General features: G+C 70.6%; 48 protein-coding genes (1 of these 48 only partly in view). 22 read left to right on the top strand and 26 right to left on the bottom strand.

The annotated features are described in order from the left end of the window. Positions 1–823, bottom strand: partial view of a stage II sporulation protein M gene (locus ABZ880_RS12400; RefSeq protein WP_361260520.1) — the 5' portion only. It extends 185 nt beyond the left edge of the window; 823 of the gene's 1,008 nt are visible here — the first part of the coding sequence; it begins with the start codon at positions 821–823; the stop codon falls past the left edge of the window. A gap of 130 nt (positions 824–953) precedes the next feature. Here ABZ880_RS12400 and ABZ880_RS12395 point away from each other — a divergent pair, with 130 nt between their 5' ends. Continuing rightward, positions 954–1,925 (top strand): RDD family protein, encoded by a 972-nt coding sequence (locus ABZ880_RS12395; protein ID WP_361260518.1) that lies wholly within the window; start codon positions 954–956, stop codon positions 1,923–1,925. A 111-nt stretch (positions 1,926–2,036) separates the two neighbouring features. Here ABZ880_RS12395 and ABZ880_RS12390 read toward each other — a convergent pair whose 3' ends face one another. Beyond that, positions 2,037–2,651, bottom strand: coding sequence for a hypothetical protein (locus ABZ880_RS12390; protein WP_361260516.1), 615 nt, complete (start codon positions 2,649–2,651; stop codon positions 2,037–2,039). Positions 2,652–2,800: 149 nt separating this feature from the next. Further along, the gene (gene ahcY, locus ABZ880_RS12385) at positions 2,801–4,258 is read right to left on the bottom strand and encodes an adenosylhomocysteinase (RefSeq protein ID WP_361260514.1); all 1,458 of its coding nucleotides are present in this window, start codon (positions 4,256–4,258) and stop codon (positions 2,801–2,803) included. A gap of 469 nt (positions 4,259–4,727) precedes the next feature. Between ahcY and ABZ880_RS12380 the strand changes: the two genes are divergently transcribed. Then, positions 4,728–6,863 (top strand): fructose-specific PTS transporter subunit EIIC, encoded by a 2,136-nt coding sequence (locus ABZ880_RS12380; RefSeq protein ID WP_361260512.1) that lies wholly within the window; start codon positions 4,728–4,730, stop codon positions 6,861–6,863. Between the two features lie 108 nt (positions 6,864–6,971). Next, on the top strand, positions 6,972–7,640 hold the full coding sequence (gene lepB, locus ABZ880_RS12375) for a signal peptidase I (RefSeq protein ID WP_361260510.1): 669 nt from the start codon (positions 6,972–6,974) through the stop codon (positions 7,638–7,640). A gap of 10 nt (positions 7,641–7,650) precedes the next feature. Here lepB and ABZ880_RS12370 read toward each other — a convergent pair whose 3' ends face one another. The 7 genes from ABZ880_RS12370 to ABZ880_RS12340 form a co-directional block, all read right to left on the bottom strand. Continuing rightward, the gene (locus ABZ880_RS12370; protein WP_361260508.1) at positions 7,651–8,631 is read right to left on the bottom strand and encodes a cation diffusion facilitator family transporter; all 981 of its coding nucleotides are present in this window, start codon (positions 8,629–8,631) and stop codon (positions 7,651–7,653) included. A gap of 136 nt (positions 8,632–8,767) precedes the next feature. After that, a complete protein-coding gene (gene manA / locus ABZ880_RS12365; protein ID WP_361260506.1) occupies positions 8,768–9,919 on the bottom strand; it encodes a mannose-6-phosphate isomerase, class I in 1,152 nt (383 codons plus the stop codon). Between the two features lie 73 nt (positions 9,920–9,992). Further along, entirely contained in the window at positions 9,993–11,120 is a 1,128-nt protein-coding gene (locus ABZ880_RS12360) for an SIS domain-containing protein (protein WP_361260504.1), read from the bottom strand. Positions 11,121–11,250: 130 nt separating this feature from the next. Then, a complete protein-coding gene (locus tag ABZ880_RS12355; RefSeq protein ID WP_007382472.1) occupies positions 11,251–11,421 on the bottom strand; it encodes a Trm112 family protein in 171 nt (56 codons plus the stop codon). Positions 11,422–11,694: 273 nt separating this feature from the next. Further along, the gene (locus ABZ880_RS12350) at positions 11,695–13,059 is read right to left on the bottom strand and encodes a phosphomannomutase/phosphoglucomutase (protein ID WP_361260502.1); all 1,365 of its coding nucleotides are present in this window, start codon (positions 13,057–13,059) and stop codon (positions 11,695–11,697) included. A gap of 130 nt (positions 13,060–13,189) precedes the next feature. Continuing rightward, positions 13,190–14,806: an L-lactate permease gene (locus tag ABZ880_RS12345; protein WP_361260569.1), complete on the bottom strand. Its 1,617-nt coding sequence runs from the start codon at positions 14,804–14,806 to the stop codon at positions 13,190–13,192. A gap of 129 nt (positions 14,807–14,935) precedes the next feature. Next, positions 14,936–15,355, bottom strand: a complete 420-nt coding sequence (locus tag ABZ880_RS12340) for a DUF3499 domain-containing protein (protein ID WP_361260567.1) — start codon at positions 15,353–15,355, stop codon at positions 14,936–14,938. A gap of 292 nt (positions 15,356–15,647) precedes the next feature. Between ABZ880_RS12340 and ABZ880_RS12335 the strand changes: the two genes are divergently transcribed. Next, positions 15,648–16,097 carry a metallopeptidase family protein gene (locus ABZ880_RS12335; protein ID WP_361260565.1) on the top strand — a complete coding sequence of 150 codons (450 nt, stop codon included), beginning with the start codon at positions 15,648–15,650 and terminating at the stop codon, positions 16,095–16,097. 27 nt (positions 16,098–16,124) lie between these two features. Here the strand turns inward: ABZ880_RS12335 and ABZ880_RS12330 are convergent, their stop codons facing one another. The 3 genes from ABZ880_RS12330 to ABZ880_RS12320 form a co-directional block, all read right to left on the bottom strand. After that, positions 16,125–17,669 (bottom strand): DUF5719 family protein, encoded by a 1,545-nt coding sequence (locus ABZ880_RS12330; RefSeq protein WP_361260500.1) that lies wholly within the window; start codon positions 17,667–17,669, stop codon positions 16,125–16,127. Next, positions 17,666–21,316, bottom strand: a complete 3,651-nt coding sequence (locus ABZ880_RS12325; RefSeq protein ID WP_361260498.1) for a glycosyltransferase — start codon at positions 21,314–21,316, stop codon at positions 17,666–17,668. The genes ABZ880_RS12330 and ABZ880_RS12325 overlap by 4 nt, the downstream gene beginning before the upstream one ends. Positions 21,317–21,545: 229 nt before the next feature. Then, positions 21,546–21,809, bottom strand: a complete 264-nt coding sequence (locus ABZ880_RS12320; RefSeq protein WP_003975777.1) for a WhiB family transcriptional regulator — start codon at positions 21,807–21,809, stop codon at positions 21,546–21,548. 652 nt (positions 21,810–22,461) lie between these two features. Between ABZ880_RS12320 and ABZ880_RS12315 the strand changes: the two genes are divergently transcribed. The 4 genes from ABZ880_RS12315 to ABZ880_RS12300 all read left to right on the top strand — a co-directional run bounded on the left by ABZ880_RS12315 (position 22,462) and on the right by ABZ880_RS12300 (position 26,490). Continuing rightward, entirely contained in the window at positions 22,462–22,974 is a 513-nt protein-coding gene (locus ABZ880_RS12315) for a cysteine dioxygenase family protein (protein WP_361260496.1), read from the top strand. 33 nt (positions 22,975–23,007) lie between these two features. Beyond that, positions 23,008–23,967, top strand: coding sequence for a 2-phospho-L-lactate transferase (gene cofD, locus ABZ880_RS12310; protein WP_361260494.1), 960 nt, complete (start codon positions 23,008–23,010; stop codon positions 23,965–23,967). Beyond that, positions 23,964–25,274 (top strand): coenzyme F420-0:L-glutamate ligase, encoded by a 1,311-nt coding sequence (locus ABZ880_RS12305; protein WP_361260492.1) that lies wholly within the window; start codon positions 23,964–23,966, stop codon positions 25,272–25,274. Before cofD ends, ABZ880_RS12305 begins: the two co-directional genes overlap by 4 nt. A gap of 211 nt (positions 25,275–25,485) precedes the next feature. Then, the gene (locus ABZ880_RS12300; protein ID WP_361260490.1) at positions 25,486–26,490 is read left to right on the top strand and encodes a DNA-3-methyladenine glycosylase 2 family protein; all 1,005 of its coding nucleotides are present in this window, start codon (positions 25,486–25,488) and stop codon (positions 26,488–26,490) included. Between the two features lie 138 nt (positions 26,491–26,628). Here ABZ880_RS12300 and ABZ880_RS12295 read toward each other — a convergent pair whose 3' ends face one another. Both ABZ880_RS12295 and ABZ880_RS12290 read right to left on the bottom strand, forming a co-directional pair. Further along, positions 26,629–27,711: an NDP-sugar synthase gene (locus ABZ880_RS12295; protein ID WP_361260488.1), complete on the bottom strand. Its 1,083-nt coding sequence runs from the start codon at positions 27,709–27,711 to the stop codon at positions 26,629–26,631. Positions 27,712–27,900: 189 nt separating this feature from the next. Continuing rightward, positions 27,901–29,364, bottom strand: coding sequence for a peptidoglycan recognition protein (locus ABZ880_RS12290; RefSeq protein WP_361260486.1), 1,464 nt, complete (start codon positions 29,362–29,364; stop codon positions 27,901–27,903). A 129-nt stretch (positions 29,365–29,493) separates the two neighbouring features. On the opposite strand from ABZ880_RS12290, the gene ABZ880_RS12285 reads away from it, so the two are divergent. From ABZ880_RS12285 to ABZ880_RS12255, 7 genes are all read left to right on the top strand, one after another. Further along, positions 29,494–30,249 carry a TIGR03089 family protein gene (locus ABZ880_RS12285; protein WP_361260484.1) on the top strand — a complete coding sequence of 252 codons (756 nt, stop codon included), beginning with the start codon at positions 29,494–29,496 and terminating at the stop codon, positions 30,247–30,249. Positions 30,250–30,376: 127 nt separating this feature from the next. Further along, positions 30,377–31,606, top strand: coding sequence for an LCP family protein (locus ABZ880_RS12280; RefSeq protein WP_361260564.1), 1,230 nt, complete (start codon positions 30,377–30,379; stop codon positions 31,604–31,606). A 226-nt stretch (positions 31,607–31,832) separates the two neighbouring features. Further along, positions 31,833–33,557, top strand: a complete 1,725-nt coding sequence (locus ABZ880_RS12275) for an LCP family protein (protein WP_361260482.1) — start codon at positions 31,833–31,835, stop codon at positions 33,555–33,557. 76 nt (positions 33,558–33,633) lie between these two features. Then, on the top strand, positions 33,634–35,298 hold the full coding sequence (locus ABZ880_RS12270; protein WP_361260480.1) for an LCP family protein: 1,665 nt from the start codon (positions 33,634–33,636) through the stop codon (positions 35,296–35,298). Positions 35,299–35,426: 128 nt separating this feature from the next. Further along, the gene (locus ABZ880_RS12265; RefSeq protein WP_361260478.1) at positions 35,427–37,157 is read left to right on the top strand and encodes an LCP family protein; all 1,731 of its coding nucleotides are present in this window, start codon (positions 35,427–35,429) and stop codon (positions 37,155–37,157) included. 90 nt (positions 37,158–37,247) lie between these two features. Continuing rightward, a complete protein-coding gene (locus ABZ880_RS12260; protein ID WP_361260476.1) occupies positions 37,248–38,843 on the top strand; it encodes an LCP family protein in 1,596 nt (531 codons plus the stop codon). A 124-nt stretch (positions 38,844–38,967) separates the two neighbouring features. Next, positions 38,968–40,557, top strand: coding sequence for an LCP family protein (locus tag ABZ880_RS12255; protein ID WP_361260562.1), 1,590 nt, complete (start codon positions 38,968–38,970; stop codon positions 40,555–40,557). Positions 40,558–40,594: 37 nt separating this feature from the next. Here the strand turns inward: ABZ880_RS12255 and ABZ880_RS12250 are convergent, their stop codons facing one another. Further along, on the bottom strand, positions 40,595–41,638 hold the full coding sequence (locus ABZ880_RS12250; protein WP_361260474.1) for a glycosyltransferase family 2 protein: 1,044 nt from the start codon (positions 41,636–41,638) through the stop codon (positions 40,595–40,597). Between the two features lie 248 nt (positions 41,639–41,886). Here ABZ880_RS12250 and ABZ880_RS12245 point away from each other — a divergent pair, with 248 nt between their 5' ends. Next, complete coding sequence (locus ABZ880_RS12245) at positions 41,887–43,251, top strand: LCP family protein (protein ID WP_361260560.1); 1,365 nt, start codon at positions 41,887–41,889, stop codon at positions 43,249–43,251. Positions 43,252–43,269: 18 nt separating this feature from the next. Here ABZ880_RS12245 and ABZ880_RS12240 read toward each other — a convergent pair whose 3' ends face one another. Beyond that, a complete protein-coding gene (locus ABZ880_RS12240; protein WP_361260472.1) occupies positions 43,270–43,827 on the bottom strand; it encodes an acyl-CoA thioesterase in 558 nt (185 codons plus the stop codon). Positions 43,828–43,946: 119 nt separating this feature from the next. On the opposite strand from ABZ880_RS12240, the gene ABZ880_RS12235 reads away from it, so the two are divergent. After that, positions 43,947–45,245 (top strand): LCP family protein, encoded by a 1,299-nt coding sequence (locus ABZ880_RS12235; protein WP_361260470.1) that lies wholly within the window; start codon positions 43,947–43,949, stop codon positions 45,243–45,245. Continuing rightward, positions 45,238–45,867 carry an HAD-IA family hydrolase gene (locus ABZ880_RS12230; protein WP_361260468.1) on the top strand — a complete coding sequence of 210 codons (630 nt, stop codon included), beginning with the start codon at positions 45,238–45,240 and terminating at the stop codon, positions 45,865–45,867. The genes ABZ880_RS12235 and ABZ880_RS12230 overlap by 8 nt, the downstream gene beginning before the upstream one ends. Here ABZ880_RS12230 and ABZ880_RS12225 read toward each other — a convergent pair. From ABZ880_RS12225 to ABZ880_RS12210, 4 genes are all read right to left on the bottom strand, one after another. Beyond that, entirely contained in the window at positions 45,860–46,672 is an 813-nt protein-coding gene (locus tag ABZ880_RS12225) for a class I SAM-dependent methyltransferase (protein WP_361260466.1), read from the bottom strand. The genes ABZ880_RS12230 and ABZ880_RS12225 overlap by 8 nt on opposite strands. Further along, complete coding sequence (locus ABZ880_RS12220) at positions 46,669–47,181, bottom strand: CbrC family protein (protein ID WP_361260464.1); 513 nt, start codon at positions 47,179–47,181, stop codon at positions 46,669–46,671. The genes ABZ880_RS12225 and ABZ880_RS12220 overlap by 4 nt, the downstream gene beginning before the upstream one ends. 69 nt (positions 47,182–47,250) lie before the next feature. Beyond that, positions 47,251–47,613, bottom strand: coding sequence for a four-helix bundle copper-binding protein (locus ABZ880_RS12215; RefSeq protein WP_361260462.1), 363 nt, complete (start codon positions 47,611–47,613; stop codon positions 47,251–47,253). Between the two features lie 188 nt (positions 47,614–47,801). After that, entirely contained in the window at positions 47,802–48,959 is a 1,158-nt protein-coding gene (locus ABZ880_RS12210) for an acyl-CoA dehydrogenase (RefSeq protein WP_361260460.1), read from the bottom strand. A gap of 212 nt (positions 48,960–49,171) precedes the next feature. On the opposite strand from ABZ880_RS12210, the gene ABZ880_RS12205 reads away from it, so the two are divergent. Then, positions 49,172–50,515 carry a UDP-glucose/GDP-mannose dehydrogenase family protein gene (locus ABZ880_RS12205; protein ID WP_361260458.1) on the top strand — a complete coding sequence of 448 codons (1,344 nt, stop codon included), beginning with the start codon at positions 49,172–49,174 and terminating at the stop codon, positions 50,513–50,515. A 102-nt stretch (positions 50,516–50,617) separates the two neighbouring features. Here the strand turns inward: ABZ880_RS12205 and ABZ880_RS12200 are convergent, their stop codons facing one another. After that, positions 50,618–51,118, bottom strand: a complete 501-nt coding sequence (locus ABZ880_RS12200) for a CGNR zinc finger domain-containing protein (protein WP_361260457.1) — start codon at positions 51,116–51,118, stop codon at positions 50,618–50,620. A gap of 97 nt (positions 51,119–51,215) precedes the next feature. Between ABZ880_RS12200 and ABZ880_RS12195 the strand changes: the two genes are divergently transcribed. Continuing rightward, on the top strand, positions 51,216–51,575 hold the full coding sequence (locus tag ABZ880_RS12195) for a VOC family protein (RefSeq protein WP_361260455.1): 360 nt from the start codon (positions 51,216–51,218) through the stop codon (positions 51,573–51,575). Then, positions 51,532–51,990, top strand: a complete 459-nt coding sequence (locus tag ABZ880_RS12190) for a VOC family protein (protein WP_361260454.1) — start codon at positions 51,532–51,534, stop codon at positions 51,988–51,990. The genes ABZ880_RS12195 and ABZ880_RS12190 overlap by 44 nt, the downstream gene beginning before the upstream one ends. A 9-nt stretch (positions 51,991–51,999) precedes the next feature. Here the strand turns inward: ABZ880_RS12190 and ABZ880_RS12185 are convergent, their stop codons facing one another. The 4 genes from ABZ880_RS12185 to ABZ880_RS12170 form a co-directional block, all read right to left on the bottom strand. Then, entirely contained in the window at positions 52,000–53,085 is a 1,086-nt protein-coding gene (locus tag ABZ880_RS12185; protein ID WP_361260453.1) for a dipeptidase, read from the bottom strand. 130 nt (positions 53,086–53,215) lie between these two features. After that, positions 53,216–54,409, bottom strand: a complete 1,194-nt coding sequence (locus ABZ880_RS12180) for a dipeptidase (RefSeq protein ID WP_361260558.1) — start codon at positions 54,407–54,409, stop codon at positions 53,216–53,218. A 5-nt stretch (positions 54,410–54,414) separates the two neighbouring features. Further along, entirely contained in the window at positions 54,415–54,954 is a 540-nt protein-coding gene (gene purE / locus ABZ880_RS12175; RefSeq protein ID WP_361260451.1) for a 5-(carboxyamino)imidazole ribonucleotide mutase, read from the bottom strand. Further along, complete coding sequence (locus ABZ880_RS12170; RefSeq protein ID WP_361260449.1) at positions 54,951–56,090, bottom strand: 5-(carboxyamino)imidazole ribonucleotide synthase; 1,140 nt, start codon at positions 56,088–56,090, stop codon at positions 54,951–54,953. The genes purE and ABZ880_RS12170 overlap by 4 nt, the downstream gene beginning before the upstream one ends. Positions 56,091–56,325: 235 nt before the next feature. Here ABZ880_RS12170 and ABZ880_RS12165 point away from each other — a divergent pair, with 235 nt between their 5' ends. After that, positions 56,326–56,856 carry a GtrA family protein gene (locus tag ABZ880_RS12165; protein ID WP_361260447.1) on the top strand — a complete coding sequence of 177 codons (531 nt, stop codon included), beginning with the start codon at positions 56,326–56,328 and terminating at the stop codon, positions 56,854–56,856. The last annotated feature ends 815 nt before the right edge of the window (positions 56,857–57,671 follow it).

Raw genomic sequence — 57,671 nt, 5'->3', positions numbered from 1 at the left:
CGGAGACGAAGAGGACCAGCGCAAGGCCGATTGCCATGCCCACGGCAGCGCGCCCCTCCTCGGCAAGGGCAGTGCGTCGGGAGCGCGGTCCCGGGTCGATGACGGTCCAGCCGAGGCGGAGTCCGGTGCCGGCGGCTACAAAGACGGCGGTCAGTTCGAGCAGACCGTGCGGCAGGACGAGGCCGAGGAAGGTGTCGAGCCGTCCGGCCGAGGACATCAGACCGAAGCCGACGCCGAGATTGAGCATGTTCTGGAAGAGGATCCAGAGGACAGGCAGACCGAGGAAGACGCCCAGGATCAGGCACTGGGCCGCTGCCCAGGCATTGTTCGTCCAGACCTGGGCCGCGAAGGAGGTTGCGGGGTGGCTGGAGTAGTACGTCTCGTACTGACCCCCGGGGCGAGTGAGCTCGCGCAGTTCACTGGGGGCCGCGATGGTGGCCTGCATTTCTGGATGGGTGCCTATCCACCAGCCAAGGAGGACAGCAACGACGGTGGACAGAAGCGCGGTGGGCACCCACCAGCGGCGTGATCTGTAGACCGCGGCGGGGAAGCCGTGTGCAAGGAAGCGTGTGACGTCTCTCCAGGAGGCGCGCCGGGTGCCTGTCACGGCACTACGCGCGCGTGCGACGAGTTGGCTGAGCCGCCCGGTCAGCTGGGGATCGGGAGCGCTGGACTGGATCAAGGAGAGGTGGGTGGCCGTGCGCTGGTAAAGGGAGACGAGTTCGTCGGCCTCGGCACCGGTGAGGCGACGTTGGCGTCTGAGCAAGGCGTCGAGGCGGTCCCACTCAGCCCGGTGGGTGGTGACGAAGACGTCGAGGTCCATCGGTTTGCCTGCTCCTCGGCTGTTCGTCGGCGGCTCGTCATGGATGTCAGCTTGTCGTACTGCGGCGCAATGCGCCCTCAGCTTGGCAGACTGGCCGTTCTGAGGGCAGGCCAGGGGAAGGACGACGGGCGTGAGTGAGCTGGTGACGGGCGAGGCGGTGGCGTTGGAGTTGCGCCCCGCGAGGCTGCCCAGCAGGGCGCTTGCGATAGTGCTCGACCTGGCCGTGGCCGTGGTCGTCTACATCGCTCTGACCATCGCGCTGATCGCTTCCACGTCTTCGCTGGACGAGGCGGCGCAGGTCGCGGTGTCGATCGCAACCTTCGTGCTGGTACTGGTGGGCGGGCCGATCGCGGTCGAGACGCTCAGCCATGGGCGGTCGCTGGGGAAGATGGCCTGCGGGCTGCGGGTGGTGCGGGACGACGGTGGGCCGATCCGGTTCCGGCATGCGCTGGTCAGGGGTGGAATCGGAGTGGTCGAGATCCTGATGACCTTTGGGGTCATCGCCTGCATCGCGTCCTTCGTGTCCGCTCGCGGGCGGCGGCTCGGCGATGTGTTCGCCGGGACTCTTGTCGTACGGGAAAGGCTGCCTGTCGCGCGGACGGGTTTTCTGCCTCCGCCTCCGCCCTGGCTGGCCGGGCGGTTCGCGGAGCTTGATCTGTCTGCGGTGCCGGACGGGCTGTGGCTCGCTGTCCGGCAGTATCTGTCGCGGATGCAACAACTGGACCCGCAGGTCGGCTGGACCATGGCGGAACAACTCGCCTCGGACCTCGCGGCTCGTACGGGTACGCCGGTGCCGCAGGGTGTTCCGCCTACGGCGTATCTGGCGGCGGTGGTGCAGGAGCGGCAGGCCCGGGAGGTGCGTCGCACCTTCGCGAACGGCCCGTCTGCGAGCGCGCCGGTTGCGGCAGGCCTGGGCGCGAGTCCACAGCCTGTGGATGGCGCGCCGACGGCTGGAGCTCCGGGCGGTTACATGCCTCCGGCGGGGACTCCCGGAGTTGCGACTTCCCCGTCTGCCGTGTCGCGGGATGTGCCGACGAGCGATCGTCCCCCTGCCGGGGCGAGCGAGGCTGACCAGACCACGGGGTTCGTACCGCCGGCCTAGTCACTGCCTCGGCTTCGGTGGTGTGCCGCACGAGCAGTCGGATCCGTGCGGCGACGCCGCGTCTGCCCTCGCCGCCCGGTTCGCCTCCCTGCCAGTTCGGCTCCCTCCGGCTCAGGCGAGGGTGGACGGCGGTGACTCGAGGTCTTCGAGTTCGATGCCGGGCGCCGAGAGCACCACGTCGCCCGCGATGTGCACGGCGTGCTGCTCGCCGGTGTCCAGGGCTGTGACCTGGTATTCGTCCACGGTCAGAGGGGCGTTGTCAGTGGCGTGTGTTTCTCTGTTCACCAAGGCCCAGGACTGGTCCACGGTGCGCGGGGCGAGGACGGGGTCTGTGAAGGCGACGAGGCGTACGCGGGTTGCTGAGGCGGAAGGGGTGAGGCGCAGGAGACGGGTGGTGGCAATGAGGAACGCGGGGGACGTGCCGGTGAAGGCGTGGGCGTGGACGTTGCCTTCGGTGGCACGAGACCCGGTCGGGTCCGTACGGACCCAGGTGACACCGTCGAGGGCTGCACCGCGCACCTGCCAGCCGGCTGCGTGGAGTTCGAGGCGGATGGGGCGGCCGAGTTCGTCGAGGGCAAGGTCGACAGAACCGCTGTGCTCACCCGTCGGGGTGGCCAGTTGGGAGACATAGCGCCAGCCGGAAGGGCCGGGGGCGCAGTGGAAGTGCTCTTCTGCGAGGGGGGTGTGATCGTGCGGATCGTGGAGCGAATAGCGGCCGCGGGGCATGGGGGTCCTGGGTCTTGACGGGCTGATCCGGGCGCGGCGGCCAAAGGGGCAGGCCCCCGACACGGGGGTGCGGGGGCCTGCCTTGGCGGAACTGCTGCTGGTGGGCGTGTCAGCGCACCGACGCGCTCACCGCAGCGGCGCCGAGCCGCTCAGTAGCGGTAGTGGTCCGACTTGTACGGGCCCTCGACCTTCACGCCGATGTACGAGGCCTGCTCGGGGCGGAGCGTGGTCAGCTTCACGCCGAGCGAGTCCAGGTGCAGGCGGGCGACCTTCTCGTCGAGGTGCTTGGGCAGCGTGTAGACGCCGGTCGGGTACTCGGACTGCTTGGTGAACAGCTCGATCTGGGCCAGGGTCTGGTCCGCGAACGAGTTGGACATCACGAAGGACGGGTGGCCGGTGGCGTTGCCCAGGTTCAGCAGGCGGCCCTCGGACAGCACGATGATCACCTTGCCGTCCGGGAACGTCCACGTGTGGACCTGCGGCTTGACCTCGTCCTTGACGATGCCGGGGATCTTGGCGAGACCGGCCATGTCGATCTCGTTGTCGAAGTGGCCGATGTTCCCGACGATGGCCTGGTGCTTCATCTTGGCCATGTCCGAGGCCATGATGATGTCCTTGTTGCCGGTCGTGGTGACGAAGATGTCGGCCTTGTCGATGACCTCGTCGAGGGTCGTGACCTGGTAGCCGTCCATCGCCGCCTGCAGCGCGCAGATCGGGTCGATCTCGGTGACGATGACGCGGGCGCCCTGGCCGCGCAGGGACTCCGCGCAGCCCTTGCCCACGTCGCCGTAGCCGCAGACGACCGCGGTCTTGCCGCCGATGAGGACGTCGGTGGCGCGGTTGATGCCGTCGATCAGGGAGTGGCGGCAGCCGTACTTGTTGTCGAACTTCGACTTGGTGACGGCGTCGTTCACGTTGATCGCCGGGAACAGCAGGACGCCGTCGCGCTGCATCTCGTACAGGCGGTGGACGCCGGTCGTGGTCTCCTCGGTCACGCCGCGGATCTCCGAGGCGAGCTGGGTCCACTTCTGCGAGCCATTGGTGATGGTGCGGTTGAGGAGTTCGAGGATGACGCGGTGCTCCTCGTTCTCGGCGGTGTCGACCGAGGGGACCTTGCCGTCCTTCTCGTACTCGACGCCCTTGTGGACGAGGAGGGTGGCGTCACCGCCGTCGTCGAGGATCATGTTCGGGCCGCCGGTGGGGGTGTTCGGCCAGGTCAGCGCCTGCTCCGTGCACCACCAGTACTCCTCCAGGGTCTCGCCCTTCCAGGCGAAGACCGGCACGCCCTGCGGGTTCTCGGGCGTGCCGTTCGGGCCGACGGCGATGGCGGCGGCCGCGTGGTCCTGGGTGGAGAAGATGTTGCAGGAGGCCCAGCGGACCTCGGCGCCCAGGGCGACCAGGGTCTCGATGAGGACGGCGGTCTGCACGGTCATGTGCAGGGAGCCGGTGACGCGGGCGCCGGCCAGCGGCTGCGTCTCGGCGTACTCCTTGCGGATCGCCATCAGGCCGGGCATCTCGTGCTCGGCGAGGGTGATCTCCTTGCGGCCGAACTCGGCCAGGGAGAGGTCGGCGACCTTGAAGTCCTGTCGGTTGTCGACAGTCGTCATTGCGAGCTGCTCCTCGGGGTTGGGTCGAGGTGGGTACGGCTGGTCTGCGCGGCGGCGGACACAGGGGTGCCCGAAGAGGACACAGGCATGCCCGGTGCGCGCAGCGCAGTCCGTCGGAGGCCCTCTCTCCCTCGGTCGGTCCGCGATGGGACCGCCCGACCGCCATCAGCAGCGACGTCTGGCTCCACCCCAAGCTACACCGGCCGACCCGACCGCCCCAGTCCGGCTCCGAACAGATCGCGCCGATCGCGGCGCACGACGGGTGGGGCTCGCGGAGGCCGGGGAGAGCGATAACAAGACACGTACGAACGGGAGAACAGGAGTCAACAGACCAGGGTGAACAGGACTTTTGCATCTTTGAGTCGGTCGAGTGGTGGTGCAGGATGCCCTGCAGATCGGGAACTGCTGATCGATCTTGCGGGGCGTCCGGGACGGCGCTTCGCGCAAACAAAGGCGTTAGGAGATCGACGTGACCAGTCCGGCCGGCCCTCCCCCCACGGGCGGCGGCAACGGCGAGCGCAGGCGTGTGAAGCTGCTCGCGGTGACCGCATGCCCGACCGGCATCGCACACACGTACATGGCTGCGGAGAAGCTCGCGCAGGCTGCCGAGAGCCGCGGCATCGAGATGAAAGTGGAGACCCAAGGATCAATCGGGGCTGAAAACGTCCTCGATGACAACGATGTCAGCACCGCGGACGGCGTCATCGTCGCCGCGGACAAGGACGTGGACCTGAGCCGTTTCGCAGGCTTGCGGGTTCTCAAGGTCGGGGTGGCGGAGGGCATTCACCACCCCGACCGGCTGATCGAGCAGGTGCGGTCGGCGCCCGTGCATGAGCCCGGGAGCACGACGGCAGCCTCCTCGGGAGTTGGCGGGAAGGAGCGGAGCGTCGCGTACAAGGCGCTGATGAACGGGGTCAGTTACATGATCCCGTTCGTGGTGGTCGGCGGGCTGTTGATCGCCATCTCGCTCTCGCTCGGCGGGCACACGGACCCCTCGGGCGGCCTGGTCATCCCGAAGGACTCCTTCTGGATGGACGTGAACAACATCGGGGTCATCGGCTTCACGCTGATGGTGCCGATCCTGTCCGGGTACATCGCGTACGCCATCGGCGATCGGCCCGCCCTCGTGCCGGGCATGATCGGTGGCTGGATCGCCAACACCGGGTCGTTGTACGACTCGAAGGCGGGCGCCGGGTTCATCGGGGCGATCGTGACCGGGTTCCTGGCCGGGTATCTGGTGCTGTGGATCAAGAAGGTCCGGGTGCCGAAGTTCGTGCAGCCGATCATGCCGATCATCGTGATCCCGATCGTGGCGACGACGGCGCTCGGGATGTTCTTCATCTACGTCATCGGCAAGCCGATCTCGTGGGTGTTCGAGCACCTGACCAGCTGGCTCAGCGGGATGACGGGTACGAGTGCGGTTCTGCTCGGTGCGATTCTGGGGCTGATGATCGCGTTCGACATGGGCGGGCCGGTCAACAAGACGGCGTTCCTGTTCGGCGCCGGGCTCATCGCGACCGGCAACCAGACGGTCATGGGCATGTGTGCGGCCGCGATCCCGGTCATGCCGCTGGGTCAGGGTCTGGCGACGCTGATACGGAAGCGGCTGTACACCGAACAGGAGCGGGAGACCGGGCTGGCCGCGCTGTTCATGGGCTGCTTCGGCATCTCCGAGGGCGCGATCCCGTTCGCGGCGGCGCGGCCCGCGCAGGTGATTCCGGCCAACATGCTCGGCGGCGCGGTGGCCGGTGCGGTCGCCGGTGTCGCCGGGGTGGAGGACGCGGTGCCGCACGGCGGGCCGATCGTGGCGGTGCTGGGTGCGGTGAGCGGCGTGCCGATGTTCTTCGTGGCGGTGGTGATCGGCACGGTCGTTACCGCGCTCACGACGGTCGCCCTTGTCGATGTCAGTGAGCGGAGGCGGCGAGGCGCGTCGGCGGCCGACGCGGGTCTGGCTGATGCCGAGCGGGCGCTGGTCGGAGCGGGCGTGGGTGTGTTGTCGGGGACGGGCGGAAGTGCTGTCGTACCGGCGCAGGCAGTGGGCGCATCCGGGCCCGCGGCCTCGGGCTCGGACGGTGCAGGCTCCGCAGCCTCTGCTCCCGCCACGACGACTGCCGGGGGCTCGTCGGACGAGCCGTCGGACGCCCGGATCGAAGTCCTCTCCGGTCATCTCACCGACGAGACCGTGAAGCTTCGGCTCGACGCGCGGGACAAGGAGGCCGGCATCCGGGAGATGGCCGGACTGCTGGCGCGCAGCGGCAAGGTCGCGGATGTGGACGAGTTGGTGCGGACGGCGCTGCGACGCGAGGAGCAGGGCACGACCGGGCTCGGCGAGGAAATTGCGATTCCACACGCCAAGACGGATGCGGTGACCGCGCCGGTCGTCGGGTTCGCGCGGTCCGACGAGGGCGTCGAATGGGGCTCGTTGGACGGTACGAAGGCGCGGCTGGTGTTCATGATCGCCGTACCGGAGGCGGCCGCGGGCGATGAACACCTGCGGATTCTGGCGTTGTTGTCACGGAAGTTGATGGACGCCGGGTTCCGGGAGCGGCTGCTGGCGGCCGAGGACGAGCGGGCGGTCCTCGGCGCGCTGGGCGAGATCCGCTAGCCGGCTCAGGGCCCGTGTCCAGGGGCGGACACGGGCCCGCACAGCTGGTTCACAGAGTGCCGCTACCCTCTGCGCGGCGCGGATGTTCCGTGTGGGGAGGGAGTGGCGATGAGCGGGGCGCGGAAGCTCGGGATCTGGGCGGGGGTGCTGGGGCCGCTGGGGCTGGTGCTGGTGATCGTGGCGCTGGTGAGCCTGTGGACGGGCTACCACGGGACCACGGTGGCCAGTGAGAGCATGTCGCCGACGTACACACCGGGGCAGCAACTGGTCTACGAGCGTATGGACGGGACCGGGGTGCGGCGGGGCGACGTGGTCCTCTACTTGGCACCGGACCGCTATCAGGGGGCCGTCGTCATGCAGCGCGTCATCGGAGTGGGCGGCGATCACGTCGTGTGCTGCACGGGGGAAGACAAGGACGAGCGGCTCCTCGTGAACGGCAAGCCGCTCGAAGAGCCGTACGTGCCGGACGGCATCGCCGACGGAACGCACCAGTCGTACGACGTGCAGGTGCCCGAGGGCCGGCTCTTCGTGCTCGGTGATCACCGGTCGAACTCGCGGGACTCGCGGGCCTTCCCCGACGACCACGGAGGCACGGTGCCCGTGAGCGCGGTCCAGGGCCGCGTGGCGGACGACTACACCGTGCCGGCGCTGCTCGGGGTGGCCGCGCTGGTGGGGCTGCTGCTGGCGCTCACCGGGCTCGGGCTGGGGATCGCGGCCGTGGCCGTACGGAAGCGTGTCGTCGTACCTCCGCCCCCGCCCTGGGCCGTGCAGGTCTGACGAAGGGGTGTCAGTGACCGGCGGGGTGCGGCGCCGGTCCGCCGGGCGTCGCCTCGCGGTCCGGGCCCTTCGCCGCCTCGGCCTCGCTGTAGATGTCCGGTTCGAGGTAGATGACGCGGGCGATGGGGACGGCTTCGCGGATGCGGGCCTCGGCGGCGTTGATGGCGGAGGCGACCTCGGCGGCCGTGTCGTCGTGCTGGACGGCGATCTTGGCGGCGACGAGCAGCTCCTCGGGGCCGAGGTGGAGCGTGCGCATGTGGATGATGCCGGTGACCGTGTCGCCGTCGACGACGGCGGCCTCGATCTTCTTGACCTCGTCGGCGCCGGCGGCCTCGCCGAGGAGGAGGGACTTGGTCTCGACGGCGAGGACGAGCGCGATCAGGACGAGCAGGACGCCGATGCAGACGGTGCCGATGCCGTCCCAGACGCCGTCATCGGTGAGCAGGGCCAGGCCGACGCCGCCGAGGGCGAGGACCAGACCGATGAGCGCGCCGAAGTCCTCCAGGAGTACGACGGGCAGCTCGGGCGCCTTGGCGCGGCGGATGAACTGCGACCAGGACAGCTTGCCCCGCAGCTCGTTCGACTCCTTGATGGCCGTGCGGAACGAGAAACCCTCGGCGATGATCGCGAAGACGAGGACACCGACCGGCCAGTACCAGTGCTCGATCTCGTGCGGGTGGCGGATCTTCTCGTAGCCCTCGTAGATGGCGAACATGCCGCCGACGGAGAAGAGGACGATCGAGACGAGGAAGGCGTAGATGTACCGCTCACGGCCGTAGCCGAAGGGGTGTTGCGGGGTGGCCTCGCGCTCGGCCCTCTTGCCGCCGATCAGCAGCAGGAACTGGTTGCCGGAGTCGGCGAGCGAGTGCACGCCCTCGGCGAGCATCGACGAGGAGCCGCTGAACGCGAACGCCACGAACTTCGATGCCGCGATCGCGAGGTTGGCGCCGAGTGCCGCCACGATCGCCCTGGTGCCGCCTGACGCGCTCATGTGTCCGCGTTGTCCCTTCGCCTTCGTACGTACGCCGTCCGGGGCCCCGCCTCGTCGCGGCTTTGCCCGTCCTTTGCCGGTGGGCCATTCTTGCAGCCCTGCCCGGCGACGGCGCGTCAGGTATCCACAACCCCGGTCATACGATCACAGTGGCCCGGAAGACCGTACCCGTTCCGGACACTTCGGCCTTTTCGCCGGCCGGTACGAAGACCGACTGGCCGGGGCCGAACTCGTGCTCGCCGGCCCGCACCGTACCGGCCGTGCAGAGCAGGATCTGCGGGGTGGCGCGGGTGAGGTCGTGGGCGGAGGTGCCCTCGGGGAGGACGTAACGCGACAGCCGGAACTCGTCGATCGGCGTCTCGTAGACCTCCTCGCCGTCCGGGGACGCCTCGGGGCGCAGCACTCCGGGGTCACTGGCCTCGAAGTTGACGATGCGCAGGAGTTCGGGGACGTCGACGTGCTTGGGCGTCAGGCCGCAGCGCAGGACGTTGTCGGAGTTGGCCATGATCTCGACGCCGAGGCCGTTCAGGTACGCGTGCGGGATGCCCGCGCCGAGGAACAGGGCCTCGCCGGGCTGCAGGCGCACGTAGTTGAGGAGCATGGCCGCGATGACACCGGGGTCGCCTGGGTAGTGGTGGGCGATGTCCGCGTACGGCGCGTAGTCGCCGCCGAGGCGGGTGCAGGCGGCCGCGGCCGCGGCGACCGTGTGGTGCATCTCCTCGGGGTCGGCGGTGAGGATCGCCGTGAGGACCTCGCGCAGGGCGGCGTCCTCGGGGTGGGCGTGCAGCAGGTCGACGTACGGCTTGAGGGAGTCGACGCCCAGGCCGTCCAGCAGATCGGCCGCCCGGAGCGGGTCGCGGAAGCCGCACAGGCCGTCGAACTCGGTGAGCGCGCAGATCAGTTCGGGCTTGTGGTTGGCGTCCTTGTAGTTGCGGTGCGGTGCGTCGACGGGGATGTTCCGGCGCTCCTCGTCCTCGTAACCCTCCTTCGCCTGTGCCAGGTTGGGGTGCACCTGGAGGGAGAGCGGGGCGCCCGCGGCGAGGATCTTGAGGAGGAAGGGCAGTCGGGGGCCGAACCTGGCGACGGCCTGCGGGCCCAACTCCCGCTCCGGAGCGGCCTCGATGACCTCGACGAGCGTGCCGCGCTCCGTCCGGGAGGGGGCGCCGGGGTGGGCGCCCATCCACATCTCCGCCTGCGGTTCACCGGTCGGTTCGACGCCGAGCAGGTGCGGGATCGCGGTGGTCGAACCCCAGGCGTAGGGGCGGATGGTGTTGTCGAGGCGGTCCATGCTGTGTCTTCGTCTCCGTACGTACGCCGCTCGGCGGGCGTTGGTCAGTGGGCGCGGGTTGCGCGGGTCAACGTCAGGCCCCCGAGGCGAGCGCCAGGTAAACGGCGGCGAAATCCGTGATGGCGATCAGTTCGGCGAGAGTCTCCAGTTCGCCACCCTCCTCCGGCTCCAGTTCACTGATCGGCGTGTCGTGGCTGAGGGCCAGGTCACGGGCGGCGGGAGCAGCCGTGAGGCCGCCGATCGGGCGGTCGCGGAGCAGCACCACGCGTGCGTGCAGCGCGGGTGCTTCTTCTACGCGGTCACGGAAGAAGTCGTCCGGGTCGGCGCTGGCGGCGAGCGGGCCGGCGAGGAGGGCGCTGTGCGCGGCGAGTGCCTCGGGGAGTTCCGCGACGACCGCCGGGCGGCCGGAGAGTTCGGCGAGGGCGGCGGCGAAGCGGCGGCCTGCGGGGCCCGCCGAGACGCCTTCGGTCCATACGACCGGCAGCGCGTCGGCGAGTTCGGCGGCGAGCGTCTTGGCGGGGTTGCTGTAGGTCGCGATGGCGGGACCGCAGCGCTCGGCGATGTCGTCGAGGCGGTCGGCGACCTTCTCGATGGCGTCCGGCGGGGCGGTGAGCAGGCCGGTGCGGTCGAGGAGAGCGAGGAGCGGGGTGAGCAGGGCCCACAGGACTCCCGGGGCGGATGCGGCGAGCGCCTCGTCCTGCTCGTACGGGGCCGTCGCCAGCGGCACGAAGAAGCCGTGGGCGCTTTCCACCGCCTCGGTGAGCGGGGTACGGGCAGGGGCGACTGCGACGACCGTGCAGCCTCGGCGGTAGGCCGCGTCGGCGAGCAGGGACAGGCCGGGTTCGGTGCCGTCGGGGGTGGTGATCAGGAGCAGGTCGACGCTTCCGGCCCAGCCCGGTAGTTCCCAGCGCAGGGCGCCCGCGGCGGGGGCGACACCGGTGGGGGCGAGGCGGATGACGGGGCTGCCGGGGCCGGCGAGGGTGCCGAGGAGGTCGGCGGCGCAGATGGCTGCGGCGCCGGGGCCCGCGATGAGCACGGCGCGGGGGCGGCCGTCGGGCTTGAGGTCGTGGACACCTGCCTCGGCGGCGTGCCGGGCCGCTGTGCGGACGCGGGCGCCTGCCTCGGCGGCGCCGCGTAGCAGGCCGCGGCGGTCGGCCTCCGAGAGGGCCTCGGGGGTGTCGAGCAGCGATTCGTCGAGCATGGGCGGCAGCCTCCGATCGCCGGGGGTTCCTTGGGTGCGCGCCGGCGTCGTACGCGCGCCGGGGGCTTTGTGCGCGGTGGCCGTGTGCGCGGTGGTCTGGGCGCAGTGGCTTTGCGCGCGGGACTCGGCGTTACGCGGGGCGGCGGGCCTCGTCGACGAGCAGGACGGGGATGCCGTCGCGGACGGGGTATGCCAGGCCGCAGTCCTGGCCGGTGCAGATCAGCTCGGTGTCCTGCTCCTTGAGGGGGGCGTGGCAGGCCGGGCAGGCGAGGATCTCCAGGAGGCCGGCTTCGAGCGGCATGGGGTGTCCCTTCGGGCGGGTACGCGGGCGCGTGCCTGTGTGTGCGGTTGCGGATGTGCCTGGTCAGGGTACCGCCGTGGGGGGCGGGGTGCCGGGGTTGGGCGGGAGTGGGGTGAGGGTGGCCGTGGGAGGGGTCGCCCCCGCCGCCCCTACCCGTCCCATCTCCAGGTGCGCTGCCCCTTCGACCCCGCTGGGGGCTCCGCCCCCAGACCCCCGATCGGCCCTTGAGGGGCCTCGTCCTCAAACGCCGGACGGGCTGGAAGTGCGGAACCCTCAGGCTCGGATGATCGCCAAGGCCTCGTCCCGGATCTTTGCCATCGTCGCCTCGTCTCTTGCCTCCGCGTTGAGGCGCAGCAGGGGTTCCGTGTTGGACGGGCGGACGTTGAACCACCAGTCGGTGGACGTGACCGTCAGGCCGTCGAGTTCGTCGAGGGTGACGTCCTCTCGGGTGCCGTACGCCGACTTGACGGCCGCCAGGCGGTCGGCCTGGTCGGTGACCGTGGAGTTGATCTCGCCGGAGCCCACGTAGCGGTCGTACTCGGCGGTCAGGGTGGAGAGCGGGCCCTCCTGGCCGCCGAGGGCCGCGAGGACGTGCAGGGCGGCGAGCATGCCCGTGTCGGCGTTCCAGAAGTCCTTGAAGTAGTAGTGGGCGGAGTGTTCGCCGCCGAAGATCGCGCCCGAGTTCGCCATCTCCGCCTTGATGAAGGAGTGGCCGACGCGGGTGCGGGCCGGTGTGCCACCGTGCTCACGGACCACTTCGGGGACCGACCACGACGTGATCAGGTTGTGGATGATCACGCCCTTGCCGCCGTTGCGGGCAAGTTCGCGCGCGGCCACCAGGGCCGTGATCGCGGACGGCGAGACGGGGTCGCCGTGCTCGTCGACCACGAAGCAGCGGTCCGCGTCACCGTCGAAGGCGAGGCCCAGGTCGGCGCCCTCTTCGCGCACGCGCTTCTGCAGGTCGACGATGTTCGCCGGGTCCAGCGGGTTCGCCTCGTGGTTCGGGAAGGTGCCGTCGAGTTCGAAGTACATCGGGACGAGGGTCAGGGGGAGGCCCTCGAACACCGTGGGGACCGTGTGGCCGCCCATGCCGTTGCCCGCGTCGACGACGACCTTCAGGGGGCGGATGGAGGTCAGGTCGACGAGGGAGCGAAGGTGCGCCGCGTAGTCCGACAACGTGTCGCGCTGCGTGATCGTTCCCTGCCGTGCGGCGGGCTGCGGAGCGCCCGACTCCGTCCACTGCTCGGCCAGTTCGCGGATCTGCGTCAGGCCGGTGTCCTGGCCCACCGGCGCTGCGCCCGCCCGGCACATCTTGATGCCGTTGTACTGCGCCGGGTTGTGCGAGGCCGTGAACATCGCGCCCGGGAGGCCGAAAGCGCCGGACGCGTAGTAGAGCTGGTCCGTCGAGCACAGGCCGATCTCCGTGACGTCGGCGCCCTGGGCGGCCGCCCCGCGCGCGAAGGCACGCGACAGGCCGGGGGACGACGGTCGCATGTCGTGGCCGGTCACGATCGCGTTCGCCCCGGTCACCCGGACGAAGGCCGCCCCGAAGAGTTCGGCCAGCGACTCGTCCCACTGGTCCGGGACCACTCCGCGTACGTCGTACGCCTTCACGATCTGCGACAGATCAGCAGCCACGGCCAACCCTCCTGAAGTCCTATCGGTCGCCCCAAACTACCCGTACCGACCGACAGCGCGCCGTGTGATCCCCCACTGGACTCCCAGCCGTAACCTCACAGGTCAGAGCCGGGTGAGAAACCGGGAAGAGTCAGGGCAGCATCCAGTCCAGGACGGGTGAGCTCTGGCCCACCACGATCAGGCACATCACCAGCAGCAGGCCCACGCTCCAGGGCAGCACCTTGCGGAGCAGATCCCCTTCGCGGCCCGCGAGGCCCACGGCCGCGCACGCGATGGTGAGGTTCTGCGGCGAGATCATCTTGCCGAGGACGCCACCCGAACTGTTCGCGGCGGCCAGGAGTTCGGGCGACAGGCCCGACTCACGGGCCGCGGTCACCTGCAGTGCGCCGAACAGCGCGTTGGCCGACGTGTCCGAACCGGAGACCGCCACCCCGAACCAGCCCAGGACGGGTGACAGGAAGGCCAGTCCGGCTCCCGCCGCCGCCACGAAGTGGCCGATCGTGCCCGCCTGTCCGGAGAGATTCATGACGTACGCGAGCGCCAGTACGGAGGTCACGGTCAGGATCGCGAACCTCAACTCGTGTACGGTCGCGAGCCATTCCTTGACGGCCACGCGCGCGTGCACGCCGAGTACCACCGCCGTGCACACTCCGGCGAGCAGCACGAGCGTGCCGCCGGTCGACACGACCGGCCAGGTGAACACGTTGCCGCCGACCGGCTTCCCGTCCGGCCCCGCGACGTCCAGGAACGGCCAGTCGTACGTCTGGGTCGCTTCGGCCAGCCAGTCCTTGACGGCAGGGATCTGCGCGACCGAGAAGATCGCGACGATCAGCGCGTACGGGGCGTAGGCGCGCAGGACTTCGCGTCGAGGGTCCTCTTCGTCCAACTCCTCGCTGCGCACGCCGGTCAGCACGGACGCGCGTACGGACTCGGTGGCGGGCACACGCGCGTGCGGTACGGCGACCAGGGCGCCCGCGCCCGCCAAGGAGGCGCCGATGTCGGCGAGTTGCGCGGACACGTAGTTGGAGGCGGCGAACTGGGCCACGGCGAAGGCGATTCCGCACACCAGGGCGGGCACCCAGGTCTCGCGCAGGCCGCGTCGGCCGTCCACCAGCCAGACCAGGACGAGCGGAACCACCAGTGCCAGCAGGGGCGTTTGACGTCCCACCACGGAGGCCACGGAGTCCAGCGGCAGCCCCGTCACCTGGGCGAGCGTCACGACCGGTGTGCCCATCGCGCCGAACGCGACCGGCGCGGTGTTGGCGACGAGCGCGACGACCGCGGCGCGCACGGGGTCGAAGCCGAGGGCGACCAGCATGACCGAGCAGATCGCGACCGGCGCTCCGAATCCGGCGAGCGCCTCCAGGAGGGCGCCGAAACAGAAGGCGACGACGAGCGCCTGGATGCGCGGGTCGTCCGAGAGCCGGCCGAAGGAGCGGCGCAGGATGTCGAAGTGCCGGGTGCGGACCGTCATCCGGTACACCCACAGGGCGTTGACGACGATCCACAGGATGGGGAAGAGGCCGAAGACGGCTCCCTGGGCGGCACTGGAGAGCGTCTGGTCGAGCGGCATGCCGTAGGCGAGCCAGGCGACCAGAACGGCCGCCAGGAGGCCTGTGGCGCCCGCCAGATGCGCCTTCATGCGCACTCCGCCGAGCAGGACCAGGACGATCACCAGGGGCAGGGTCGCGACGAGGGCGGACAGGCCGAGCGAGTCGGCGACGGGTTCCAGTTCCTGGACGTACACGGGCGCCTCCCCGGATTCCGGCATGCGGAAAGCGATTTCCCGCCGGTCTCCCGGAATGGTCGTGTCCGCGACAAGGGCGCGTCAATGGGCGTGCACCGCTGGGTGGAACGAGTGAGGGGGTGAACGCTCTCAGTTGTCCGGCGACCGCAGTACCCGCAGATGCCCGCGCCGCGCGACCTCCATCGGGTCCGCCGTGCGCCCGCCGCCGCCGGCCGCCCGCTCCTGCGGACGGGCCGCCTCACGCACCGCGTTGGCAAGCGCTTCCAGGTCGTCGCCGCTGGGGCGGGCCGGAGCGGAGCCGTCGAGAAGCCGGACTACCTCCCAGCCGCGCGGGGCGGTGAGGCGCTCGGAGTGCTCGGCGCACAGGTCGTAGCAGTGGGGTTCGGCGTAGGTGGCGAGCGGGCCGAGGACCGCGGTCGAGTCGGCGTAGACGTACGTCAGCGTCGCGACGGCGGGGCGGCCGCAAGCGGTGCGCGAACAGCGACGTACAGGGCTCACGACGTTGGACGGTACCGCACTCTTGAGCGGGCCGCGACGACTCTCCCCCAGGTCACTCCACCGTGTCGTAGTGTGAAACGTCCCACACACCTCCCGCGGAACACCCTGCTGACCTGCACGGATGCGCATTCACAGGGCATCGGGCACTCTCGCGTCCGGTCAACAGTCCGTACAAACCCCGTCATTTGCCTCGTGATCGCCGGTCTCGGAGAGATATGGAAACGAGCCCAACCTTGGCTGGAATGGTCATCCTGTGACATGCCGTGATGGGCTGTTCGAGGCTGTCCGGCACGCCGTGTGGGGCACGGCATGCGGTCCCGGCGGGGACTACGCTTCACCAGTGATGGACAACCCCGTACCGCCCCGTGCCGCCGGCCCCGGGCCCCGCCGTCGTGATCGCCACGGCCGGGGCATGCGCGGCCCGATCGCGCCGCCCCAGGTGCCGCTCGCCGCGAGCCGTGCCGAGGCGTTCGCGGATCTGGTGCAGGACTCCGTGGAGCGCCTGGAACGGCACTGGCCGCAGCTCGCCGACATCGATTTCCTGGTCCTCGAGGTGCCTCGCCTGGACAGCCCGGGACAGACCTGGAACGACGAGGCGGTCCCCCTGGGCGGCACGATTCCCTCCCGGGAGGGACGGCCGGCCCGGGTGATCGTTTACCGGCGGCCGGTGGAGATCCGCACGAAGGGGCGCGACGAGCGGGCGGCGCTGGTGCACGAGGTCGTCGTCGAGCAGGTCGCCGAACTGCTGGGGCTGACCCCGGAGACGGTGGACCCGCGGTACGGCGAGGACTGAGGCCCGCCGGGCGTCCCCAGGTCGCCGCTACTTCTGCAGCACCGACAGATCCTGGTCCGCCTGCGGCACCGCCACCATCCCCCGGTCGTCCGGCAGCGTCTGCACCGTGAAGCCCGGTACGCCTTCCTCCGTCGCCGCCAGGGTCCGGGCCGCGTAGACCGGACCGCCGGACAGGGGCTCGACCGTCAGCGCGTACGTGCCCTTCGAACCGCTCGGGGCCGGGGCCTCGACGTCCTGGGTGGTGCCCGCCTTGATCGTGTACGTCTTGGAGACCGCCGTACCGCCGTCGCTGCCCGCCGACGCGGTGACCTTCACCTTGGCCGTGCGGGTGGGCGCCGTGAGGGACAGCGTGGAGCCCTTGCCGCTGTTGTCGGCGGAGGTCGCGCGCGTGCCGACCGGGCTCGTGGCCGGGATGAACGCCGTCTCCTGCTTGTCGCCCTTGCCGCGGACGACCCGCAGCGCGGCGACGACCGGCACGGAGTCGTCGGTGGGCGTGAGGATCAGCGAGCCCGCCTCGCCGCGCGTGACGGCACCGAGGTCGACGGCGGTCGTCATGCCCGCCTTCACGTGCAGCGTCTCGTTCCCCGCGGGCGTGATCAGCCCGGACGGGGAGGCGAGGCGCACCTTGAGGTCGGCATCCGCGTCGCCGGGTGTGAAGGCGATCAGTCGTACGGAGGTGGCGTCCTTCGGGATACCGGGCAGGACGAGGCTGCCGGACGGGTCCGTGGAGGCGGCCAGCCAGTCGCCGCCGAGCTTGTCGTCCAGGGCCTGCACGGCGGCGCCCACCCGGCCGCTGCGGACGTTCACGTGCACGGTGAGGTTGGTCTGCTTCTCGTCGGTGAGCGTGGACAGCAGGACCGGGTCGCTGGAGTGCGGCGCGACCGTGATGCCCTCCCCCACCGTGGACTTGAGGGCGCCGTCCTTGCCGTAGAGCTCGATGTCGACGACGGCCGCGGAGTCGTCGGGGTTGGTCAGATGCACGTAGTCGGTGCGGGCGGCGTCCGTGCTGGCGCCCGGGAACCAGAACTCGGTGTCCGGCTCGGTGCAGTTGACGCCCTGCAGGCCACGTCCCGTGCCCGCGGCGACCTCGGTGGTCTCCTGGACCGACCAGCCGGGCGCGAACTTGCCCTCGGCGGTGCCCACGAGCGCGGGGGTGTCGGAGCCGGAGGTGTCACCCGTGACCGGCTTGCCGGGATCCTCGGGGGTGAGGACGGGCTTGTCGGCCTTCTTCTTGCCGGCCTTCTTGTCGCTCTTCTTGTCGTCCGTCTTGCCCTTGCCGCTCGTCCCGTCGTCGCTCGTCCCGTCGGCCGACTGCTCGGTGACGGACTGGAGTTCGGCCTTGCCGTCGCTTCCCGTGCCCTTCGTGACGGGCGTGAACGACGTGTACGAGGTGTCGGCGATGTCGGAGGTGCTGGGCGCCGGGCACAGCAGGGTGGTGCGCTCCACGGGCAGTTCGGCGGCGGCCTTGGCGGTGTTCGCGCCGGAGGCGCCCGGGGCGGTGAGCGAGGCGACCCCGGTGATGGCGGCGAGCGCGGCCGTGCCGGCGATCAGGGACAGGATGGTGCGGTTCACTGCTGACTCCCGTCGGGGCGCTCAGGGGCGTGCGGGTCATGCTGCGCCGGGTCGTACGCGGGGTCGTAGCCCTGCTGGTACGAGGTGTCGTACGCGCTCTGGTCGTACGTCCCCTGGGAGGAACCGCCGTAGGCGTACGGGTCGTACTGGGCGCCCTGGTACGGGTCCGCCTGGTACGTCTGGTCGTACGAGCCCGCCGGGTACTGCTGGGTGCCCTGGTACTGCTCGTTGCCGTAGCCGCCGTACTCGGCGCTCTGGTAACCCGTCGCGTCCCAGTCGCCGTAGGACTGCTGCTGCGGGACGGCGACGGGTGTCTCCTCCGCAGGTTGAGACGGGAACTCCTCGCTCCGGCCCGCCTCTTCGGCCTCCCCCTCCGCCTGGGCGCGCAGGCGGCGGGCGCGACGGCCCTCGCCGGCGACGGCCTGAGCGGGGACGGCGGGCTCCTCGGGGAGGTCGTCGTCGACGTCGCGGCGCCTGCCCGGCAGGGCCATGACGACGAGGACGACGGCGAGTGAGCCCTGCGCCCACAGCCAGGCGGTGTGGGTGGGGTCGTCGTAGGTGACGTCCAACCTGCCGCCGGAGGAGGGGAGTTGGAAGCCCTGGGCCCAGCCGTCGACGGTGGTGCGGGTGAGCGGCTTGCCGTCCAGGGTGGCCGTCCAGCCGTCGGCCGCGGTGTCGGCGAGGCGCAGGATGCGGCCGTCGGAACCGGCCGGGACCGTGGTGTGGATCTCGACGGGTCCGGCGGCGACGGGCTGCGCCGTGCCGGAGCCGGAGGCGGACACGATGGTGGCGCGGGCGACCTCCTGGTCGACCCGCCACAGGGCGCTGCCGTTCTGCTGGCTCAGGCGGCTCAGGCCGGGTGTGGCGTCCAGGACGCGGGTGACCTCGCGCGGTGCGCCCTTGTGGACGAGGACGTAGCGCACGGCGAACGCACCGAGCTGGTCGGCCTGGTCGGCACCGGAACCGGCGACGAGGTTGGCCACGACCTTGTCGAGCTTGGCGTTCTCGCCGTCGGCCCCCGCGATCTCGGCGTCGCCGAGCCGGGCGCCGGAGCCGCGGACCAGGGTGTAGCCGACGCGGGCGGTGGAGTCGCTGTCGAGCACGAGCGTGCGTGCCTGGTCGCGGGTGCCGCTCTCCTCGGCGACGAATGCGGGCACCTGGACGGGGTCGCGCCGCTCGACCGGTCCGTCGGCGCCGCGGATCATCCAGCCGGCGGCGACGAGCAGCGGGCCCGCGAGCGAGGCGAAGGCGATCAGTGCGGCCACCGGCTGGCGCCAGCCGAAGCTCTGCTCGGCCACGCGCGCGCGTGCACCGTCGGCGCCGAGCGCGGCGGCCGCCAGGAGGGCGATGCCGTAGACGAGGGTGGCCGGGCCGGCCCAGGTGGAGTTGTTGGACAGGACCGCGAAGACGAGGCCCACCAGGGCGACCGCCCAGGCCGTCCAGATTCCGAACTGACGCTCCGAGCGCATCAGGGCGGCCAGCGCGGCCAGGACGATGCCGATGAGCATCAGCCCGCTGACCGTGCCGGGGCCGCCGGGGCTCGCGCCGAGCAGGTCGAGGGCGGAGGCGGCCGAGGGGCCGTACTCGAGGCCGGCCTCCTTGAAGAAGCCGAACGGGAGCAGCGAGAGCGACCAGGGCGCGAGGACCAGCAGGGGCACGCCGAACTGGGCGAGGAAGCGCAGCCCGTAGGCGGTGATGTCGGCGCGGCGCACGGCCAGCACGCCGACGCCGAGGACCAGCGCGATGGGCCACACGATCGGCGTGAACGCCGTGGTGATGGTCAGCAGCAGCGCGTACGCCCAGGTGGCGCGCCAACTGCCGCGCGCGCCAGAGGTGTTCGCGAGGCCGCTCGCGGCGATGCCCGCGCGCGCGATGAGCGGCAGCAGGACGGCCAGGACGGCGGTGCCGATGCGGCCGCCCGCGAGCGCGCCCGTGGCGGCGGGCAGGAAGGCGTAGACGACGGCCGCCCATGCGCGCAGCAGGCGCGACTCGACCAGCGGGCGGGAGACGAAGTAGGCGGTGACACCGGCCAGCGGGACCGAGCAGACGAGCAGGATCGTGACCGCGAGTCCGGTCGAGCCGAACAGCGCGGAGGCCAGCAGTGCCACGACCGCGAGGTACGGCGGGGCGGACGGGGTGCCGCCGGCGCCCACCGCGTGCCAGGAGTCCAGATAGCGCGACCAGAGCTCACTGGCGTCGGCCGGGGCGGGCAGCAGGGCGCCGCCCGCGAGCGCGCCGCCGCCGAGCAGTTCGCGGCAGGCGACGAGCGAGACGAACAGCAGGACCAGGAAGAGCATCGGGCCGGGCTTGCGGGCGATGCGCTTGAGGCGGGCGAACTGCTCGATCTCCAGGAATTCGGCGTCGTCGCCGCCGGGTCCGGACTCGACCGCGCCGCCGTGCCGTCCCGCTCCGGTGGTGGCGTCGGGGTCGGAGTCGCTGAAGAAGTTGCCCGCGACCTGCTCGACCGTGGCCCGCACGGTCGCACCCGGCGGCGGGAACAGCGCACGCAGCTCGCCCTTGTCGATCTGCGGGACTCCGCGCCTGCGCCGTCCGGCGATGATCCGCTCGGGCCGCAGCAGCGTGCCCAGCAGACCACGGATCTCGTCGACGGCCTGTCCGGGGACCTTGCCGACGAGGTAGGCGACCGTACGCAGGAGCGTGCCGACCACCAGGCGCAGCAGCACCCAGGGCAGCACGGCCGTACGGCTGTTGACGAGGAGGGTGTAGACGGCGCCCGCCTTGTCGACCTTGTGCGGGGAGGCGGCGGTGCGGCCCACGCAGTCGACCATGCGGCGCTCGCGGGAGGCGGCCTCGGCGTGTCGTACGACTGCCTCGGGGGCGATGAGGACGCGGTGGCCGGCGGCGGTGGCGCGCCAGCACAGGTCGACGTCGTCACGCATCAGGGGCAGCCGCTTGTCGAAGCCGCCGAGCTGCTCGAAGATGTCGCGGCGGATCAGCATGCCGGCGGTGGAGACCGACAGCACGGAGCGGACGTGGTCGTGCTGGCCCTGGTCCTGTTCGCGGCGGTCCAGGCCGGTCCAGCGGCGGCCGGAGTTGGCGATGGTGACGCCGACCTCGAGGAGCTGCCGCTTGTCGTACCAGCCGCGCAGCTTGGGGCCGACGACGGCCACGTCGTCGCGGCCGAGCTCCAGTTCGTTCTCCACGACCCGCAGCAGCTGGGCCAGGGCGTCGGGTTCGGGGGCGCAGTCGTCGTGCAGCAGCCACAGCCACTGGACCGGCTCGCCGTGCGGGAGCTCGGGCATGTCGTAGGCGTCGTCGCGCCACGTGCGCGTGACCGGGTCCCAGCCGCTCGGGCGCTTCAGGTACGGCAGCTCGTCCGGGGTCAGCACGGGAGCGGTCCGCGCCGCCTCCTCGACGGCCTGGCCGAAGCCGGTGCGCCGGGCGAGGTGCAGTACGCGGTCGGCGCCGAGGGCGCCGGTGACCAGCTGGGCCGAGTCGTCCGCGCTGCCGGTGTCGGCGGCCATGACGTACTGGACGGGGCGCTCCTGGCCGAGCAGCCCGGCGAGCGCGTCGGGCAGCCAGCGGGCGCCGTCGTGCGAGACGACGACCGCTGTCACCACGTGACGCGGGAACTCTGGTGTGGCAGCGACGTCTTGGTGGGCTGCCGTGTGGCTGTGCACGGACATCGAGGTACGGGCCCCGGTTCGATGGACTGCGGTGGACGTCTGTGCCCACTGGGGGCAGCGAGGCGTCTCGGACGAGCGCCCACACTATCGGCTGGGCATGGCGACGGCCCGCCGCCTGTGGATAACCCACCTGCGACGGGCCGTTCGTGACGTGTGTGTGGGTGTACGCGCGCGTGTCCGTGCGTGTTGTGTCCGTGGGGTGTCTACGTGCGAGGTGCGGGCCGTCCGGTCAGACGGCGGCCTTCTTCAGCCGGCGCCGTTCGCGTTCGGACAAACCGCCCCAGATGCCGAAGCGCTCGTCGTTGGCGAGGGCGTATTCGAGGCACTCGGAGCGGACTTCGCAGGCCAGGCAGACCTTCTTGGCCTCGCGGGTGGAGCCGCCCTTCTCGGGGAAGAAGGACTCGGGGTCGGTCTGGGCGCACAGCGCGCGCTCCTGCCAGCCGAGTTCCTCGTCCGCGTCGTCGACCAGCAGTTGCTGCACCAGCTCGGTCATGTGCGCCCCTCGTCTGTCTTTCGCGTCCCCGTGATGTAGCCGTTACCGATTTCGGCTGAACGACACGAGTGAAATTACAAGTGTGCTGCTCCGGGCGAGTCAAGCCGAGATCTGCTATTGGGCCCCTTATTCACTCTGCGGAACCAAGGCCATGCGGAAAGTGTTCAAATCGGCATAAACCTTGACATGCAGACGAGGCCCGCAAGGGCCTCCGACCCCGCGCAGAGCCTGTACGGGGAAGGACGCCCAGAGGTTCGATCTCGTTCCACTCGCACCTCGGAGCGAACCGGATCACAGTCGGATCACAAGATCGCATCGAGGTTTGAGCGCCCGGTTGTGCGCCATGTGTCCCGGGGGGCGTCAGAACAAACCTTTCGCCTCGGACATGAACCGGATGAGGTGAAGCATGTCCCACATACCGGGCGCCGAGTTGACAGTCGAAGGTGTCAACCGGTGTTCTTATGGGCATGCTCGCGAACTCGGCACTCACCTCGACCCGCTCCGCCGGGTCCGACGGTGCTGCCCGTGCTCGCCGTAGCTGTTGTTGCTGTTCCAGCTGTTGAGCCATACCCGCTCCAGCTGAAGACCGCGTCCTGCCGACCCGGTTTCCGTTCCCTCTGACCTTCTTTCACTGAGGAACCGCACACCCCTTATGAACAGCGACAACGACCTCCAGATCGCCGGCGACATCCTCGAGGTGCAGCACCTGCTGCAGCCCCCGCGCGAGCACCCGGCCACCGTGGCCGAGTTCGTCGGGCTGGCGCGCTCCATCGCCGCCGACCGCTCGCAGTGGGAGCACCTCGTCGAGTACGACGCGACGACACGCTGGTACCACCGGCTGCGCACGGGGCCGGGCTACGAGGTGTGGCTGCTGTCCTGGGTGCCCGGTCAGGGCAGCGGGCTGCACGACCACGGCCGCTCCTCCGGTGTGCTGACCGTCCTGGAGGGCACGCTGACCGAACGCACCCGCCGGGGCACGCGCGCGTTGGGCGCGGGCACGCAGCGGGTGTTCGCTCCGGGGTATGTGCACGAGGTCGTCAACGACGCGCTGGAGCCGGCGGTCAGCCTGCACGTCTACTACCCGGGCCTGACCGAGATGCCGATGCACACGGCCTGCACGGCGGCCCCCGCGACGCACGACGAGGTCGACGCCGTAACCGCCTGACGCGTTGTCGTACCCGCCTGTAAGACTTGGTCCATGCGCATTGTGGTTCTGGCAGGCGGCATCGGTGGTGCCCGGTTCCTGCGCGGTCTGAAGCAGGCCGTGCCGGACGCGGACGTCACGGTCATCGGCAACACCGGGGACGACATCCACCTCTTCGGACTGAAGGTCTGCCCGGACCTCGACACGGTGATGTACACGCTCGGCGGCGGCATCAACGAGGAGCAGGGCTGGGGCCGGGCCGACGAGACCTTCCATCTCAAGGAGGAGCTCGCGGCGTACGGCGTGGGGCCGGAGTGGTTCGGGCTCGGCGACCGGGACTTCGCCACGCACATCGTGCGGACGCAGATGATCGGTGCCGGATATCCGCTGAGCGCGGTGACGGAGGCGCTGTGCGACCGGTGGAAGCCGGGGGTGCGGCTGATCCCGATGACCGACGACCGGGTCGAGACGCATGTGGCCGTGGAGCTGGACGGTGAGCGCAGGGCCGTGCACTTCCAGGAGTACTGGGTACGGCTGCGGGCCTCGGTGCCGGCCGAGGCGGTCGTGCCGGTCGGTGCGGAGCAGGCGAAGCCGGCGCCGGGCGTGCTGGAGGCGATCGCGGAGGCGGACGTCGTGCTCTTCCCGCCGTCGAATCCGGTGGTGTCCGTCGGCACGATCCTTGCCGTGCCCGGCATCCGCGAGGCGATCGCCGAGGCCGGGGTGCCGGTCGTCGGCCTGTCCCCGATCGTCGGGGACGCGCCCGTGCGCGGGATGGCCGACAAGGTGCTCGCGGCGGTCGGCGTGGAGTCCACGGCCGCGGCGGTCGCCGAGCACTACGGCTCGGGGCTGCTCGACGGCTGGCTCGTCGACACCGTCGACGCGGGTGTCGTGGAGCGGATCGAGACGGCCGGGATCCGGTGCCGGGCCGTGCCGCTGATGATGACCGACCTCGACGCGACCGCGCAGATGGCGCGCGAGGCGCTGGCGCTGGCGGAGGAGGTGCGGGCGTCTTGAGCGAAGCGTCTGTCGACGGCTACCGGGTCTGGGCCGTGCCCGGGATGCCCGAGGTGCAACGCGGTGACGATCTCGCCAAGCTGATCGCCGCCGCCGAGCCGGGGCTGGTCGACGGGGACGTACTGCTCGTCACCTCGAAGATCGTGTCCAAGGCCGAGGGGCGGATCGTCCGGGCGGTCGACCGGGAGGCCGCCATCGACGCCGAGACCGTGCGGGTCGTGGCGCGGCGCGGGGCGCTCCGGATCGTCGAGAACCGGCAGGGCCTGGTGATGGCCGCGGCCGGGGTCGACGCCTCCAACACCCCTTCCGGGACGGTGCTGTTGCTGCCCGAGGATCCCGACGCGTCCGCGCGCGCGATCCGGGCCGGAGTGCGGGACGCCCTCGGCGTCGACGTCGGCGTCGTCGTCACCGACACCTTCGGGCGGCCCTGGCGCTCGGGGCTCACGGATGTCGCGATCGGCGCCGCCGGAGTGCACGTGCTCGACGATCTGCGCGGGGGCACGGACGCGTACGGCAATCCGCTCAGCGCGACGGTCGTGGCGACGGCGGACGAGCTGGCCGCCGCCGGTGATCTGGTCAAGGGCAAGGCCGCCGGGCTGCCCGTCGCCGTCGTGCGCGGGCTGCCGCACCTGGTGGCCGAGGAGGACGGCGAGGGGGCGCGGGTCATGGTGCGCGGCGGGCGCGACGACATGTTCCGGCTCGGGACGTCCGAGGCGATCCGGACGGCGGTGACCCAGCGGCGCACCGTACGGGCGTTCACCGACGAACCCGTCGATCCCGGTGCCGTACGGCGGGCGGTCGCCGCGGCCGTGACCGCGCCGGCGCCGCATCACACGACGCCGTGGCGGTTCGTGCTGCTGGAGTCCGAGGGCGCGCGGACCGAACTGCTGGATGCGATGCGCGATGCCTGGATCGCCGATCTGCGGCGGGACGGCAAGAGCGAGGAGTCCATCGCCAAGCGGGTGCGGCGAGGTGATGTGCTGCGGAATGCGCCGTATCTGGTGGTGCCCTGTCTGGTCATGGACGGGTCGCACACGTACGGGGACGCGCGGCGGGACGGGGCCGAGCGGGAGATGTTCGTGGTCGCCGCGGGGGCCGGTGTACAGAACTTCCTGGTGGCGCTGGCCGGGGAGCGGCTGGGGTCCGCGTGGGTGTCGTCGACGATGTTCTGCCGGGATGTGGTGCGTGAGGTGCTGGGGCTGCCGGCGGAGTGGGATCCGATGGGGGCGGTGGCTGTCGGGCATCCGGCGGAGGAGCCGCGGCCGAGGGCTGAGCGGGATGCGGGGAGCTTTGTCGAGGTGCGGTGACATTTGGCCGGGCGTGCCGGGTGCCTATGGTTTCTGGGCGTCGGGGGTCTCGCGCGCGAGTGCGGATCAGTGGGGGCTTGTCGCGCCCACGCGGCGGAGCCGCACATCGGACACAGCCCCGCGCCCCTGAAAGCCAAAAGCCGTTGGGCGCACCGGCAGTCGTATGTACCGCCTAGTCTCGTAGGTCCCCGACACCCCCAGGAACTCACCCGTGGCTGGACGATTCGCTCCCCGGCCCACTCGTGCGACCGTGCGCGGTGGGCATGTTGTCGTGCCTGGAGGTGTGCCGCGGCAGGCGTCTGCGCCGGGGCGGGTGCGAGTCGTGGTGCCGGACGGGCCGTTGGATCTCGGGCTCGTGCTGGGGCCGCTTCGGCGGGGCGGAGGGGATCCGACGTTTCGGGCGATGCCCGACGGGTCCGTGTGGCGGGCCACTCTCACGCCTGCCGGGGCCGGCACGCTGCGGGTCTCCGTGTGCGGGGGTGAGGTGCGCGGGGAGGCGTGGGGGCCGGGGGCCGAGTGGTTGCTGGAGCAGTTGCCGGAGTTGCTCGGGGGCGCGGACGAACCCGACGCGTTCGTCCCGCGGCACCGGTTGGTGGCTCTCGCGCGGCATCGGCGGCCGGGGCTGCGGCTGACACGGACCGGGCTGGTGCTGGAGTCCCTGATTCCGTCGGTGCTGGAGCAGAAGGTCACCACCGATGAGGCGTATCGGGCGTGGCGGTTGCTGGTGCGGAAGTACGGGGAGCCGGCGCCGGGGCCTGCCGCGGGCGGGCGGCTGTGGGTGATGCCCGGGCCGCGGACCTGGGCCTTGATCCCGTCCTGGGAGTGGCACCGAGCCGGCGTCGACAACAAGCGGGCGTCGACGATCCTGCGGGCCGTGCGGGTCGCTGCGCGGCTGGAGGAGGCGGTCGGGATGGAGCCGGCGGCCGCGCAGGCGCGGTTGGAGGTCGTGCCCGGGATCGGTCCGTGGACGTCGGCGGAGGTCGTGCAGCGCAGTCATGGGGCGCCGGACGCGGTGACCGTCGGGGATCTGCATCTGCCGGGCATCGTGGGGTGGGCGCTCGCCGGGGACCGGAACGCGGACGATGCGGCGATGCTGGAGCTGTTGGAGCCGTATGCGGGGCAGCGGCATCGGGCGGCGCGGTTCATTCTGCTGAGCGGGCGTACGCCGCCGAGACGGGCGCCGAAGATGCCGAGGACCGACATCGGGCGGTTGTGAGCGCACCGGCGTTGTCCGTTCCGCCACTGGGGGCTCCGCCCCCAGGCCCCCGTTCGGCCCTGAAGGGGCCTCGTCCTCAAACGCCGGACGGGCTGGGATGGCCCGGCCGGCGTCCAGGAGTTGCCCGGCAGGGTGTGGCTACTGGTCCGAGGAGAACCGCACCGCCCCCGCCGGGATCCGCGCGTCGCACCACACGCGCATGCCGTCGCGCAGTTCGTTGTCGGGGCCTACGATCGCGCCGTCGCCGATGACCGTGCCGGTCAGGACGGTGCGTTCGCCGACGCGGGCGCGGGTGCCGATGAGGGAGTCGGTGATGACGGCGCCGGGTTCGATGACGGCGCCCGGGAGGATGGTGGAGCCGAAGACGCGGGCGCCCTCGGCCACGAACGCGCCCTCGCCGACCACCGTGCCGCCCGTCAGTTTCGCGTCGGGGGCGACCGTGGCCGTGGGGAGGATGAGGCGGTCGCCGCAGCGGCCGGGGACCGCGGGGGACGGGGCCCGGCCCAGGACCAGGTCGGCGGAGCCGCGGACGAAGGCCGCCGGGGTGCCCAGGTCCAGCCAGTACGTGGAGTCGACCAGCCCCTGGAGGTGGACTCCGGCGGACAGGAGGTCCGGGAACGTCTCGCGTTCCACCGAGACCGGGCGGCCCGCGGGGATCGTGTCGATGACCGAGCGGCGGAAGACGTACGCCCCCGCGTTGATCTGGTCGGTGACGATCTCCTCGGGGGTCTGCGGTTTCTCCAGGAAGGCGAGGACGCGGCCCGTCTCGTCGGTGGGGACCAGGCCGTAGGCGCGCGGGTCGGTGACCTTGGTGAGGTGCAGGGAGACGTCGGCGCCCGTCTTCTCGTGGGTGTCCACCAGGGCCCTGATGTTCAGGCCCGTGAGGATGTCGCCGTTGAAGACCAGGACCGGGTCGTCGGGGCCCGAGTGGAGGCGGGAGGCCACATTGCGGATGGCGCCGCCCGTGCCGAGGGGCTCCTCCTCCGTCACGTACTCGATGTGCAGGCCCAGCGAGGAGCCGTCGCCGAAGTACGGCTCGAAGACCTCGGCCAGATAGGACGTGGCCAGGACGATGTGGTCCACGCCCGCCGCTCTCGCTCTCGCCAGCTGGTGCGTGAGGAACGGGACCCCGGCCGCGCGGACCATGGGCTTGGGCGTGTGGACCGTGAGCGGGCGCAGCCGGGTGCCCTTGCCGCCGACCAGGAGGATCGCTTCTGTCACCTGTCGTCTCTGCTTCCTGCCGGGACCGGCCGAACTGTCTTTCGGCCGGCCAGTTTATGCAGACCGTTATGTGGCGCCTTCGACGGCCGTGCGGCGTTCCGCGGTTCCACCCGGTGCCCCCCGATGGCGTGAATGTGACCTCCTTGCCCAACTCCCCCGCGGAGCCCTGGACCTGCCCGAAGACAGGTCCTAGCGACCCTGGTAGCGCGCCGCGGTGGAGCGGGCCGTGCCGAGCTTGCGGTAGAGCTGCCCGCCCGGGCAGTCCGTGGCGTAGCCGTCACGGTGGCCGGAGATCACGTTCAGACGTACGTTCTTACCCTTTCGGTAGAGATTGCCACCGCCCGACTTCAGATATGTCTTTCCGCGCGGATTGGCGCCGTAGAGCCCGAGTTTCCAGGCCGTGAGGCGCGCGATGGCCTTCAGTACCGCAGCGGGCGGCTTGTGCGAACCGAAGCCGCCGAGGACGGCGATCCCCATGCTGTTGTTGTTGAAACCGAGAGTGTGGGCGCCCCTGACCGCCTTCGCCGCTCCCCCGGCACGCCCCTCGTAGATGTTTCCGCACTTGTCGACGAGGAAGTTGTAGCCGATGTCGCGCCAGCCCATGCTCCGGACGTGGTAGCGGTAGATACCGCGGATGACGGAGGCGGCCTGCGAACAGCGGTACCCGTTGCCGGTCGCCGTGTGGTGCACGAAGGCCGCCTTGACCTTCTTCGTGTAGACGAAGCCCTTCTCGCGCAGCTTCTCGTCCGCGCCCCAGCCGCGGCGCGTGATGATGCGCGGGCGTGGTCCGATGTACGGCTTCGCGCGCTGCTTCGCCGTCAACTTGCTTCCGCGCAGGGCCAGTAGCTCCCGTACGGTCGCGGTGCGGCTCAGTGCGGGGATCACGGTGGCGCCGAGCGGGACGAGGTCGGCGTTGGCCGCGGAGGCGGCCAGGGACGCCTCCGACTCGGTGTTCTGGGTCTTCAGGGCTGCCGTCTGCGCGGTGTCCGTCGGACCGCTGTACGGCACGGCGAGGGCCGCGCCTCGGGTCGAGGTCTCCCCGCCGGGGTCCACGAGTTCCAGACGCAGGCCCGAGGGGAGCGCGGAGGCGGCGGGGACGGCGCGGGTGCTCTGTCCGGTACGGCGGTCGCCCTCGGCCCGGACCCGGACCTCCACGCCGTCGGAGTCGCCCACCCACAGCGGTGCGGTGGAGCCGCGGACGCGGCCCGAGGTGCGCTCGGCGGAGCCGGGGTCGGCCCCGTCGTCGTTGTGCGTCTGGAGGTTCTGCCAGCGGGACCAGGCGCCGTTGCCGGTCGCCCGCGTGCGGACCTGGACCCGGCCGTGCAGTTCGGTGGCCGGGTCGTCCCAGATGACACCGACCATCGAGAAGTGCGCCACGTCCTCGCGGGTGAGGCCCATTTCGGGGGCGGAGACGGAGGTGAGGGCGCGGTTGCGGGTGAGGGGGGCGAGGGTTGCGATGGGCGCGAGGGGCAGCGACTGCGTGCTGCCGGGGAGCTGGGAACCGGCGACCACCTGCGCGGTTCTTGCGCCGCCCGGCGCGTGTCTCGCCGTCGCCGTGGCCGCGGCCGCGGGCGGGGGCAGCGGGAGGGCGAGGGCGGCGGCGCAGGCGACGCCGATCGAGGAGGCGATCGAAGAAGCAAGGAATCCACGCATGCTCCTGATCTTGGACATAGTCATACATATCTGTCCATCCGGGAACTGACGGGCCGTCGGCTGCCGTTCCGCCGAACCGGTGGCCCCGCCCCTCGGTGCGCGGCGGGTCGCCCGCGTACGCTTGCGCGGGTGAACGCCACCGACCGCACCCCTGCCGACCTGCTGTCTTCCGCGCTCGCCGCGGACCCCGGACGCCCCCTGGTGACCTTCTACGACGACGCCACGGGCGAGCGCGTCGAATTGTCCGTGGCCACCTTCGCCAATTGGGTGGCCAAGACCGCGAATCTGCTTCAGGGCGACCTGGCCGCCGGCCCCGGCGATCGGGTCGCGCTGTTGCTGCCCGCGCACTGGCAGACGGCGGTGTGGCTGCTGGCGTGTGCGTCGGTGGGGGCGGTTGCGGATGTCGTCGGGGATCCGGGGGCGGCCGACGTCGTGGTGAGCGGGCCGGACTCGTTGGACGCGGCGCGGGCGTGCCGTGGGGAGCGGGTCGCGCTGGCGTTGCGGCCGCTCGGCGGGCGGTTTCCGCAGGTACCGGACGGCTTCGTCGACTACGCCGTCGAGGTGCCGAGTCAGGGGGATCGGTTCGTGCCGTTCTCGCCGGTGGATCCGGAGGAGCCTGCGCTGATCGCGGCCGGGCGGGAGTTCAGCGCGGCGGAGGTTGTCGAGCGGGCTCGGGCCGAGGCACCGGAGCTGGGGTTGACCGGGCCCGGGTCGCGGATTCTGTCGGGGCTGGCGTACGACACGTGGGACGGATTGAACGCCGGGTTGTTCGGAGCGCTTGCCACCGGGGGGTCCGTGGTGTTGTGCCGGAACCTCGATCAGCTCTCGGACGAGGCGCTGGCCAAGCGGATCGAGAGTGAGCGGGTGACGGTTGTGCGCCGCTGAAACGCCTCGCAGTCACCCACATGGGCCAGTAACGGCCGCCTCCACCACCCCCTCCGGGGCATCGTCGTAGGACGAGTACGTCCGTACGCCATGAGGGGTGGAGCCGCACGTGACCGACAACGTAGGCATGCCCGGGCGCGGGGCGGGGGCGTCTGCGAGCGGTGGGGGGCCGGCCCGGCGGCGCCGGCGGCGGTGGGTCCGGGGTGGGGGGCTCGTGGTCGCCCTGGGGCTCGTCGCGGCCGTCGGAACCGGCTGGGCGCTGTACGCCAAGCTGGACGCGAACATCACGCCCGACGACGCCGCTGCCGCCGAGCTCGCGCGGTACGAGAAGGAGCGGCCCACCTCGCTCGTCAAGGGCGCGCAGAACATCCTGCTGATCGGCTCGGACACACGGTCCGGGGACGACAACGACGACTACGGGCGGGACTCCGGCACCGAGCGGTCCGACACGACGATCCTGCTGCACCTCGGCGCGGGCCGGCGCACCGCCACCGCGATCTCCCTGCCGCGCGACCTGATGGTGGACGTGCCCGCGTGTCTGCGCGCCGACGGGAGCCGTTCCGAGCCGATGTTCGCGATGTTCAACTACGCCTTCCAGATGGGCGGTTCGGGCTGCACCATCCGGACCGTCGAGAAGCTCACGGACATCCGTGTCGACCACCACGTCGTCGTCGACTTCCACGGCTTCAAGGAGATGGTCGACGCGGTCGACGGCGTCCAGGTGTGCCTGCGCAGCCCGATCGACGACGAGGCCGCGAAGCTGAAGCTGCCCGCGGGCCGGGTCACGCTCGACGGCGAGCAGGCCCTCGGCTACGTCCGCGCCCGCAAGACCCTCGGCGACGGCAGCGACACCGACCGGATGGACCGCCAGCAGCGATTCCTCGGGGCGCTGGTCAACAAGGTGCAGAGCAATGACGTACTGCTGAATCCGGTGAAGCTCTACCCGGTGCTGGACGCGGCCACGTCCTCTCTCACCACCGACCCGGATCTGGCGAGCCTGCGCGGCCTGTACCAACTCGTGCGCGGGCTGCGTGACATCCCCACGGAACGCGTGCAATTCCTGACTGTTCCGCGGGAGTCGTACGTCTACAACGCCAATCGCGATCAGCTCGTGGAACCCGAGGCGGAGAAACTGTTCGAACGGTTGCGCAAGGACGAGCCGCTGAAGGTCGCCGAGGAAGTGCCGCGGGATTCCGCCACAAAGAGCGGGGATTCGTACGACGGGTCGTACGACTACTGGGAGTACGAGCGCGATGACGGAAAGTCCCGCGGAAAGCGGGGTGACGAGCCCTCGAACTCCGCCTCTCCCGCCCCCACGTTCCGGGGCAGCACAGCCGCCGAAGACACGTGCGAGTAAAGCGCTTGCCAAATCACCGCACTTATGTCCGAGAAAAAGGACGAATTACCCCGCGGGGTGACGTGGAATTTGTCACCGTCGCCGCTCGGCGCTGAACAGGGCGGTTAGTGTGAGCGATCCGGTGCATCCATCCGCGAGGTCCGTCCTGGCGTCTTGCACTGTGTGACCGAGACCCGAGCGCCTTGAGGGGGGAAGGCGCGCGCCCCGACGGAGGAATCGGACAACCGTGGACGCGCAAAGCCGTGGGCGGGCGAACGACATCGATCCCGCAGACCAATGGGTGCTCAATCCGAACACCGGCGAATACGAATTGCGACTGACCCCTTCCGCACCGCAATCAACGGTGCCGGGGCCCCGCAGATCCACCCCTCGCGGTAACACCGGCGCGGTACGCAGCCGTACGGCGGCTCCGGAGGCGCCCGGCCGCCAGGTCCCGCCGCAGCGCCGGCGCCGGGGTGTGCCCGAGGAGCCGCTGCCGGGACGGCGCGGTCGCCGGCCGGTCAAGAAGAAGGGCAGGGCCAAGAAGATCCTGCTGTGGACCGGCGGGACCATGGCCTTCGTCCTGGTGGCCGCGGCCGGCGGCGCCTACCTCTACATCAAGCACCTCAACGACAACATCACCTCCGTCTCGGACGACGGCGCCAGCACCGGCGGCTTCGACAAGGACAAGGCGATCAACATCCTGTTGATCGGCACGGACAAGCGCACCGGCAAGGGCAACACGAAGTACGGCGACTCCGGCAGCGTCGGGCACGCGGACACGACGATCCTGCTGCACCTCTCCAAGGACCGTTCGAACGCGACCGCGCTGAGTATCCCGCGCGACCTGATCACCGACATCCCGGACTGCCCGACCCAGCAGGCCGACGGCAGCGAGAAGGTCATCGCCGGTACGAGCAACGTCCGTTTCAACACCAGCCTCGGCCAGGACCTCCGTACGCCCAGCTGCACGGCGCGCACGGTCACCGAGCTCACCGGCATCAAGCCGGACGACTTCATGGTCGCCGACTTCAACGCGGTCAAGACGCTGACCACGGCGGTCGGCGGAGTCGACGTATGTCTCGGCAAGGACATCAACGACCCGGACTCGCACCTCAATCTGAAGAAGGGCATGCAGCACATCGAGGGCGAGACGGCCCTCGCCTTCGTGCGCACCCGCCACGCGGTCGGCTTCGGCGGCGACCTGAGCCGGATCACGCTGCAGCAGCAGTTCCTCAGCGCGCTGATGCGGAAGCTGAAGTCCAACTCCACCCTCACCGACCCGACGAAGATGGTGAAGATCGCCGAGGCCGGCACCAAGGCGCTGACCGTCGACTCCAACCTCGACAGCATCGGCAAGCTGAAGGACCTCGGTCTGGAGCTGGGCAAGCTCAATCCGAAGAACCTGACGTTCACCACCGTGCCGGTGATCGACAACCCGGCCGAGAAGGTGCACGCGACCGTCGTCCTCAACCCGAACACGGCGCAGCCGGTCTTCGACGCGATCAAGAACGACGTCTCCTTCACCGCGGTCAAGGCGAAAAAGAAGAAGGAGGCCGCCGCGGTGGCCGCCCGTCTCAAGGGCACCAAGTCGGCCGCCTCCGAGGTGCGGGTGCGGATCCTCAACGGCGGTGCGGCGGCCGGCAGCGCGCAGGCCGAGCTGAACTACCTGCAGAACGACGCGGGCGTACTGAAGTCGGAGAACGCCGGCAACGCGGCCGCATCGCAGGCGAAGACCACGCTCGAGTACGCCCCGGACCAGGCCGACCAGGCACGACGGCTGGCAGCCATACTCGGCCTGTCCGGCTCGCAGCTGAAGCCCGGCAAGAGCGTGACCAACGATCAGGGCCTGCCGGCGATGACGCTGACCCTGGGCAAGGACTTCCCGGGGGCGGGCAATTCGTACTCCGCAGCGACCAAGGCGCCGGACGTGGACAAGACCACGGCCGACAAGGTCGAGTGCGCCAAGTGACCTGACGGGCCTGTTGTGCGTCTAACAGGGCGCACGGCAGGTCCGTTGAACGGCGCAAGGGGTGGGAGGACGGGGAATGACGCAGAGCAGTGTGCACGAGGAGGGGACGCAAGGGGGCGTCCGCAACTCCCGTGACCTGGGGTGGGGGGACGGCGGCCCCGAGGCCGCACAGGACGGCGACGGCTCCGGCAGACGCGGGACGCCGGTCGGCGGGCGCGGGCACCGCCGCAGGGGTCCCCGGCGGGGGCGCCGGGTGCTGCGCTGGTCGGCGACCACCCTGTCGGTGCTGATACTCGGGACGGCCGGCGCCGGATACCTCTACTACCAGCACCTGAACGGCAACATCCAGAAGGGCGAGCGCAGCAGCGGCGACGCCAAGGCGCAGAAGACCAAGGCCAACGCGGCCGGGCAGACGCCGCTCAACATCCTGCTGCTCGGCTCGGACAGCCGTGCCTCCGACGAGAACGTGAAGCTCGGCGGCGCCAAGTACGACCGCAACAGCCCGCCGCTCGCCGACGTGCAGATGCTCATCCACCTGTCCGCGGACCGCAAGAGCGCCGCGATGGTGAGCATCCCGCGCGACACCAGGGTCGACATCCCCAAGTGCACGGATCCCAAGACCGGCAAGGTCTACCCGGCCACCACCGACATCATCAACACCACGCTGGCCCGCGGCGGCGCCGGCTGCACGCTGGCCACCTGGGAGAACCTCACCGGGGTCTACATCGACCACTGGATGACGATCGACTTCTCGGGTGTGGTGCGGATGGCCGACGCCATCGGCGGTGTCGACGTCTGTGTGCGGCAGAACGTGTGGGACCACCCGACGGCCGCGGTGCCCGGCGGCTCCGGCCTGAAGCTGACGGCCGGGACGCACACGGTCGAGGGCAAGCAGGCCCTGCAGTGGCTGCGCACCCGGCACGCCTGGGGCAGTGACCTGATGCGGGCCCGGGCGCAGCACATGTACCTGAACTCGATGATCCGCACGCTGAAGAAGCAGAACGTCTTCACCGACACCGGGCGGCTGACGGACCTGGCCGAGGCGGCCACCAAGTCCCTGAAGGTCTCCGAGGAGATCGGCACCGTCAAGAAGCTGTACGACCTGGGCATGCAGCTCAAGTCGGTCCCGACGGACCGCATCACCTCGGTGACCATGCCGAACGTCACGGATCCCAGGAACGTCGATCACGTCGTGCCGGACCCCGCCAACGCCGACAAGCTGTGGGAGATGCTCCGCGACGACGTGTCCCTCGACAACAAGGGCAAGGCGTCGGCTGCGAAGAAGACGACCGCCGAGAAGGAGGCCACCAAGGCCCCGTCGGCGGCGGACGACCAGATCGGTGTCGTCGTGCAGAACGCCACCGGGACCTCCACGCTCGCCCCGGTGAGCGGACGCGCGGGCGTCGTCGCCGAGGAATTGCTGCAGAAGGGCTTCTCGAAGGCGTCCAAGGACGCGACGGCCGGGCTCTCCGAGGACCGGACGGTCGTGCGCTATCCGAGCGCCGAACTGGAGGGCGACGCCCAGCGCATAGCGAAGTCGCTGGGAATTCCACTGAGTTCGGTGAAGCGGTCCACCGACGTGTCCGGTGTCACGGTCGTCGTGGGAGCGGACTGGCGTACGGGCACCACGTATCCGAAGCAGTCCAAGCCCAAGGCCGGTGACCTGCCCGGGAATGCCGACGCCATCAACGGCTCGGACAGCGGTCAGTGCATGGACGTCTACAAGCCCTACCGCTGGTAGCGAACGGTCAAGGAAATAGGGTGAATTGACCGGTTGTAGGGATGCGGGATTCTTCGTCGACGGCACTCGATGCCGAACTGTGCGGTTAGTGTGGGCGATCCAGCCCTTGACGGAGGACTCATACAACCGTGGACGTACAAGGCCGTGGGCGGGCGGAGAGTACCGACCCCGCAGACCAGTGGGTACTCAACCCGAACACCGGCGAATACGAGCTGCGACTGACTCCTTCCGCACCGCAGTCGCCGGTACCGGGGCCCCGTAGGCCCGGCCCCCGGAGGGCGGGCTCCCGCGACGGCACCGCGCGCAGCCGTACGGATGCGCCGGGCCGGACGACTCCGGTCCCGCCGCAGCGCCGGCGCCGGGGTACCGAGGAGCCGCTGCCGGGGCGGCGCGGTCGCCGGCCCGTGCAGAAGAAGGGCAGGGCCAAGAAGGTCCTGCTGTGGACCGGCGGGACCATGGCCTTCGTCCTGGTGGCGGCGGCGGGAGGTGCCTACCTCTACATCAAGCACCTCAACGACAACATCACCTCCGTCTCGGACGACGGCGCGAGCACCGGCGGCTTCAGCAAGGACAAGGCGATCAACATCCTGCTGATCGGCACGGACAAGCGCACCGGCAAGGGCAACGAGGGCTACGGCGACTCCGGCAGCGTCGGGCACGCGGACACGACGATCCTGCTGCACGTCTCCAAGGACCGTTCGAACGCGACCGCGCTGAGCATCCCGCGCGACCTGATCACCGATGTCCCCGACTGCCCCACGACCCAGGCCGACGGCACGACCAAGGTCATCAAGGGCACGACCGGCGTCCGCTTCAACACCAGCCTCGGCCAGGGCGAACGCACGCCCAGCTGCACCGCGCGCACGGTCACCGAGTTGACCGGCATCAAGCCGGACAACTTCATGGTCGCCGACTTCAACGCGGTCAAGACGCTGACCGACGCGGTCGGCGGGGTCGACGTCTGTCTCGGCAAGGACATCGACGACCCCGACTCGCATCTCAATCTGAAGAAGGGCATGCGCCACCTCACGGGTGAGAACGCGCTCGCCTTCGTCCGCACCCGTCACTCGGTCGGTCTGGGCGGCGACCTCAGCCGGATCACGCTGCAGCAGAACTTCCTCAGCGCCCTGATGCGCAAGCTGAAGTCCAACTCCACCCTCACCGACCCGACGAAGATGGTGAAGCTGGCCGAGGCGGGCACCAAGGCGCTGACCGTCGACTCCAAGCTCGACAGCATCGGCAAGCTGAAGGACCTCGGTCTGGAGCTGGGCAAGCTCAACACCAAGAACCTGACCTTCACCACCGTCCCGGTGGTCGACAACCCCGCCGAGAAGATCAAGGTCACCGTCGTCCTGAACGACTCGAAGGCGCCCGCGGTCTTCGACGCGATCAAGAACGACGTCTCCTTCACCGAGGTGAAGAAGAAGCAGAAGGCGGCGAAGGACGCGCAGGCCGCCCGGCTCAAGGGCACCAAGTCCGCCGCCTCCGAGGTGCGGGTGCGGATCCTCAACGGCGGTGCGGCCGCCGGCAGTGCGCAGGCGGAGCTGCAGTACCTGCAGAACGACGCGGGCGTACTGAAGTCCGAGAACGCCGGCAACGCGGACGCGGCGCTCGCCAGGACGACGCTCGAGTACGCCCCCGACCAGGCCGCCCAGGCGCGCAGGCTCGCGGACATCATGGGGCTGTCCGGCTCCGCGCTGAAGCCCGGCAAGAGCGTGACCAACGCCCAGGGGCTGCCGACGATGACGCTCACCCTGGGCAAGGACTTCAAGGGGGCCGGGGAGAAGCTCACCTCCGCGTCGACGGCGCCGGCGGTCGACAGCAAGACCACGGCGGACAAGGTCGAGTGCGCCAAGTGAAGTGACGCGCCCGTCACTTGGAAGCGCAGGGCCGTTGGGCAACCTCATGGGCCCGTCGTATGTCTCCATGACGTGCGGCGGGCCTCTTCCATGGCGCGCCAGGGGGTGGGAGGACGGGAAGTGGCGCAGAACAGTGTGCGGGAGGCCGAGCCGACGGAGGCGGCCGACGACGGCGGCGACGCGCGCCACGGCGCACGCCGGGCACCGCGCAAGCACCGCCTGCTCAGGTGGACCGCGACCACGCTGGCCGTCCTGATACTCGGCACGGCCGGCGCCGGCTACCTCTACTACCGGCATCTCAATGCCAACATCCGGCACGACGACCTGAACCTGGGCGACAACAAGGTCGCCGCACCGACGCCGAACGCCGCGGGCCAGACCCCGCTGAACATCCTGCTGATCGGCTCCGACGCCCGGGACACCAAGGAGAACCAGCAACTCGGCGGCGCGAAGGAGACCTTCGGGTCCGCGCCGCTGGCGGACGTCCAGATGCTGGTGCACCTGTCGGCCGACCGCTCCAACATGTCGGTCGTCAGCATGCCGCGCGACACCCTCGTACGGATTCCGAAGTGCACCGACCCCGACGACGACAAGGTGTACGCGGCGAGCGACGGGCGGGTGATGACGAACCAGAGCCTCGGGCACGGAGGTCCCGGCTGCACGGTCGCCACCTGGCAGGAGCTCACCGGGATCCGCATCGACCACTTCATGATGGTCGACTTCTCCGGTGTGGTGTCCATGGCGGACGCGATCGGCGGGGTCCCGGTGTGCGTGGACGCGAACATCCTCTCCCGGGACAGGCAGGGCCATGGCTCCGGGCTGAGGCTTCGGGAGGGCACGCACCCGGTGAAGGGCAAGCAGGCCCTGCAGTGGCTGCGCACCCGCTACGGCTTCGAGGACGGCAGCGACCTCGCCCGCGCCAAGGCGCAGCACATGTACATGAACTCGATGGTCCGCCAGCTGCGTGAGAACGCCACCCTCAGCAACCCGGGCAAGCTGCGCACGCTCGCCGAGCGGGCCACCGAGGCCCTCACCGTCGACCCCGGCCTCGACACCGTCAAGAAGCTCTACGACCTCGGCAACGATCTGCGGAAGGTGGAGCCGAAGCGGATCACCATGACCACCATGCCGAACCGGTACGTGGGCGCCCGCGTCGAGCCCACCGAGGACGCCGAGCAGCTCTTCCGGCTGGTGCGCGAGGACATCGCGCTGGACGGCAAGGACAGGAAGAAGGCCGCCGGCGCGGAGGAGAAGGGCTCGGACGACCCCGCCGCCCCCGACGGCGAGATCGGGGTCCAGGTGCAGAACGGCACCCGTACCGACACCCTCGCCCCGGCCCGCGGGCGCGCGAGCACGGTGGCCGGGCTGCTCGTGGACAAGGGCTTCGCCGAGGCCGCCGCCGACCAGAGCGTGGTCCTGAGCGAGCCCACGACGGTCGTCCGCTACCCCAGCGCCGAGCTGGAGGGCGACGCCCAGGCGGTCGCCAAGTCGCTCGGGATTCCGCTGAGTTCGGTGAAGCGGTCGACGGACGTCTCGGGCGTCACGCTCGTCGTGGGTGCCGACTGGCGGGAAGGTACGGCGTACCGGGCGCCCAAGGAGGACGACAAGACCCCGAAGTCCGCCGAGGCCCTCAACGGAGCGGACGACGGGGCCTGCATGCACGTTAATCCGGGTTTCACATGGTGACCCACAGCTGACTCCTAAGTGGCTGCAGAATGATGAGGCGCGCTCACGTCCGAGAGCCCGGAGCGCAAGGGTTTGAAAGGACAGAGAGTTGGCGCGGAGCAGCGTTCCCGCGGTCGAGGACACGATGTCCCTCACTCCGCAGGGCAGCGAGAGGGTGCCGGAGCAGCGGCGCGGCGGCAGTGGCGGAGGCCGGCGAAGACGCGGCGGCCAGGGCGGTGACCGGGGGCGCCGCGGGCGCCGGATACTGCGCTGGTCGGCGATGGTCCTGGCGGTGCTCATAGTCGGCACCGCGGGCGCCGGCTACCTCTACTACCAGCACCTCAACGACAACCTCAAGAAGGACGACCTCAACATCGGGGACAAGAAGGACCGCGCGGCCAAGTCGAAGGCCAACGCCGCCGGGCAGACCCCGCTGAACATCCTGCTGATCGGCTCCGACGCCCGCGACTCCGCGGAGAACCAGAAGCTCGGCGGCGCGAAGGACACGTACAACACCGCCCCGCGCGCGGACGTGCAGATGCTGCTGCACGTCTCCGCCGACCGCACCAACATGTCGGTCGTCAGCATGCCGCGCGACACCCTGGTCTCCATCCCCAAGTGCACGGACCCCGACAGCGGCAAGACGTACGCGTCGAGCACCTCCACCATGACCAACGCCTCGCTGGAGCGCGGCGGCCCCGGCTGCACGGTGGCGACCTGGGAGAAGCTGACCGACATCCACATCGACCACTTCATGATGGTCGACTTCTCCGGTGTGGTGTCGATGGCGGACGCGATCGGCGGTGTCCCGGTCTGCGTGGACGCCAACATCTACTCGCACACCTCCTCCGGCCACGGCTCGGGCCTGAAGCTGAAGAAGGGCACCACCTCGATCAAGGGCAAGCAGGCCCTGCAGTGGCTGCGCACGCGCTACGGCTTCGAGGACGGCAGCGACATCGCGCGCACCAAGGCGCAGCACATGTACATGAACTCGATGGTCCGCCAGCTGCGTGAGAACGCCACCCTCAGCAACCCGGGCAAGCTGCGCAGCCTCGCCGAGACGGCCACGAAGGCGCTGACGGTGGACGACGGGCTCGGGACCGTGACGAAGCTCTACGACCTGAGCAAGGAGCTGAAGAAGGTCCCCACCAAGCGCATCACCATGACGACGATGCCGTGGGTGTACTCCTCGGACGGCAACCGGGTGCTGCCCAAGCCTACGGACGCGTCGAAGCTGTTCCGGCTGGTCCGCGAGGACATCGCGCTGGACGGCAAGGACAAGAAGAAGTCGAAGAAGACCACGACGTCCTCGGACCCCGCCGCCGCGGACGACAAGATCGCCGTACAGGTGCAGAACGGCACGAAGAGCAGCACCCTCGCCCCGGTGAGCGGGCGGGCGAGCGCCGTCGCCCAGCTGCTCGTCGGCAAGGGCTTCGACGAGGCCGAGGCCGACTCCTCGACCCTGCTCAGCGAGGACGAGACCGTGATCCGCTACCCGAGCGCCGACCTCGAGGGCGACGCCCAGCGGGTCGCCAAGGCCCTCGGCATCCCGACGAGCCAGGTGGAGAAGTCCACGGACGTGAGCGGCGTCACGCTGATCGTCGGTGCGGACTGGCGCTCCGGCGCCAAGTACACGGCCGCGGACGACGACGACACGACACCGGAGTCGGCGAGCGCCCTCAACGGCTCGGACACCAAGGCGTGCATGCACGTCGACCCGGACTACACCTGGTAGTCCGGGTCGGTACGGGTCAACAGAGGCCCTGCGGTGCTCAGTTGGAGGCGAGCACCGCGGGGCGGCGGGACGCGATGACCCGCTTCGCCAGCGACTTCGGGCTGGTCAGGAAGCCCCAGCCCCAGCACATGTGCATGGTGGCGAGGGCGACGGGGATCTGCAGCCGCGCCTTCAGCGGCAGCCCCTTGCCGGCCGGGACCGAGCCGAGGGCGATGGCCGCGAGATAGCCACCGGGGATCACGAAGCCCCAGGGGGTGACCAGGGCACCGAGGACGATGCCCGCCGCTATCGCGAGGACCGCGGTCGGCGGCGCGAGGTAGCGCAGGTTGATGGAGCCCTCGTGGTAGCGCGCGACGACGTGCCGCCAGCGGCCGTAGTCCTTGTACTGCTTGGCCAGCGCCTTGACCGAAGGCCTCGGCCGGTACGACACCTTCAGCTCCGGCGAGAACCAGATCAGCCCGCCGGCCTCGCGGATGCGGAAGTTGAGCTCCCAGTCCTGGGCGCGGATGAACTCCTCGTTGTACCCGCCCTGCTGCTCCAGCGCCTCGCGCCGGAAGACACCGAGGTACACGGTCTCCGCCTCGCAGGCGGCGCCTCCGGTGTGGAAGACCGCGTTGCCGACCCCGATCTTCGAGGTCATGGCGGCGGCGACCGCGTGCTCCCAGTCGTTCTCGCCCTCGGCGTGCATGATGCCGCCGACGTTCTGCGCGCCGGTCTCCTCCAGGAGCCGTACGGCGGTGGTGATGTAGTTCGGCGAGAGCATGCCGTGGCCGTCGACGCGGACGACGATCGGATGGCGGGAGGCCTTGATCGCGGCGTTCAGGGCGGCGGGCGTGCGACCGGTCGGGTTCGGGACGGTGTGGACGCGCTTGTTCTTGTTGGGCGCAGTTTCGGCGACGAGCTCGGCGGCGATCTCGTCCGTACGGTCCGTGGACGGACCGAGGGCGATCACGACCTCCATCTCGCCGGCGTACTCCTGCGCGAGGATCGCTTGGACGGCTCCGCGCAGATGCCGCTCCTCGTTGAGGACCGGCATGATCACAGACACGGCGGGGAGCTGCACGTCGGGATTGGCGTTCATAGAGGGCTCACGTTACCGCGAACGGGGGACAGCTCTGCGCCCCGCCGGGGCGGTGGCCCGGGCCACAGATCGTATGGGCCTACGGTGCTCACGATCCCACGTACGGCCGCCGCCCGGAGGTGTCTCCCTTGCCCACGCAGCCCCGGTCCGCCGCCCCGGCCCGCCCGCAGCGCCGCCCCCAGCCCGTGCGCGCCCCGCAGCAGCGCGCGCCGCGGCCCCCCGTACGGCGGAAGAGGCCACGCTGGGCGATGCGGGCCGTGACGACCCTCTCCGTGGTCGTCCTCGCCTCCGCCGGGATCGGGCACGCGGTGGTCTCCAGCCTCGACGCGGACATCGCGCGGGTGGATCCCTTCAAGGACATGAAGAACCGTCCGCAGGCCGGACACGGCATGAACGTCCTGCTGGTCGGCACGGACGGCCGCGACAAGATCAGCGTGCAGGAGCGGCACCGCTACCACCTGGGCGGCGCCCCCTGCCACTGCACGGACACGATGATGATCGTGCACATCTCGGCGGACCGGGAGCGGGCGAGCGTGGTGAGCCTGCCGCGTGACTCGTACGTCACTACGCCCGAGCGCGTCGACGAGGCCGGCGGGAAGAAGGAGCCCGGCCACCCCATCAAGCTCAACGCGGCGTACGCGGAGGGCGGCCCGAACCTCACGGTGCAGATCGTCGAGGACATGACCCACGTGAAGATCGACCACTATCTGGAGGTCGACTTCACCAGCTTCATGAGGACGGTGGACGTACTGGGCGGGGTCGCGGTCTGCACCGCCGTACCCCTGAAGGACTCGTACACCGGACTCGACCTGCCCGCCGGCACCCGCACCCTGATGGGTGGCCAGGCCCTCCAGTACGTCCGCGCCCGCCACCTCGACGGGGCCTCCGACCTCGGCCGGATGAAGCGTCAGCAGCGCTTCCTGGCGGCGCTCATCGAGCGGGCCACGTCCTCCGGGATCCTGCTGAACCCGATGAAGTTCCGGGACGTGACGCGGGCGGTGCTGGGCTCGGTCCGCGCCGACAAGGGCTTCGGCACCGACGAGTTGCTGGACCTGGGCCGGGCGATGCGCAACTTCTCCCCCTCGTCCTCGGAGTTCACGACGGTGCCCATCGGGCAGATGGGATACCCCGTCAAGGACATCGGCTCGACCGTGAAATGGGACACCGCCAAGGCCGACCGGCTCTTCCGGTCCCTGCGCGACGACAAGCCGCTGGCCGTGCAGCACGGGCGGCCCGAGACGGTGCAGGTCGACGTGGACCCGCGGCAGATCCACGTCCAGGTCGAGAACGGCACGCCCAAGGACGGGCTCGGCAAGCGCGTGGACGCTGCGCTGGCGGCGACGGGCTTCCTGACGACCCGGATGCCGGCGGCCGCGGCCCAGCGGACCGTGAAGCGGACCGTCGTCGAGTACGACCCTCGCTGGGACCGCTCGGCGAAGTCGCTGGCCGCCGCGCTGCCCGGCAGCGAGACGCGGCCGGTGAAGGGCCTCGGCCCGATGCTGAAGGTGATCGCGGGCGCCGACTTCAAGCAGGTGCAGAAGGTACGGGCGGAGGACCCGGACCAGGGCGAGCCCGGAGTGGTGACCGGGGACCAGGTGACGTGCCCGCAGTAGCCGCGGTGCCGCAGGCTCTCAGTCGTCGAGGCCCTCGGCTGCCCGCTTCTCCCGAAGTTCCATGATCGCCCGCCGCCTCGCCAGCCGGTGTGTCCGGCGGATCTGGGCCTCCTGGTAGCGGCGCTTGTCCTTCTCCGTCTCCGGCAGGACCGGCGGCACCGGCCGCGGCTTGCCGTCGGCGTCGACGGCCGCGAAGACGAGGTAGGCGGAGCCGACCTGGGTGGGCGGGGTGGACTCGTTCCACCGCTCGGCCAGCACCCGGACCCCGACCTCCATCGACGTCCGGCCGGTCCAGTTGACCTGGGCCTTCACATGCACGAGGTCGCCGACGCGGACCGGCTCCAGGAACGCCATCTCGTCCATGGACGCGGTGACCGCGGGCCCGCCGCTGTGCCGGCCGGCCACTGCGCCGGCCGCGTCGTCCACCAGTTTCATGATCACGCCGCCGTGGACCGTGCCCAGAAGGTTGGTGTCGTTGTGGGTCATGATGTGGCTGAGCGTGGTCCGGGACGCCGAGGTGGGCTTGCCGGGGATATCCGGAGTGTCCGATTCCGCGACGGGGGCCTGGTCTGTCATGGCGTCCACCTTATGCCGAGGTGACATCTGCGGACTTTGTGTTGGGTTCGCAACAGCAGTGCCCTGATTTTCCTACGACCCTTGTAATGGACGTAGTCGCGCCCTGCACACTGGGGCCCATGAATGACTGGCCCGAGGCATGGTCCGACGACAACCGCAACCGGTACGGACGCGGCAGCGCCGGCGCACCTGAAGGTGCGCGCGCGATGCGGCAGGTCCGCCGGCCCTCCTCGGGCGCGTACGGGGGCTCCGGCCAGTCCGCGCCGCCGTACGGCGGGCGGGTTCCCCAGCAGCCGAACTACGTCGACGGCCAGGGGTACGGCGGCGGCTACGGCGACGACACCGCGGCCGACAACGGCTACGACGGCTACAACACCGGCCAGGTGTACGGCGGCGGGAACGGCGGCCCCGGTGGACCGGGCGGCGACCTGCGGCCGCGGCCGAACTGGCGGCGCCGCATCAAGTGGACGGCGATCACGCTGGTGACGGTGCTGGTCGTGACGTCCGTGGCTACCTACTTCTGGGCCGACTCCAAGCTGCACCGCGACGTCGACCTCTCCACGGTCATCGACCGGCCGGAGGCGGGGGACGGCACGAACTACCTGATCGTCGGCTCCGACAGCCGGGCCGGGCTGTCCTCCGAGCAGAAGAAGAACCTGCACACGGGGTCCGCTGAGGGCAAGCGGACCGACTCGATGATGATCCTGCACGTCGGCGACAGCGGCGACACACTGATCTCCCTGCCCCGCGACTCGAACGTGACGATACCGACGTACAAGGGCTCCACCTCCGGCAAGACCTACCAGAGCACGGGCCGGCAGACGAAGCTGAACGCGGCCTACGCGGAGGACGGCCCGACGCTCCTCGTGCGCACGGTCGAGGCCAACATGGGTCTGCACATCGACCACTACGTGGAGATCGGCTTCGCCGGCTTCGCGAACATCGTGGACGCGGTCGGCGGTGTCGACATCACCATCGACAAGGCGTTCAAGGACAAGTACTCGGGCGCCGACTTCAAGGCGGGCAAGCAGACGCTGAACGGCGAGCAGGCCCTGGCCTTCGTCCGTACCCGGCACGCCTTCGCGGCGAGCGACCTGCAGCGCACCAAGAACCAGCAGAAGTTCCTCTCCGCGCTGGCCCACCAGGTGGCGACCCCGTCGACGGTCCTGAACCCCTTCAAGCTGTACCCGACGATGAGCGCCGGCCTGGACTCGCTGACGGTCGACAAGGACATGAGCCTGTGGGACCTGGCGTCCATGTTCTGGGCGATGAAGGGCGTCAGCGGCGGTGACGGCATCTCGATGAACATGCCGATCTCCGGCTCGACCGGCGGCAACCTCGTCTGGGACAAGGCGAAGGTGAAGACGCTGGTGAACGAGCTGAACAACGACCAGAAGGTCACGGTCTCGAGTGAGTGAGCAGCCCGGCAGAGCCCCGTTCGACGCGGTGCTCTGCGACGTGGACAACGTGATCCGGCACTACGACCCCGCCGGGCTGCACGCCTTGGAGCGGGCCGCCGGGCTGGCCGAGGGCACGACCACGAAGGTCGCCTTCGCGCCGGAGCGGGTCGAGCCGATGGTGCTGGGGCGGATCGACCAGCAGGAGTGGGTGCAGTCGATCGCGGAGGGCCTGGCCGGGCTCGTGCCGGAGGAGTCGACGGCGTGGGAGCTGGGCACGGCCCTGCTGGAGTCGCCGTTCGCGGCCGACGAGGCGGTGGTGTCCCTGCTGCGCCACGCGCGCACCCGGGTGCCGGTGGTCCTCGTCAGCAACGCCACTCTCCGCCTGGAGGACGACCTCACCGCGCTCGGCCTGGCCGACCTCGCGGACGACGTCGTCAACAGCGCCCGCGTGGGCCTCGCCAAGCCGGACCCGCGCATCTACCGCCTGGCGGCGGAGTCGGCCGGCGCCCGCCCCGAGCGCTGCCTCTTCGTAGACGACAGCGAGGAGAACACCGAGGCGGCGGCCGCGCTGGGGATGCAGGCAGTGCACTTCCACACGGCGGCGGACCTGGAGCGGGCACTGCAGCCACTGTTCAGCTGAGACGCCCGGAGGCCAGCAGGGCGGTACAGGGCAGCACCAACTGCCCCTGGAGGTCCGCGAATTCGGCACTGAGACGCTCGTAGACCTGCTTGATCCGTACGACGGTTTCGGGGTCCTGCGCCGTGATGACGCGCCCGACGTTGCCGATCCCGGCGGCGGCCCCGCTCCACCACTCCTCGACGCCGGCGCGATGCTCCCAGCCGACCTCGACGCACCGGGCCTCGCCGAGACCGGCGTCGGCGAGCAGCCGGGCCACGCCCTCGGCCGTACGGTCGAAGTCCTCGCCGGGATCGAGTCGTGGCAGCCACTCCGGTGGCACGGCCCCCGCGGCCTCGCAGGCCCGTCCCAGCAGCTCCATCCCGGCGTTCCGCCCACCCCAGAGGGTCAGGGCGACCCGCCCACCCGACCGCAGCACCCGCTGCACCTCCGCCAGTGCGGCACGTGGCCGGCCGACGTGGTTGAGGACGAAGTTCCCTACGGCGGCATCGAACTCGTCGGCCGGGAATGGCAGTTCGGGCAGTACGGCGATCCGAGCGTCGACCCCTCGCGCTCTCGCCGCCTCGACCATGCCCGCGTCGGCGTCCACGGCCACCACCCGCGCCCCACGGCCCTGCGCCGCCAGAGCCGCCGCCCCGGTCCCGGTCCCGACGTCGAGGACGTACGCCCCCGGCGCCACCCCGGCCGCGTCCAGCAGCGCCTCCACCGGGTGGGCACACAGCCGCGCGAAGCTCCCTGCGTACGCCTCGGCCCGCCCGCCCCACATCTCCCGCTCGGCCGCGTCGAAGGCCTCGGTCGCGCTCGTCATGTGAAGTCCGCGTAGGCCAGGTGCCGGGCACAGTGCCGGCAGCGGAAGAGGTAGGCGGTGGGCTGGTCGTCGGCGTCGAGGGCCGTGAGGAAGGTCTCGTCGAACTCCTCGGCGAGGTGCTCCAACGCGTCCGGGTACGGCCGGAGTTCGCGGGCCCCCGCGCGGCCGAGGAAGACGGCCGCGTCGTCGCAGTGTGTGAGCCGGCGTTCCTGCTGCCAGCCGGCGAACCCGGGGGTGCGCTGCTCGACCGTGCGCACGATCTCCATCGGCACCCGGCCCTCGACCTCCGTGAACTGCGCCTCGTAGCGCTCGGCGGCGCTGCCGTCCGCGAGGCACCACGGGCACAGGGCGTCGTCGAGGCCGTCGTCCACGGCGTACACCGGCCCGGGGTAGATGTAGCCCCGTCGGCGCCCGCAGCAGACGCACAGCGCGTCGGAGGCCCTGACGCATCCCGTGGCCAACGGGTCCGGGTGGTAGGGGAATTCGGGCAGCGGATCGGAGTCGGTCATGGGGGTCAGACTGCCCGACACGGATCAGGGGCACCCAGCGGGGTGCCCCTGGAACCGGTCGGCCGGTCGTCACATCGTGGCGCCCGCCATCGTGCGGCACATCTCGGCGCAGCGGCGACACGCCTCCGCACAGCGCATCATCTGAGGGTCGTCCGGCATGGACATACACGCCTCGGCACACATGTCGCAGGCCTTGGCGCACATCGCGCACATCTCGGCGGACAGCGGCGAGCGGCGCATCATCATGTCCGCGCACATACGGGTCATCTCGGAGCAGTCGATGAGAGCGCGCATGATCTGCATCTGGGCCTGGCCGCCCATCTGCATGCAGGAGCTCATGGTCTCCTCGCAGATGCTGTGGCACGACATGCAGGCCTCGACGCAGTCCTGCATCTGCTTGCTCATGGCGCTCATGGGTCCGGTCTGGGTCATGGCTCCTCCTCGGAGACTTCAGGGGTCCGGGGCGGGCCCCGTGCCCTTCCGTCCTACGCCCGCCCGCAGTCCGGCGCCATCGGGCGGACGCGAACAATCCACTACGAACCCCCCACCGTCAAAGCGACAAAAGCCCCCGGAATCACTCCGGGGGCTTCGCCGTCACTAGGCCGATCGGTAGGCCGCGGCTACGGCAGGTTGCGCGCCATGACGATGCGCTGGACCTGGTTCGTGCCCTCGTATATCTGCGTGATCTTCGCGTCGCGCATCATGCGCTCCACCGGGTAGTCCCGGGTGTAGCCGTACCCGCCCAGCAGCTGCACCGCGTCCGTGGTGACCTCCATCGCCACGTCCGAGGCGAAGCACTTGGCCGCCGCGCCCTGGAAGGTCAGGTCCTTGTCGCCGCGCTCCGAGGCCGCCGCGGCCTGGTACGTCAGCGCGCGGGCGGCCGAGACCTTCATGGCCATGTCGGCGAGCATGAACTGGATGCCCTGGAAGTCGGCGATCGGCTTGCCGAACTGCTTGCGCTCCTGGACATAGCCCTTGGCGTAGTCGAGGGCGCCCTGGGCGACACCGAGGGCCTGGGCCGCGATGGTGATGCGGGTGTGGTCCAGGGTCTTCATCGCCGTCGCGAAGCCCGTGCCCTCCTCGCCGATCATGCGGTCGGCGGGGATGCGGACGTTGTCGAAGTAGACCTCGCGGGTCGGGGAGCCCTTGATGCCGAGCTTCTTCTCGGGGGCGCCGAAGGAGACGCCCTCGTCCGACTTCTCGACGACGAAGGCGGAGATGCCCTTGCTGCGCTTCGTCGGGTCGGTCACCGCCATCACCGTGTAGTACTCGGAGACGCCCGCGTTGGTGATCCAGCGCTTCACGCCGTTGAGGATCCAGTGGTCGCCGTCGCGGACCGCCTTGGTCTTCATGCCGGCCGCGTCGGAGCCGGCGTCCGGCTCGGAGAGGCAGTACGAGAACATCGCGTCGCCCTTGGCGAGCGGCGTCATGTACTTCTTCTTCAGGTCCTCGGAGCCCGAGAGGATCACGGGCAGCGAGCCCAGCTTGTTCACGGCCGGGATCAGCGACGAGGAGACGCAGGCGCGCGCCACCTCCTCGATCACGATCACCGTGGCAAGGGCGTCCGCGCCCGCGCCGCCGTACTCCTCGGGTACGTGCACGGCGTGCAGGTCATTGGCGACCAGCGCCTCCAGGGCCTCCTGCGGGAAGCGGGCCTCCTCGTCCACCGCGGCGGCGTGCGGCGCGATCTTCGCCTCGGCCAGGGAGCGGATGGCGTCGCGGAGCATGTCGTGCTCCTCGGACGGGCGGTACAGGTCGAAGTCAGCCGATCCGGCCAAGGTTTCTCACGCTCCAAGGACGCTTCTGACGCACTGTGGTGATGGCGCTAATTACCGTTAAGTAACTCAAATTTTAGGGGGCGGCTCACGGGAGTGATACGTGAGCTTGGCGACAGCGGGCAGGCTGCCCATCAGTTGCCCGTGGGAAGCCCTTCGAACGCCCCGGATATGCTCGGGCAGCGCAGCAAACTCCGCACCCGTCTGGAGCATCCATGAGCCTCAAGATCACCGTGATCGGCACCGGCTACCTCGGCGCCACGCACGCCGCGGCCATGGCCGAGCTGGGCTTCGAGGTGCTCGCTCTCGACGTCGTACCGGAGAAGATCGAGAAGCTGGAGCGGGGCGAGGCCCCGATGTTCGAGCCCGGTCTCGAGGAGCTGCTGCGCAAGCATGTCGCCGGGTTCGAGGGGTCGACCGGGCGGCTGCGCTTCACCATGGACTACGCCGAGGTCGGGGCGTTCGGCGACGTCCACTTCCTGTGCATCAACACCCCGCAGAAGCACGGCGAGTACGCCTGCGACATGTCGTACGTCGACGCTGCCTTCGCCTCGCTGGCCCCGCATCTGACGGGTCCGGCCCTCGTCGTCGGCAAGTCCACGGTGCCCGTCGGCTCGGCCGACCGCCTGGCCGCCTACCTCGCCGCGAACGCACCGGCCGGCGAGGACGCCGAGCTGGCCTGGAACCCGGAGTTCCTGCGCGAGGGGTTCGCGGTGCAGGACACCCTGCACCCGGACCGGATCGTCGTGGGTGTGCGCAGCGAGCGGGCCGAGAAGCTGCTGCGGGAGGTGTACGCCACCCCCATCGGCGAGGGGACGCCGTTCATCGTCACGGACTTCCCGACCTCCGAGCTGGTGAAGACCTCGGCCAACTCCTTCCTCGCCACCAAGATCTCCTTCATCAACGCGATGGCCGAGATGTGCGAGGCCTCGGGCGGTGACGTCGCCAAGCTCGCCGAGGCGATCGGTTACGACGACCGGATCGGGAAGAAGTTCCTGCGGGCCGGCATCGGGTTCGGCGGCGGCTGTCTGCCCAAGGACATCCGGGCGTTCATGGCCCGCGCCGGCGAGCTGGGTGCCGACCAGGCGCTGACCTTCCTGCGCGAGATCGACTCGATCAACATGCGCCAGCGCGGGCAGATGGTGGAGCTGGCCCGGCAGGTGCTCGGGGGCGGGCCCTTCCTGGGCAAGCGGGTCGCGGTGCTCGGCGCCACCTTCAAGCCCGACTCGGACGACGTACGGGACTCCCCCGCGCTGAACGTCGCCGGGCAGATCCACCTCCAGGGCGGCCAGGTCACCGTCTACGACCCGAAGGGCATGGACAACGCCCGCAAGGTCTTCCCGACGCTCGGCTACGCCGACACCGCGCTGGACGCGGTGCGGGGCGCCGACGTCGTCCTGCATCTCACCGAGTGGCGGGAGTTCCGCGAGCTGGACCCGGCGGCGCTCGGCGAGGTCGCGGCGGCCCGGGTGATCCTCGACGGGCGCAACGCGCTCGACCCGGCGCTGTGGCGCAAGGCGGGGTGGACGTACCGGGCGATGGGCCGCCCGACCGCATAGCCGCGAACGACGCCGGTTCGGCCGAGGCTCAGTCGGCCGAACCGGCGTCTTGTTGCATTCTGCACCACCGGCCTGTGCCGCGGCCGGTGAACTCCTTCTGAACTACTTCGCCCGATACCGGCGCATCTTCGCGCGCGCCCCGCACACCTGCATCGAACACCAGCGGCCGCGGCCGGCCGGGCTGCGGTCGTAGTACGCCCAGTGGCAGGTCTCGGCCTCGCAGGCCTTCAGCCTGAGCCAGGTGCCGGCGACCAGGGCCTCGGCGACGGCGGCGGCGACGCGGTAGTGCAGGGGGCGTGCGTCTGCGGGGGCGAGGGCGGCCGAGCCGTCTCCGGCGTCGATCGTCACGTGCAGGGGCGCGGCGGCCAGCAGGTCGCCCAGGGGCGTCACCGTGGCGTGCGGCGGGTGGCCGGCGTGGGCGAGCAGGACCGCGCGCAGCGATTCACGCAGTTCGCGCGCTCCCGGCACCTCCTCCTCCGTGAGCCCGAGGCGAGCGCGGCCGTCCGCCGTCTCGAGCGCGTCGGCGCCCGACTCGACGTCCAGGGTGTTGACCAGGGACTCCACCAGGGCCAGGCCCGCCGGTGCGGCCGATCTCTCACTCATGCTTGCGACGTTACCTCCAATGAGGCAGCATACAGTAACCGTTACCGGTTACCCAACTCTATGGGTAACGTGGTTTCGAGGAACTCAAGGAGGAGTCATGGCTCTCGCAAAGCTGGGCGTAGTCGTCCTGGACTGTCCCGACCCGCGCGCACTGGCCGGTTTCTACGCCGAGCTGCTCGACGGCACGGTGGAGGGCGAGGGCGAGTGGGTCGACCTGAAAGTGCCCGGCGGTCAGTCGCTCGCCTTCCAGGCCGCGCCCGGGTTCGTGGCCCCGCAGTGGCCGGCCCCGGACCGCTCGCAGCAGTTCCACCTGGACCTGACCGTCGAGGACCTGGACGCGGCCGAGGCGGGCGCTCTGGCGCTCGGCGCGAAGCCGCTGGACGCGACGGACCGCTCGCGCGGCTGGCGTGTGTATGCGGACCCGGCGGGGCACCCGTTCTGCCTCTGCGCCTGCTGAACCGGGAGGACCCGTCGTGACCGTGGCACGTTTCCGATCCGTCGTACTCGACTGCCCCGATCCGAGCGCGCTCGCCGGCTTCTACGCCGGTGTCGGGGGCGGCACCCCCGAGAAGGAGGACGACGACTGGGTGGTCCTGCAGATCCCGGGCGGGCCGCGGCTCGCCTTCCAACGGGCCGAGGGCCTCACTCCGCCCGAGTGGCCGCGCTCGGACCGCAACTCGCAGCAGTTCCACATCGACTTCGACGCCGGGGCGACCTGGGCGGAGATCGACGCGGCGCACGAGAAGGTGCTCGCGCTGGGCGCGCGGCCGCTGGACCTGGAGGACCGGGAGAAGAAGGACTTCCAGGTGTACGCCGATCCGGCGGGGCATCCGTTCTGCCTCTGCCGGGTCGAGCCCGCCGACCGCGTCTGAAGGACCTGGTCACCCGTCCAGGTCGGCGATCTTCGCAGTCGACGGATCCCGGCGCTGCTGGGTGGCGCGGGCCGTGAAGTCGGCGCTGCGCAGGACTCGCTGGACGTTTCCCCAGGTCAGCAGGGCGATTTCAGGCTCGGACCAGCCGCGGTGCAGAAGCTCGGCGATGAGGTGCGGATAGCGGGAGGCGTCGCCCGGGTCCTGCGGCTGTGCGGTGTCGGTGTCGTAGGTGCCGGACAGGCCCACGCACTCCGGTCCCGCCACCTCGCGGACGTGGTCGAGATGGTCGGCGACATCGCGGACGGACGGGCCGGTCTGGTCGGCGGTGAGCGGCACCATGCACAGGCCCTTGGCGGCGCCGAGCTCGGCGAGCAGCTCGTCGGGGAGGTTGCCCGGGTGGGCGCGCAGGGCGCGGGCGGCGGAGCGGGTGAACAGGACCGGCGCCTTGGAGACCACGAAGGTGCGGCGGACGGTGGCCGCACCGGCGCCGGAGAGGTCGGCGAGGACGCCGAGCCGGTTCATCTCCCGTACGACCTCCTCGCCGAACCGGGTCAGCCCGCTCTCGCCCGCCCAGGACGTGCCGGACAGGGTCAGGACGCGCAGGCCGAGCGCGTGCAGGGCGCGCAGGGTGCCGAGGGAGTCGCCGAGGGCTGCGGCCTGGGCGGGGCCGAGCAGGACGGCGACCCGGCTGCAGTTGCGGGCGTCGGTGGCCTGCCCGGCGGTGTGGACGAGACGCAGGCCCTCGGGGTGGGCGTGCACGACGGTGTTCACGACGTCGAGCTGCTCCAGCGTCGCACCCACGGCCCGGAGCCCGTCGACGCCCTCCGGCAGGTGCAGCGACCAGAACAGCGCGCCGACATGGCTCTCGCGCAGCCGGGGCACGTCCGTGTCGAGTGCGCTCTCGCCGAGCTCCAGGTCGTACCAGGGCAGGCTCCGCAGCGCCCACGGCGGTCCGCTGTGCCCGTCGGCGACGGGATACGCGTCGAGGATGGCGTGGGCACGCTCCAGGGGCACGGCGTCCGGCTCCGATACGGGCAGGGCGTCGTGCTTGCTGACCTCGGTCCGGGTGGGCCGTTCGTCCTGGAGGTCTGCCATGGCTGGCTCCGTACGTCGGGATCGTCCGGGGGTACGGTCACCGTCGCACGGAGCCGAGGGGGCTTCCTGGTGGGTGCGGCGTTCGGGGGTCCGCCGGTTCAGCGACCCCGGGCCGCCCCGCCCTCGAAGCTCAGCCGCTCTCGCCGTCGAGTTCCTCGATCGTGGCGTTGGACGGCGAGCGGGTCGCCTGAAGGCCGCGGGCCACGTCCTCGGCCGCGCCCAGCACCCGTACCGAGTTCTGCCAGGTCAGCTTGGCCAGGTCCGGCTTGGACCAGCCGCGGTCCAGCAGCTCTGCGATCAGGTTCGGGTAGCCGGAGACGTCGTTCAGGCCGTCGGGTGTGAAGGCCGTGCCGTCGTAGTCGCCGCCGATGCCGAGGTGGTCGATGCCCGCGACCTCGCGCATGTGGTCGAGGTGGTCGGCGACCGTCGAGACCGTGGCGACGGGGCGCGGGGTGCGCTCCTCGAAGGCGCGGTGGACCTTCATCGCCTCGGCGGTGGTGTCGAGGTGGTGGAAGCCGTGCGCACGCATGTTCTCGTCGGCCTCGGCCGTCCAGTCCACCGCCGCCTGGAGCACGAACTTCGGCACGAACGTCACCATCGCGACGCCGCCGTTGCCGGGCAGTCGCTCCAGTACGTCGTCCGGGATGTTCCGGGGATGGTCGCAGACGGCACGGGACGAGGAGTGCGAGAAGACCACCGGGGCGCTCGTCGCGTCCATCGCGTCCCGCATCGTCGTCGCCGCCACGTGCGAGAGATCGACCAGCATGCCGAGCCGGTTCATCTCCCGGACCACCTCGCGGCCGAAGGCCGACAGACCGCCGACGTTCGGCTCGTCCGTCGCCGAGTCCGCCCACGCCACGTTGTCGTTGTGGGTGAGCGTCATGTAGCGGACGCCGAGCGCGTACAACCCCCGTAGCGTGCCGAGGGAGTCGGCGATCGAGTGGCCGCCCTCCGCGCCCATGAGGGATGCGATACGGCCGTCCCGGCGCGCCGACTCCATGTCGGCGGCCGTCAGCGCGGGCGCCAGGTCCGCCGGATACCGCGCCAGCAACTGCCGTACGCAGTCGATCTGTTCGAGCGTCGCGGGCACCGCGTCCGGGAGGTCCGAGCGCACGTACACCGACCAGTACTGCGCGCCTACGCCGCCCTCGCGCAGGCGCGGGATGTCGGTGTGCAGATGTGCGTTCTGGTGTACGGCGATGTCGCGGGCGTCGAGGTCGTAGCGGACCTGCTTGCGCAGGGCCCAGGGCAGGTCGTTGTGCCCGTCGACGACCGGGAACTCGGCGAGGAGCTCCCGGGCCGCCTCCAGCGAGGCGGAGGTCATCGCCGTCACTTCCCCGAGCCGAAGCCGAAGCCGTTCGACCCCTCGACCTTGGCGCGCAGGCGCTTGCCCTTCTCGGTGGCCTGGTCGTTCAGCTCCTGCTGGAACTCCCGCATACGGCCGAGGAGTTCCTCGTCGTGGGCGGCGAGGATGCGGGCCGCGAGCAGACCGGCGTTGCGGGCGCCGGCGACGGAGACGGTCGCGACGGGCACACCGGCCGGCATCTGCACGATCGACAGCAGGGAGTCCATGCCGTCCAGGTACTTCAGCGGCACCGGGACGCCGATGACCGGCAGCGGCGTCACGGAGGCGAGCATGCCCGGCAGGTGGGCGGCGCCGCCGGCACCCGCGATGATCACCTTCAGACCGCGCTCGGCGGCCTGTTCGCCGTACGCGATCATCTCGCGCGGCATGCGGTGGGCGGAGACGACGTCGACCTCGTAGTCGATCTCGAACTCGTCGAGGGCCTGGGCAGCCGCCTCCATGACGGGCCAGTCGGAGTCGGAACCCATGACGATGCCCACGACGGGGCCGGCAGCGGTGGTCATTCGGTGATCGTGCCTCTCAGGTAGCCGGCTGCGTGACGTGCGCGCTCGAGGACGTCGTCCAGGTCGTCGCCGTAGGTGTTGACGTGGCCGACCTTGCGGCCGGGCTTCACGTCCTTGCCGTACATGTGGATCTTCAGCTGGGGGTCGCGGGCCATGCAGTGCAGGTACGCGGAGTACATGTCCGGGTAGTCGCCGCCGAGGACGTTGACCATCACGGTCCACTTGGCGCGGGGGCGCGGGTCGCCGAGGGGCAGGTCGAGGACCGCGCGGACATGGTTGGCGAACTGGCTGGTGATCGCGCCGTCCTGCGACCAGTGGCCGGAGTTGTGCGGGCGCATCGCGAGCTCGTTGACGAGGATGCGGCCGTCGCGGGTCTGGAACAGCTCGACGGCGAGGTGGCCGACGACGTCCAGTTCCTTGGCGATGCTCAGGGCCATCTGCTCGGCCTTGAGCGCCAGCGTCTCGTCGAGGCCGGGGGCGGGCGCGATCACCGTGTCGCAGACGCCGGCCACCTGCTGGGACTCCACGACGGGGTACGCGACCGCCTGGCCGTGCGGGGAGCGGACGACGTTCGCCGCGAGCTCCCGTACGTAGTCGACCTTCTCCTCTGCGAGCACGGGGACGCCGGCGCGGAACGGATCCTCGGCCTCCTCGGCGGAGTCGACGACCCACACGCCCTTGCCGTCGTAACCGCCGCGGACGGTCTTGAGGACGACGGGGAAGCCGTCGCCCTCCGCCGCGAAGGCGGCCACGTCCGCCGGGTCGGCGACGATGCGGTGCCGTGGGCACGGCACGCCGATCGCGTCGAGCCTCGCGCGCATCACGCCCTTGTCCTGGGCGTGCACGAGCGCGTCGGGGCCGGGGCGCACGGGGATGCCGTCCGCCTCCAGGGCCCTGAGGTGCTCGGTGGGTACGTGTTCGTGATCGAAGGTGATCACGTCGCAGCCCCTCGCGAACTCGCGCAGCGTGTCGAGGTCGCGATAGTCGCCTATGACGACATCGCTCACGACCTGCGCCGCGGAATCCTGAGGGGTGTCACTGAGGAGCTTGAACCTGATGCCGAGCGGGATGCCTGCCTCGTGTGTCATACGAGCGAGCTGGCCTCCGCCGACCATGCCGACTACGGGGAACGTCACGCCCCTAGGGTATCGGCCGCGCCGGGGCGACCGATTTCCGGCCGTTTTCCGGGACTCTTACCCTCCCCTTCCCGGACCTTTCCCCTCTTTCGCCTCTCTTTCCACGCTCTTCCCGACCTGTTTCCGACCTGTGAGCTCATCCACAGGCGTTTGCGGAGGGTGGTGGTTAGCATGGCTGAGTTGACGAATCCGATAAACGACGTCGGAACCTACCCGGACGGGGGCCTTCACAACCATGGGACGCGGTTCCTCGGGGCTTCGAAGGCTCGCGCACGAGATCGCCAAGTTCGGTGCGGTGGGTGCGCTCGGCACTGTCGTGAACTTCGGCGTCTCCAACCTGCTGTGGCATCTGACCAGCCTGCAGGCGGTGCGCGCGAACGTGATCGCCACGGTCGTCGCGATCGGCGTCAACTATCTGGGCTTCCGCTACTTCACGTACCGGGACCGCGACAAGAGCGCCCGCACCAAGGAGCTCAGTCTGTTCCTGGCCTTCAGTGCGGTGGGCCTGGTGATCGAGAACGGCATCCTGTTCGCCGCGATCTACGGCTTCGGCTGGGACAGCTCACTGGAGCGCAACATCTTCAAGGTCGTAGGCATCGGCCTCGGCACACTGTTCCGCTTCTGGTCCTACCGCACCTGGGTCTTCAAGACCCTGCCGGCCCGCGACGCCGTGGCCGACGCGGAATCGTTCCTGGAGACGGCCGAGGCAAAGACCGGGGTCGAGGTCGAAGTCCAGCGCCCGAAGGCGAAGCAGCGGGTTAGCTGAGACCTGGGGGCGAGCGGGCCGTCACGGCCAACGGGCCGTCACGGCCAACGGGCCGTCACGGTCGGCGGGCCGTCGGGCTGGCTGGACCCGACGGTCATCTGGACGTGACCAGCCGGATCCTGCGGCCGCCTGACACCCTGCGGTGGACTGACCTGGCTATCACTGACGTCTGGCGGCTGGTCAGTTTCCGGCGGCCTATTTGCTCTCGCCGGTGAGCTGTCCCCCGGTGGGCGGGCGGCGCCCCGCGGTCGAGCGCCCGAAGCGTCAGCGGAGACCTGGCTGCAGGCCAGCCCCTGCGGCTGGCCGACTCCCGGCCGGTAGTCCACTGACCCGGCGGCTTTCGACGACCTACTCGCTCTCGCCCCTGGGCTGCCCGGCCGCCAGCCGGCTCCCGGCGACCCGCGCGCCGGTAAGGCCAAGCAGCGCGTTGGCCGAGAGCTGGCGACGGGCGGGCCGTCCCGGCCACTGGACCCCGTGGTCGGCCGACGCCCTGCGGTGGACTGACCTGGCGGTCGCTGACCCCGGCGGCTGGCCGGCGCCCCCACTAACGCTCAGCGACGCACTGGCCCCTGCGGCCGACCAATCCCTGGTGGGCGGCGATCCGCTGTTCCGGCAGCCGATCGGACCCCTGCGACTCACCCACTCTCACGAAGCCCGGCGACCCGTTGCCCCAGCCGCCCGCTGACGCCCGGCCGAATCCTCCCGGCGCCCCGCTGACGCCCGGCGGCCAACCACCCTCCGGTGGCCGAACCGGCTTCCGGCGACTGCCGCAGCAGCTTCCTTCCGGCGCCCTATATGCACCCTGCGCCCCACTC

Origin of the sequence: Streptomyces sp. NPDC047043, assembly GCF_040644055.1 — a bacterium.
Classification (GTDB): Bacteria; Actinomycetota; Actinomycetes; order Streptomycetales; family Streptomycetaceae; genus Streptomyces.
The sequence above is the reverse complement of the archived record's forward strand: the minus strand, read 5'-3'. Positions and strand labels throughout refer to the sequence as shown.

Bases quoted from the DNA above. Each gene is read 5' to 3' on its own strand.
- ABZ880_RS12390 (WP_361260516.1), bottom strand. From the start codon at position 2,651: ATGCCCCGCGGCCGCTATTCGCTCCACGATCCGCACGATCACACCCCC.
- ahcY (WP_361260514.1), bottom strand. From the start codon at position 4,258: ATGACGACTGTCGACAACCGACAGGACTTCAAGGTCGCCGACCTCTCC.
- lepB (WP_361260510.1), top strand. From the start codon at position 6,972: ATGAGCGGGGCGCGGAAGCTCGGGATCTGGGCGGGGGTGCTGGGGCCG.
- ABZ880_RS12370 (WP_361260508.1), bottom strand. From the start codon at position 8,631: ATGAGCGCGTCAGGCGGCACCAGGGCGATCGTGGCGGCACTCGGCGCC.
- manA (WP_361260506.1), bottom strand. From the start codon at position 9,919: ATGGACCGCCTCGACAACACCATCCGCCCCTACGCCTGGGGTTCGACC.
- ABZ880_RS12360 (WP_361260504.1), bottom strand. From the start codon at position 11,120: ATGCTCGACGAATCGCTGCTCGACACCCCCGAGGCCCTCTCGGAGGCC.
- ABZ880_RS12355 (WP_007382472.1), bottom strand. From the start codon at position 11,421: ATGCCGCTCGAAGCCGGCCTCCTGGAGATCCTCGCCTGCCCGGCCTGC.
- ABZ880_RS12335 (WP_361260565.1), top strand. From the start codon at position 15,648: ATGGACAACCCCGTACCGCCCCGTGCCGCCGGCCCCGGGCCCCGCCGT.
- ABZ880_RS12325 (WP_361260498.1), bottom strand. From the start codon at position 21,316: ATGTCCGTGCACAGCCACACGGCAGCCCACCAAGACGTCGCTGCCACA.
- ABZ880_RS12320 (WP_003975777.1), bottom strand. From the start codon at position 21,809: ATGACCGAGCTGGTGCAGCAACTGCTGGTCGACGACGCGGACGAGGAA.
- ABZ880_RS12315 (WP_361260496.1), top strand. From the start codon at position 22,462: ATGAACAGCGACAACGACCTCCAGATCGCCGGCGACATCCTCGAGGTG.
- cofD (WP_361260494.1), top strand. From the start codon at position 23,008: ATGCGCATTGTGGTTCTGGCAGGCGGCATCGGTGGTGCCCGGTTCCTG.
- ABZ880_RS12290 (WP_361260486.1), bottom strand. From the start codon at position 29,364: ATGCGTGGATTCCTTGCTTCTTCGATCGCCTCCTCGATCGGCGTCGCC.
- ABZ880_RS12280 (WP_361260564.1), top strand. From the start codon at position 30,377: ATGCCCGGGCGCGGGGCGGGGGCGTCTGCGAGCGGTGGGGGGCCGGCC.
- ABZ880_RS12270 (WP_361260480.1), top strand. From the start codon at position 33,634: ATGACGCAGAGCAGTGTGCACGAGGAGGGGACGCAAGGGGGCGTCCGC.
- ABZ880_RS12260 (WP_361260476.1), top strand. From the start codon at position 37,248: ATGGCGCGCCAGGGGGTGGGAGGACGGGAAGTGGCGCAGAACAGTGTG.
- ABZ880_RS12255 (WP_361260562.1), top strand. From the start codon at position 38,968: ATGTCCCTCACTCCGCAGGGCAGCGAGAGGGTGCCGGAGCAGCGGCGC.
- ABZ880_RS12250 (WP_361260474.1), bottom strand. From the start codon at position 41,638: ATGAACGCCAATCCCGACGTGCAGCTCCCCGCCGTGTCTGTGATCATG.
- ABZ880_RS12245 (WP_361260560.1), top strand. From the start codon at position 41,887: ATGCGGGCCGTGACGACCCTCTCCGTGGTCGTCCTCGCCTCCGCCGGG.
- ABZ880_RS12240 (WP_361260472.1), bottom strand. From the start codon at position 43,827: ATGACAGACCAGGCCCCCGTCGCGGAATCGGACACTCCGGATATCCCC.
- ABZ880_RS12235 (WP_361260470.1), top strand. From the start codon at position 43,947: ATGAATGACTGGCCCGAGGCATGGTCCGACGACAACCGCAACCGGTAC.
- ABZ880_RS12225 (WP_361260466.1), bottom strand. From the start codon at position 46,672: ATGACGAGCGCGACCGAGGCCTTCGACGCGGCCGAGCGGGAGATGTGG.
- ABZ880_RS12220 (WP_361260464.1), bottom strand. From the start codon at position 47,181: ATGACCGACTCCGATCCGCTGCCCGAATTCCCCTACCACCCGGACCCG.
- ABZ880_RS12215 (WP_361260462.1), bottom strand. From the start codon at position 47,613: ATGACCCAGACCGGACCCATGAGCGCCATGAGCAAGCAGATGCAGGAC.
- ABZ880_RS12205 (WP_361260458.1), top strand. From the start codon at position 49,172: ATGAGCCTCAAGATCACCGTGATCGGCACCGGCTACCTCGGCGCCACG.
- ABZ880_RS12200 (WP_361260457.1), bottom strand. From the start codon at position 51,118: ATGAGTGAGAGATCGGCCGCACCGGCGGGCCTGGCCCTGGTGGAGTCC.
- ABZ880_RS12195 (WP_361260455.1), top strand. From the start codon at position 51,216: ATGGCTCTCGCAAAGCTGGGCGTAGTCGTCCTGGACTGTCCCGACCCG.
- ABZ880_RS12190 (WP_361260454.1), top strand. From the start codon at position 51,532: ATGCGGACCCGGCGGGGCACCCGTTCTGCCTCTGCGCCTGCTGAACCG.
- ABZ880_RS12185 (WP_361260453.1), bottom strand. From the start codon at position 53,085: ATGGCAGACCTCCAGGACGAACGGCCCACCCGGACCGAGGTCAGCAAG.
- ABZ880_RS12180 (WP_361260558.1), bottom strand. From the start codon at position 54,409: ATGACCTCCGCCTCGCTGGAGGCGGCCCGGGAGCTCCTCGCCGAGTTC.
- purE (WP_361260451.1), bottom strand. From the start codon at position 54,954: ATGACCACCGCTGCCGGCCCCGTCGTGGGCATCGTCATGGGTTCCGAC.
- ABZ880_RS12165 (WP_361260447.1), top strand. From the start codon at position 56,326: ATGGGACGCGGTTCCTCGGGGCTTCGAAGGCTCGCGCACGAGATCGCC.